Source organism: Gemmatimonadota bacterium (assembly GCA_009838645.1).
Lineage (GTDB): Bacteria > JAAXHH01 > JAAXHH01 > JAAXHH01 > JAAXHH01 > JAAXHH01.
Genome location: VXRC01000014.1, coordinates 1 through 57,671 on the forward strand (window position 1 = coordinate 1; position 57,671 = coordinate 57,671).

A 57,671-nucleotide genomic window follows, 5' to 3' on the forward strand; every position below is an offset into this window, starting at 1 on the left:
CTGACGCCGATAACTGCACCGTCTCACCGAGGGCCATGAGTGTGGCCGACGACGGTTCGATCGCGATACTGCCCGCCGACTGCATCACCGTCACCGGGACGCTGGCAGACGCGCTACCCGAATGAGCGGTGACCGTGATGCTGCCATTGGCGACCGCCGTCACCAGGCCCTGTGCCGACACCATGGCAACCGAAGCGTCGCTACTCGACCACTCGACCACCGCACCAGCCACCGGTTGACCGTTCCCGTCCAGTACGGAGGCCGAAAGCTGCACCATCTCGCCGATGGCCATGAGTGTGGCCGACGACGGCTCGATCACGATACTGCCCGCAGACTGCATCACCGTCACCGGGACGCTCGTGGACGCACTACCTGAACGCGCCGTGATTGTCGCACTGCCGTTGGCGACAGCCGTCACCAACCCCTGCCCGCTTACGGTCGCCACGGCTTCGTTACTACTCGACCACTCGATGGTCGCGCCGCTCATGACCGCGTTGTTCTGATCGAAGACCTGGGCGGTCAGTTGGAGGGTCTGACCGATGGCATTCAATGAGACAGAGGAAGGCGTTACTTCAATGCGCGTAGGCACCGGAGTCGGTGGTGGGGGCGGCGGTGGAGCAGGCGGTTCAGGCGCCGTCGGGCTGTCCTTGCCGCAGGCGGCCAGCAACGGAAGGCCGATGGCAAGGAAGATGGTCAACGCCAGGCGCCGGCGACTGCCACACCAGGCGCGAGCGACCTCCACACCAGGCGAAGAGGATTGTTTCGATAGACTGGACGGGCTGGAAGAAACCGCCGATTTACGTTCGCTACTGGTATGGATGATCATATCGTACCGCTAACCTTTAGTTGAGAACTTCGACAACGATCGACTGTCGGCGTCCGCTGGTCGGCGTCCGCTGGTCGGCGTCCGCTGGTCGGCGTCCGCTAGTCGGCGTCCGCTGGTCGGCGTCCGCTAGTCGGCGTCCGCTGGTTTGGATGATGTAATCGTCTCACATTTCTGTGGGAGGTATGGTCTGAATCCGAACAAGGTAAAATAAGGTGATTCATGTTGTGAATCATCAAAAAAAACGTACTATATGTGATGTTAACATGATTTTATGGACGAAATATATGATATTTTGTGATTATCTGATTTACCGGAGATTCGTAGTCAAGTGGATTGGCATTACGAGTCGCGCGCGATTCAGTTGAATAACCTGCGCATTGTCTACAGCCTGCGCGCGGTGTTTACAACCAGGAAGGAAGTGGAACAGGTAAATCATGCAGAATTTCAACCAGTTGGAGGAAGGAACGAGGACCCATAGGATCACCTGGCACACATGCTCGACCCCGAGAATCCAATTGCCTGTACGCCTGGACTCGGATAGATTCGCTACAGGGCGTCAGGCTGGAATGGCAGACGCATGCCGCCCGTTAAAAGATCACCGCAAGCGAAACGCCTCTGCGATGTGGTGATCGAATGCAGAGGCTAAGCCGGCATCCAGGCCAGGTACCGGAGCGGACGCCAGGCCGGGGGCTGGATCGGATGCCGGGCTAAGGGCCGGAACGGACGCCGGGCCGGGTGCGGGCACGGATGCCGGACGTGGAGGGTTCATGCGATGAGATCGCAAATCTCCCGGCTTTTACCAACAGCAAACTTGGCGTTCTGCGCTGGTCTGCTGGTAATCACCGAGGCCCTCGCGGGTGGCGGACCGGGAGGTGCGGTGTACGCCGGGGAAAGCGTGGCGATCGACACGGATGGCGCGGCCCGTTCCATGGACGCCGTGAAGCCGGACGTGCCTGAAGCCCACCCCTTCTACATCAGCGTCTGCCAGGTCGATCACAACCCCGACACCGGCGCGCTGGAGATGTCTTTTCGCATCTTCATGGACGACCTGGAACTGGCCCTCGAAACGATGGGCACGGAACGACTGCACCTGGGCACGGAGCGCGAAGCCGAGAAGGCGGACCTTTACATAAGCCGTTATCTCGTTCGCCACGTTGTCGTCGAGATAAACGGCCGTCGCGTCAACGCCGCCTTTCTCGGAAAGGAAGTTGAATTGGACGCGATGTGGTGTTACGTGGAGGTCGGGGATATCCCCGTGTTTGAAACGATGACAATGACGAATACGCTGCTCCTCGAGACATACGAAGACCAGGTCAATCTCGTGCACGTCAATGCCAACGGCCAGAAGAAGAGCCTGGTGTTCAACCAACAACAGGTCACGCAGACCCTGGAATTCTGAACCGGATTCCGGGTACCCTGCAATGAACATCATCCCGGACTATGCCGCAGCATACACGAAACGCAGCCCGCATCGTCGACCTGGAAGCGTTCCCCGGCTTGAAGGGAAGCGTAGACCTGGGCACCATCGTCGCCACTTCCGGCGGGTACGATCCGCTCCATCCCGGCCATGTCTCCTGTCTGCTGGAATCGTCCGGCTATGGCGATACCATGGTCGTGATCGTCAATGGCGACGCATTCCTGCGCCGCAAGAAGGGCAAGCCCTTCATGGATCTCAGGGCCCGTTGCCAGGTCGTCTCCGGTATCCGCGGCGTGGACTACGTGATTCCGTTTGAAATCGAAGGCGACGATACGGTCTGCGAGGCCCTGAGGGTGATCCGGCCCCGCGTATTCACCAAGGGCGGAGACCGGACCGACATGTCCAATATCCCCGAGTGGAGCGTATGCAAGGAACTCGGCATCGAAGTGATTTCGGGGGTGGGGATGGACAAGGCCTGGAGCAGTTCCGACTACCTGGAATCGTGGGGACGATTCTGGGCCGGCCAGGGGAACCGCGGGTAGGGCCCAGAAAGGTAATTGCTGCTTGTCCCGTGTCCGCTGCCGTCTTATAATCCCGGTACACGATAACCACCCGTTTCTCCCGGGAAACCCGGAGGAGAGCATGCCAAGCAGATACCGCGCCGCCGTGATCGGCCTCGGCCGCATGGGCAGCACCTTCGACGACGAGATCGACCAGGGCGGATCCATCTTCCTGCCCTACTGTCACGCGCCTTCCTACCAGGCCGCGCCTGACGTAGACCTGGTCGCCGGGGCGGACCCTCACGACGGGCAGCGTTCGATATTCGGCGGGCGCTGGGGCATCGAAGACGGTCACCTGTACGCCGACTACCGCGATATGCTCGAGAAAGAGCGTATCGATCTGCTCAGCGTCTGCACCACGGCCCGGATCCGTTCACAGATCGTTCAGGACGCCGCCCGCGCCGGCGTGAAGGCCATTTGGGCCGAAAAACCCATCGCCCTGACCCTGGCCGAGGCGGATGACATGGTGGCAGCCTGCGAGAAACACGGCGTCGCCCTGGCCATCAACTGCGCGCGGCGCTGGCATCCGTTCTTTTCCCATGCGAAGACCATGATCGAAGAAGACGAACTCGGCGAGATCGTCCAGGTGACGGGTTACGGCCAGTGCGGACTTTCCCATAACGGCAGCCACCTCATCGATATCGTCCGGTACATGGCGGGCGGAACGGTCGAATGGGTGTACGGCGAGATGGAATCCGACGAGGCCGCGGCGGGCGACAAGGATCTCATGGGCAACGGGTACCTGGCCTTCGACAACGGGGTCCGGGCCTATGTCCGCGGCATGCCCTGCGGGATCGCGAACTGGGAGATCGACGTCCTGGGCACGAAGGGCCGCTTCCGCTCCATCGCGAACGGCCAGGACGCCGAACTGGTGAAGCTGCATCCCGGCGGTCCGCGCGGCAGAGGCGTGCCCGCCCGATTGCCCTTTCCCTGGCCCGTTCGTTACCCGTCCATGGGGCTGACCATCGTCGCGGACCTCATCTCGGCCGTCGAAAACGGTCATCCCCCGAAGTGTTCCGGGGTGGACGGACGGGAGGCCCTGGAAGTGGCCATCGCCCTCCGGGAATCTCATCGAAGGGGAGGACAGAAGGTCCATCTGCCCGTGCAGGACCGGGATTCGGGCATCCTGTCCTCCGAAATACACCAGGACGACGTACCGGCGCGCGTCCGGCGCCTTCGGGGATAGTGCTCCGCGGGATCTGCACGCAGGGAGGACGAATGAAGCTGGGGTTCGTGACCTATCAGATCGGCAAGGACTGGGACGTGCCGGCCATCATCGACATGTGCGGAAGGACGGGTTTCACGGGCGTGGAACTCCGCACGACCCATGCCCACGGCGTGGAAGCCTCGCTGAGTGCGGATGAGCGATCAGAGGTACGACGGCTTTTCGAGGACGGCGGCGTGGACCTGGTGGGCCTCGGTACGGCCTTCGAGTATCACTCGGCCGATCCGGACGAGGTGCGGGCGAACGTGGACGGGACCGTCGAGTACGCGAGACTGGCGGCCGACCTGGGTTGTCCGGGCGTCAAGGTGCGCCCCAACGGTCTACAGACCGAAGCGGGCATCCCGGAAGAAGCGACCCTCGAGCAGATTGGGAAAGCCGTCGGTGAGTGCGCGGAAGCGGCCGCCGGCCTCGGCGTGCAGATCCGGGTAGAAGTGCATGGGAAGGACACCCAGGAGCCGCGGCGCATGCGCGCCATCATGGACCACGCGGACCATCCCAATGCGTATATCTGCTGGAACTCGAATTTCGGCGAAGTGCAGGACGGATCCATCGAGGCCAACTACCGGCTGCTCGCCCACAAGATCGGCCTGGTGCACATCACCGAAATCTACCGCGCCGAGTACCCCTGGCGAGAGCTTTTCCGATTGCTTCAAGCGGACGGTTACGGAGGGTACACGCTCGCGGAAATCGCCCACAGCCCCGAACCCGAGCGGCTGATGGGCTACTACAAGGCCCTCTGGGAAGCGTATCGGGCCTGACGGCGGCCGCGAGCGGTCCGGGAACGCCCGATTCAACCGCCGGGAACACCGGAGGCGGCCTTCCGCTCCCGGTTTGAACCAAGGCATTCCGAAAGGACCATCCAAGTCTATGACAACGGCCCAGAAGATATCGCAGGAGGCGATCTACCGCGAAAGGACGCCGGGATCCTGTGAAGCGTTCAAGCGCGCGGGTGAAGTCATGCCCGGCGTCGCCAAGGGCGCCTACTACTACGCGCCATACCCGGTCACCATCGCGCGGGCCGAAGGCTGCCACCTGTACGACGTGGACGGCAACCGGTACGTGGATTTCGCCAACCACCACACGACGCAGATCCTGGGGCACAACCATCCCGCGATCGTCCGCGCGGTGTCGCAACAGCTCGAACAAGGCATCGCCGTGGCCGCCCCCATGGGGATCGAAACGGCGCTGGCGGACGAGTTGTGTCGTAGAGTGGACTCCCTGGAGATGGTCCGTTTCTGCAACTCCGGGACGGAGGCGACGCTCCACGCGATCCGGCTGGCGCGGGAATACACGGGCCGTCACCTCATCGCCAAGTTCGAAGGGGGCTATCACGGCAGCCACGACGCCGTCGAAATCAGCACTTCACCCGATCCGGCGAAGGCGGGTCCCGCGGACCGGCCTGTGCCCGTGGCCAGCGCGGGAGGCATGCCGCCCAACGCCACCGACAACGTCGTCATCCTGCCCTTCGACGACGAAGCGGCCGTCGAGGCGATTGTCGCGGAAAAAAGCGACGAACTGGCGGCCGTGATCCTCGACCCGAAGACGGGCGTCATTCCCCAGCGGCTGGACTTCGTGAAGGCAGTACGCGAGATCACCGAACGGCACGGCGTGCTCCTGATCCTGGACGAGATCGTGGGATTCCGCGCGTCACCGGGCGGGGTCCAGGCCCAGTGCGGCATCCTGCCCGACCTGAGCACGTACGGGAAGATCGTGGGCGGGGGGTTTCCCGCAGGCGCTTTCGGCGGCCGCGGGGAACTGATGTCCCTGCTGGATCCCACCCAGGGCAAGGCCCGGGTTTTCCAGAGCGGATCCTTCAGCGCACACCCCGTCACCATGGCCGCGGGCCTGGCCATGGTGGAAGTGCTGACGCCCGACGTGTATGCAAGGCTCGACCGTCTCACCGATCGTCTCGTGCATGGACTCGAGGACGCCTTCGCCCGCACGAGTACCGTGGCGACGGTGGCCGCGTCCGGCTCCACTTTCAGCATCTATTTCACAGGAGGGCCGGTCCGAACCTACCGCGCCGTGGCGGCGGCCGACAAAGGTACCGTACCCGCGGTGTTTCTCGGCTTGCTGAACCGCGGTTACTACCTGTCGAACGGCCTCGCCATGAACTGCCTTTCCGCGGCCATGGACGAATCGCATATCGACGGACTCGTCGAGGCGGTGGCCGGAACGCTGGTAGAAATCTGACGAACTGATTGGACTGAACTGGATTCGCCACGGCGGATCGCCCGCGCAACGAACGGTCTGAACGCACCGAATTCACCGACCAACCATTCATCACAGGAACCGAACCATGCCCCATGCTTTCAAGTTTGCTGCCGCCCTGCTCGGCGCCGTCTCCGCCTTCTTCCTGGTCCCCTTGCTGATCGCGGCGCAGGGCGGTTCCGGGGAATCGGCCGCACGGGCCCTTCCGCCGGACGCCTCCCCGCGGGATCAACAGGTCTTCAGATACATGAGCCCGGAGCCCCGCACGCTCGATTCCGCGATCAACGACTACGACACGGAAGACACCATCATCCCCTTCGAGCCTCTGCTCCGCCGCGATCCGAACTGGAATCCGGAACCCGCGGCCGCCGACAGCTACACGTCTTCCCCGGACGGCAAGACCTGGACCTTCCACCTGCGCCAGGGCGCGCGGTGGAGCGACGGCCGGCCCGTCACGGCCCACGACTTCGTCTACTCCTTCCGGCGCATGCTGGACCCGGAGGAAGCCAACCCCTACGGGTTCTTCTACCACGACTTCAAGAACGCCAGGCCCATCAACCGCGGCGAGATCAAGGACCTGACCCAGCTGGGCGTCCGCGCCGTCGACGATCTCACGCTGGTCATCGAGACGGAGAAGTCGGCGCCGTACCTACCCTACATCGTATCCTATGGGAACGCGCTGCCGGTACCGCCATGGCAGGTCGAAAAGTACGAGCGGAAATGGACCCGTCTCGAGAACATCGTTTCGAACTCGGGGTTCAAACTGTCGGAATGGGTCACGGGAAGCCACATGACCCTGGTTCCGGACCCCATGTACAACGGTCCCCACAAGCCCTACCTGGAGAAGGTCATCCATCCCTTCCGCAACGCGGCGGTGGCCACGGTCCTCGCCTACGAGAACGACGAGGTGGACCGCGAACTCGTCGACGTGACCGACATGCCCCGCATCCTGGCCGATCCCGAACTCGCGCCGGACCTGGTCAGGATTTCCGCACGGGCCTCATGGTATCTCTTCTACCGCACCCGGCAGCCGCCCTTCGACGACGTGCGGGTCCGGGAAGCCTTCACGCGGGCGATCGACCGGGAGGTCATCACGGGTATCCTGCTGGGCGGCACAGCCGTCCCCGCCTACTCCATGATCCCGCCCGAATTCGCGGAGTACAACGGACCGGCCATGAAACCCCACCAGTCCTACGATCCGGCAAGGGCCCGGGAGCTCATAAGGGAGGCCGGCTATCCCCGCGGGCGGGGGTTCCCCCGCCAGGAGATGTGGCTGCGGGCGCCCAATCCCACCATCAAGCGGATCAGCGAGGCCATCATGGCCATGCTGAAGGAGAACATCGGAGTCGACGTGACGATCCGGAGCGCCGACCGGACCATGTACATGAACAACATGTATAACTGGCGCATGAACCTGGGGCTGATCGTGTTCTACGCCGATTACCTTGACCCGCGCAACATGCTCGACATGATCTGGCACTCCCAGCCCCAGGGGTACGGCCGATCGGACTGGTCGAACGCCGAGTTCGACCGCCTGGTGGAGCAGGCGGCCGCGGAACTGGACAGGGACCGGCGGCGGTCGCTTTACGCGGAGGCGGAGGAGATCATGGTGTCGGACTACGCCGGGTCCTTCCTGTTTCATCCGGTGTACCTGGAACTCAGGAAGCCCTGGGTCAAGGGGATCGCGGAAAATCCCGACGGCACGGTGGGGGCCATGGACTACACGCGGGTCTACATCTCCCGCTGAAAGACGGCCCGGGGGAACGCGCAGACGGCGACAAGGCGTCGACAGAGCGGCGATAAAGCGGTACAGATCCGTAATAATGAACGCCAAAAAATGCCTCCGCGCGAATCCCTTTCACGCGGAGGCCTTGTTTTCTTGGTCCGGTTCGTTTACTCCGGCCAGATCCGCCGGATCGACCGGATCGACCGGATCGGCCGGATCGGCCGGATCAATCCGTACGTCGCTTACCGGATCGCGTCCTTCATCTGGGCGACGATGTTCCGGAGTGACGCGGCGTTCCTGGCCCGGGGCGCCAGTCTCAGATAGTTCTCGTAGGACCTGATCGCGTTCGGATAATCCTCGCGGGTCTGATACAGGATGCCCAGGTTGTAATGCCAGTTCGCCTTCTTGCCGTTGATGCCGATTGCAGCCCTGTAGGATCTGATCGCTCGGCTGCTGTTCTTGAGCTTCTGGTAAGCGCTGCCCAACGCGCCGTGCGCGTCCGCGTACTTGGCATCGATCTCCGTCGCCTTCTGGAACGACTTGATCGCGTTGGAGGTCTGGCCCGCCTTCTGCTGGGAAAGGCCGAGGTTGTAATGCGCTTCCTTGTAATCCGCCTTCAGTTCGACGGCTTTCTGGAACGCGCCGATGGCGTTTGTAAACTGTCCTGCCTTGAAGTAGGCGATGCCGAGATTGTAATGACGGGGGGGATCGTCCGGCATGGCGTCCACTTTCGTCTTCGCATCCGCGATCGTCTGGGCCTGAATGGCAGGCGCCGCGACCAAGGCGACCAGGATCGTGAACACGGCAAGACAGTTCAACTTCTTGATGCGTGTCATCCTCATTCCTCCGTTGGATAACTGAGCGTAACAGGACACTGAGTATTTATGGACAAATCGTGGTTTTCGGCGTATATTGTATCCAAGATAGATAAGATATGCCATTTGGCTTAAATATGCAAGTTATAATCTCGACTTTCATGCGTACCAACCGGAATCCAAGACTGAATCGAAGCATCAAGGAGGCCATCGATGACCAGGTACACCGTCGATGATTTTCTGGGAGACGCCCGGCGGATCGTGCGGGAAAACGGGATCAGGCACGGACTGGAATCGATCAGGAAGAACACCGAAAGGCTGCTGGACCAGTCCGACCTGCTGGAAACCTATGTGAACATGGACGAGTACGAAGGCCACACGGTGATCGGCCATGATCCCGAGACGGATATACACGTCATCGTCCACGGAGGTCGAAAGGGCGGCACTTCCCCGCCCCACGATCACGGTCCCTGCAGCGTGATCTACGGCAACTACACTGGGCATACCCTGATGCGGCGATGGAATCGGCTGGACGATGGGGGATCGGAAGGACCTGCCCGTCTGGAGGTGGTCCGGGAGTACACCGTGGGCGCCGGGCAGGCGACCGCCTTCGCCGAGGGGGACATCCACTCCATCGACTATCCCGACGGCGCCTTTTTCGTCCGCGTAACCGTGGGGGACGTGGAAAAGCAGAAGACACGCCGCTTCGATCTCGAACGGGGCATCGTGGAGATCGACGATCGCGCGGCGCGCACCGGATAGGCGCCGCGACCCGTGGTGCGCGTCCAATCCATGGCGCCAGCTCGTTCTAGTCCACCGGATCAGTCGTTTGTCGACCCATGGCCACCCTCGAACAAAAAACCGGACAAGCCCCGGTAAAACCCACCGATATCGTTCCGCCCGACCGGCTGAACGAACTGTTGCGTCGACGCAACCTTCCGGGTTTCGTATTCCTGGCCGGGCATCTGGCGGCCACCTTGCTCACAGGTTACCTGGTGTCGCTCTCCCTGGGCACATGGTGGCTGGCACCGGCCTTGCTGGTCCATGGCGCCGTCGTGGTGCACTGGTTCGCGCCTTTCCATGAATGCTCCCACGGTACGGCCTTCAGAACCACGGCGATGAACCGGATCGTCGGCTGGATCACCGGCACCGGACTGTTTCTCATCCCCGCGTACTTTCGCTACGAGCACCTGGCTCATCACTCCCACACGCAGATCACGGGGGACGATCCCGAGATGATCCCCATGGCGGAAAGCCTGGGCGGCTATCTCTGGTACGCGACGGGCATTCCCTATTTCTACAGCAACCTGACCGCCCTGGCGCGGATGCTCTTCGGGCGGTTCAACGCGGTCGAGCGCAAGTTTCTGCCGGGACGAGCACGTGGAAACGTGGTGTTGGAGGCCTGGAGCATGGTCCTGGCCTACGGCGCGCTGGCAGCCGTATCGATCTGGTTCGACACGATGGCCGTGGTCCTGTTCTGGCTGGCGCCCCGTTTCCTGGGCGAGCCCGTCATGCGTCTCATCCGCATGTCCGAGCACACGGGCTGCCCCCGCGTCCGCCATATCCTGCTCAACACCCGGACCGTGCTGACCATCCCCCTGGTCCGGTGGCTGAACTGGAACAACGCGTACCACGCCGAACACCACGCTATCCCGACTGTACCCTTCCACGCCCTGGGCGACCTGCACAGAGTCATGGGCCCCCACTTCGAAGAAGTACGGCCGGGATACGTGAATACGCAGATGCACCTGATGGCAAACGGAATGAAGAACAGCGCCGCGAAGAGCGGCTGACCGGCAAGCACGACGGAGATCCGGTACGAAGGGCGGCGGACCGACGTGTAGAGCGGCTGACCGGTGGCTAGCCGTCGACCGGTTCCGGGGAATCCTCTTTGGGCGGCAGAGGGCCAGCCGACAACAGGTCCGGAGGGCTCACTTGGGCGGCACGACGCACAGGAACCCGAGCGGTTCCTCGCCGACACTCTCGAACTGGTGCTGTTCGTTGGGGGCGATGTACACCACGTCGCCCGGTCCCACGTCGTGCACGTCCCACCCGATAAGCACTTTCGCCCGTCCCCGGAGGATGTATATGCCGTGGTCGTGGGGATGTCGGTCGAAGGAAGATTGCCCGCCCGGTTCGATTTCGAAGTATCGGACGGAGAAATTGTTCGCCCCGTCGTCGGGACCGATGACTACACGCACCGATCCGCCCACCGCCCCGCCCTTGCTGTAGGGCTGCTTCTCCACGCCGGACCAGTCGTTCGCTCCTTGCTGTCCCTGGTGCTTATGGACGACACCCATTTCAAGCCTCTCCCCAAAACGGCCTATTCACGATTAAGTGAATGCGCTACATGAAGTTCCGTACGCCGCTGCCGTGCAGCTCCGATATGCGTTCGGCATCCTGGCGTTCGAAGCCGATGGCCACGAGTTCGCGTACCCGTTTGCGGTGCATTTCCTCGTAGAGACCCATGACCGCGTCCCGCCCCCGTGCCAGTTGCTCCGGGTGCGAGCCGCCGCCGGCCAGTGTCATCATGGCTTTCAGTACGAAGGGGCTGGACCCGGAAGCCTGTTGGAGGAACAGTGTCCGTTCCTCGGCAGCCCGCATCAGATCGTCCTTTATCGACGGGTCCTGCTCTATGTGGTAGGCGAAATGGGATATGCCGTACCCGACGTGCCGGCCCTCGTCCTGGCGCGCCAGCTTGAAGGTCCGGGCGGTCACCGGGTCGGGCGCGACCTGCTCCAGGAACATGAGGAGTTCCATGAAGGTCCCCTCGCCCAGGACGTGCATGAGAAAGGAACCGTTCGAGTAGTCGTCCTGCGCGAGCAGGCTGCGCAGGGACCATTCGGTCGCGGCCGAGACGTACTGCAGGCCGCCGCCGTTGGCGAGGGCGCGCTTGGTGAATACCTCCGCGTGACGGGCCTCGTCCATGACCTGCGTGGCCAGGAAGAGGACCACTTCGGAAAACTGGGGATCGATGCGGTTCATGAACTTGGCGGGCAGGTACATGGCCAGGTATTCGTTCTGGATCAGGAAGGTCATGACCTGGCACACCGCCTGCTCCAGGTCGTCCGGCAGCACGGGCAGGTCATCCCACGGGATGTCCGACGTGGCGTCCCACTGCCCCGCCTTGCCCTGCTCGTACAGATCCGCGATGTTATCGGCCCATACCAGCTTCTTTTCCCGGATGGCGAATCCGAAATCGGGCGTCCCGGGATCGACGACCGAACCCCGCTGCGCCAGGCCGTGCCCGTCGAATGCCACTTCCGGCACTTCGCCCGCCCTGCCGACCTGGCAGTCCCGCATGAGGATGCCTCGGCCGTCCGCGGGTTTCACGCGGATGCCCCGGTCGGGTTCGCCCCAATCGGATGTATCGGGCAGAGGTATGGCGAAGTCGTCAGAATTGAGCTCGTCAGACTTGAGCTCGTCAGACCTGGATTCTTCGGACATGGGGTCTTCGGACTTGTTGTTCTCGGACATGTTCAGACCTGTTCCAGAGCGAGAATTGACTTAACTTAGCAGCGATCGCCGGGTATATGTATGATACTGGGTTTGCCGGTCGATGACAAGATGAAGGTGGGAAGGACGATTCATGAATCTGTCGAGGCTTCGGGTGTTTCGCCTCTGGCGCGTAATGGCACGGCGTTTCAGGCAACGCCTGCACGCCAATATCGAACGTATGCGGACAACCGACCAGGTCTTCATGATCAGCGCCGCGGTACTTATTGGCGTGCTGGGGGCGGGAGGAGCCATCGCATTCCGCGAGCTGATCATGTTCATCGAGTCCGTGGCCTGGGGCGGCGGATTGTACGATCGTGTTTCACTCACTACGCTGGCGGTGCTCACAGTACCCACGGCTGGGGGGCTGATCGTCGGCGTCCTGATCTACTTCAGCACCCGGGAAGCTCGCGGACTCCCCGATGTCATGGAGGCCGTGGCTCTTCGCGGTGGGCGCATAAGGCCCCGGGTCGCCGTGGAGACCTCGCTCGCCACCGCCATCAGCATAGGCACCGGGTTGTCGGTGGGCCGCGAGGGGCCCATCGCCCAGATCGACGCCGCCATCGGCTCCACCTTCGGCCGGCTGACGCACGTCAACGTCCATCGCATGCGGACCTTCGTGGGCTGCGGCGCGGCCGCGGGCATAGCGGCGACCTTCAACACGCCGATCGCCGGCGCGCTGTTCTCCCTCGAAGTCATCCTGGGCAATTTCTCCTTCAGCCGGTTCAGTCCCATCGTGATCTCCTCGGTGGTGGCTACCGCCATTTCCCGTCATTTTCTGGGTAACCAGCCGGCCATCATCGTGCCCCCGCACGGTGTGAACCACCCGCTCGAGTTCGTTCTGTATGCCGTACTGGGCATTCTGGCCGCCATCGTGGGCACCCTCTTCGTCCGTGCGCTTTACGGCGTAGAAGACCTCTACGGAAAGGTGCCGCTTCCGGATTACCTGAAGCCCATGACCGGAGGTCTGCTCGTCGGCGCCCTGGCCCTGCTCTATCCCCAGATCCTCGGCGTGGGATACGAGACCATGGACCGGGCATTGTTCTCCGAACTGGAATGGCAGTTCCTGCTCATCCTGGTCTTCATCAAAATCGCCGCCACGTCCTTCTCCCTGGGATCGGGCGGCTCGGGCGGCGTGATCGCCCCTTCCCTGTTCGTCGGCTGCATGCTGGGCGGCGCTTTCGGCGCGCTGGTCAACCATCTGCTTCCCGGTACGAGCGCCACCGACGGCGCGTACGCCCTGGTGGCCATGGGCGCGCTGGTGTCTTCGACCATCCGGACCCCCATGACGTCGATTCTGATGATCTTCGAAATGACCGGTAATTACGAGTTGATCCTGCCGCTGGCGATCTCCGTCATCGTCAGTACGGCGCTGTCCGCTTACCTGCTCAAGCCTTCGGTTTACACCTTGCGCCTCCTCAGAAGAAACGTGGACCTGGAAAAGGGCCAGGAGACGAACATCCTCAGATCGCTGAACGTAGGGCAGGCCCGGGTGACTTCATTCGAGACGATACCTCCCCAGGCGCCGCTCGACGACCTGATGTCCCGCCTGGCCGAGAGTACGGACACGGAGTTTTACATCACCGACGATGAGGAGCGTTACCAGGGAACGGTCACCTTCGACCGCATCCGCAGTCTCGTCGCGTACGGCGAGGATCTCGAAGGCGTCATCGTAGCCCACGACATCGCCCAGTTCGACCTGCCGACGGTCAACGACGGCGACACGCTGGACCGGGTCATGCTGCTGTTCGGCCGGCACCAGGTAAACGCCTTCCCTGTAGTCAAGCCGGACTCGGGCCGCCTTGTCGGCGTTATCAGCCGCGAGCACGTCATGGACGCCTACAACCGGGAGACGGCCAGACGGGACCTGGCCGGTGAATTCGCGAGCATGGTCGACACGTTGAGCGGTGGACAGGTCGTGCAACTTGGGGACGACTACGCCATGGTGGAAATCCATGCGCCCCGGCGGTTCATAGGAAGCAGCATCCGGCGCCTTCAGATCCGCAGCCGGCACGGGGTACAGATCCTGCTCATCAGGAAACGGGAGCACCGGGACAGCCAGGCGAACCACGTCGGACCGGCGCATCGGGCCTGCCAGGCGAACCGGAGCGGCAAGGCGAACCCGGCAGACCACGCGGACCAGGCCGGCCGGGCGCACTTCGTTCCGACGCCGGACTATGTGATCCAGGAGGAAGACGTCCTGCTCGTCGCCGGAGAGCGCGATCGCATAGACCGTATCGTCCACCTGTAATGTTTAGTAGCCAAATGTTTAGTTGACATCGTACTGTTACATCCTATAATACGAATCGCGCAGTCGCGCTGAATCGTTAACATCAAGAGGTTCCTTTTCTGCCACATCACATCACGGGAGCGTGAAAATGGGTACCTTTATGTTACGCAGATTTCCCGCCTGGCTGGCGGTCCTGATGCTCACGGCCTTCCCGGCCGCCGCGCAGGAGAACGGAAACTCGGCCGTTTCCGGTCTGGTCGAAATCTCGGGGTTCGTAGACGCCAGCTACACCTATTCCAATCTCGATGATTCGAATACCTTCGGCCTCGATCAGGTGGAGATCGATCTGTCGAGGAACCTGGGCGATATCGGCTCGTTGCGCGCGGACCTGGAATGGGTGAGCGACGGCGAAGGCGGGTTCACCCTCGACGCGGAGCAGGGGTATGTGACTCTGGATCTCGGCATGGGCCGCGGGGAGGGGAACTACCCGACACTGACCTTCGGTAAATTCAACGCGCCCATCGGGTTCGAGCTTCTGGACGCCCCGGACATGTACCAGTACTCCCACGCACTGGTCTTCGATAATGGATTGCCCACCAATCTGACCGGCGCCATGCTGTCCATGGATCTGGGCGGCGGCATCGACGTGGTGGTCCACCTGTCCAACGGATGGGACCAGAATGTCGACGCGAATACCAACAAGATGATCGGCGGCAGACTCGGCTACAGCCACGATGAAATAGGCGGGATCGGCTTCTCGGCGATGCGCGGCGACGAAGAGGGGCTGGTCGGCAATCTGACCGTCTACGACGTCGACCTGACCCTGACGCCGGCGCCCGGACTCATCATCGGCGGGGAGTACAACAACGGCAGGACGGAGCTGGATGAAGTTAACGTAGAAAACAGCTGGAACGGCTACATGGTGATGGCACACTACAGTCTTACCGACGTCATGGGGTTGACGGGCCGGTACGACTACTTCAGCCGGGAAATTTCGCAGGTTGCGGCACGCCGCAGCGGAACGCAGGATCATCCGCGCAGCCTGGACGTGACCCAGCAGGCCCTTACCATCGCCCCGACGTTCGCGCTGACTGACGGCCTCGGGTTCCTCATGGAACTCCGCCGGGATTTCTCCGACGAAGCGATCTTCTACAATTCGGAATCAGGTAAATCGGAGGAATCGATGGTCAATTTCGCCTTCGAGATGACCTATTCGTTCTGAGTCGAACCTGATCCGTAAGTTTTACCATCACACCATGGGAGCGCGTATATGGGTACCTTCTTGTTACGAGGAATCCCCGCCTTGCAGGCGGTCCTGATACTCGCCGCCTTCCCGGCCGCCGCGCAGGAGAATGAAGATTCGGCCGTTTCCGGCCTGGTCGAAATCTCGGGATTCGTAGACGCCAGCTACACCTACAACAATCTCGATGATTCGAATACCTTCGGCCTCGACCAGGTGGAGATCGATTTGTCGAGAAACCTGGGCGATATCGGCTCGTTGCGCGCGGATCTGGAGTGGGTGAGTGACGGCGAGGGCGGGTTCACCCTCGACGCGGAGCAGGGGTACGTCACCCTCGATCTAGGGTTGGGCCGCGGGGAGGGGAACTACCCGATCCTGACCTTCGGGAAGTTCAACGCGCCCATAGGGTTCGAACTTCTGGACGCCCCGGACATGTACCAGTACTCCCACTCGCTGGTCTTCAACAATGGATTGCCCACCAATCTGACTGGTGCCATGCTGGCCATGGACCTTGGCGACGGCATTGATGTGGTGGTACATCTTACGAACGGTTGGGACCAGAACGTCGACACGAATTCCAACAAGATGTTCGGCGGCAGATTCGGTTACCGCCACGAGGATGTGGTCGGGATCGGCTTCTCGGCGATGCACGGCGACGAAGAGGTAACGGTCTTGAATTCGTCCGTCGAGAATCCGGTCAGCAATCTGACCGTCTACGACATCGACCTTACCCTGACGCCGGCGCCCGGACTCATCATCGGCGGGGAGTACAACTACGGCAAAAGAGAACTGGATTTCTGGGACTCAGAAACCAAGTGGAACGGCTACATGGTCATGGCGCACTATAGTCTTACCGACGTCATGGGATTGACGGGCAGGTACGACTACTTCAACACCAGCACCAGAACCGTCACCTCCTCCGCTCCCGGTTTGGATCATACATTCGAATCGGATGACACCCTGCAGGCCCTCACCATCGCCCCGACCTTCGCGCTGACCGACGGCCTGGGGTTCCTCATGGAACTCCGCCGGGATTTCTCGGACGATGCGATATACGGGGATCCGGATGAAGGCGAGCAGGAAAAGTCGGTGGTCAACTTCGCCTTCGAGATGACCTATTCGTTCTGATCCAGGCGACTCCCCGGAACGGCCGATCCACCTGGGCCGCCCGGACCGCCTTGGCCGCCCGGCCTGAACGAGACGACCCCCGGTCCAGGTCAGTACAGATCGGCTTCGCCGGCGCTCGCCCGCAGGATTTCAGGCTCGTCACCCGTCAGATCAACCACCGTGGACGGCTCCGGAACAATGACGCCGCCGTCCACGATGACGTCCACGACCTTGCCGTACCGGGCCGCGATAGAATCGGCGTCGTTCATATCGCTTCCGTTAGCTGAGGCCTCGATACCGGAAGGCGCGATGCTGGTACTCAGCACGGGCCGGCCGAGCGCCTGCACGATTTCGAGGCATATCCGGTTGTCCGGCACCCGGATTCCCACCGTACGCCGCTTGCCGATCATGAACTTCGGCACGTCTCTCGAAGCTTCCAGAATGAAGGTGTAGGGGCCGGGGAGCAGCCGATTCATCATGCGATAGGCCGCGTTGGAGATGTTCTTCGCGTACCGGGCGAGATCCTTCAGATCCGAACATACGAAACTGAGCGGCTTCCCGGCGGGGGCCTGCTTGATCTGGTAGATCCGGTTGATGGCCTTGCGGTTGAAGATATCGCAGCCCAGTCCATAGACCGTGTCGGTCGGATACACGATCACGCCACCCCGGTGCAGCGCTTCGACGACCCGGTCGACGTGCCGCTTCTGGGGATGTTCAGGATGGAGTTGAAGGATAGCGGCCATGGCGGGTCAGGAAACGCGGGTCAGGAAACGCGGGTCAGCACCTTCCTGCAGACTTCGATGGTTCGGTCGATCTGATCGCCGCTTACGTCCAGGTGCGTAACAGCACGGATGACGCCGGGTTTCATGGCGAGCATCCGGACGCCTTCTTCGGCCAGGCGATCGACGGCCTCGAAGGGATCCAGGCCGTTTCGCAGGCTGAAGAAGATCATGTTGCTGTGGATCTCGTCCAGGTCGATCTCGACGTTGTCCAGGTCGGCGAGCGCCTCCCCCAGCCGGGTGGCATGGCCGTGGTCCTCGGGCAGCCGGGAGATGTTGTGCTCCATGGCGTAGAGACCGGCCGCCGCCAGGACGCCCGCCTGGCGCATCCCGCCGCCGAGCATCTTCCGGTAGTAGCGCGCCGCGTCAATCGTGGTCTGGTCGCCCGCCAGCACGCTGCCGACCGGCGCGCCCAGGCCCTTGGACAGGCACACGGATACCGTATCGACGTGCTGCGTATAGGTCTGTGCGGTCAGGCCCGTCGCCGCGCAGGCGTTGAACAGCCGGGCGCCGTCCATGTGGACGCGCAGGTTGTTTGACCGTCCGCAATCGCTGACCCGGGACAGCGCCTCCACGGGCCATGGGTATCCGCCTGACTTGTTGTGGGTGTTCTCCACCGCGACCAGCGCCGTCCTGCCGTAATGCACGTTGTCGCCCCGCTGGATCACTTCCTCCATCTGCGCGGGCGTGAATACACCCCGTTCTCCCGTCAACAGGCGGACCTGCACGCCCGAGAGCGCACCGAGGGCGCCGGCTTCCGCGTTGAAAATGTGGCAGTACTTTTCCGCGATGACGTCGTTGCCGTGATGGGTCTGCGACCGGACAGCGAGCTGGTTGCCCTGCGTGCCGCTCGTGACGAAGAGACCGGCTTCCTTGCCGAGCAGGGCGGCCATGGCTTCTTCCAGCCGGTTGACCGATGGGTCTTCGCCGAAACAGTCGTCGCCGACCTCGGCGTTCGCCATGGCTCGGCGCATAGCCGGCGTCGGCCGGGTCATGGTGTCGCTGCGCAGTTCGACGATCTGCATGGACGCTCCTCAGTGGCCGTACTTGGTCAGGGTCACGCTGGTGCCGTGCTCCGTGATATCGAACTCGACCTCATCCATGAGGGCCTTGATCATCAGGATGCCCCGGCCATTCTCCTTGAGCAGGTTGTCCGGGTTTCGCGGGTCCGGCAGGCCGTCGGGATCGAAACCACCGCCGCAGTCGCATATGTGTATACGGAACAACGCCGAACTGCATTTGCAGGAGATGACGACCTGCTTGGACTCGTCGCACTGGTTTCCATGCAGTATCGCGTTCTTGACCGCTTCGTTCACGGCGATCATGATGTCGCCGCGCGTTCCCTGGTCGAAGCCGGTCCGCGTGGTCAACTCCTCAATACGGCGGTCCACCTCCGCGGTCAGATCGGGATTGCTTGGTATCGTCAGTTCCAGCGTCACGCCGCTTTCAGCCCCGTCCTGCCGAGTCTCGCCCATGCAAGAAGCTCCATGAATCCGCCGCACGTACGGCCGTCGTGCGGCCGGATCCTGCCGGAACCATGCGGTCGATCTGCATGATCCAGAATACATGGTATCTACCTTTCAGACTCAGTAAAGGTATGGGGCGGGAAGGGCCGTGTCAAGTTCGGGGCGGCGAGGATGGGATACGGCGCGAATGCGACATCCATTCAAGACGGTTCAACCTTCCCGCTCGGCGTCACGCACCATTTTGAGGTAGCCGTCGCGTATTCTGCGCTTGAAGAGCTTTCGCGCCTGCCGGGGTGCGCGCAGTTCGCACGGCTCCCACCAGGCCAGTTCGTTGAGGTGGTCGGCGGGGACGGGAAAGGCTTCCTGGCGCACCTTCTTCGATCCCAATCTGTCCGTCCAGGCGGCCGAGGTCACAGACACCAGCCCATCGTTGTCTCCTTCGCGCCCTGCGATGTATTTCCAGGGCAGCTTCAGCGGGGTGAATATCCGCGCAAAGCTTTGATGGGCGGCGTAGGTGGTATAGCGGACGGGGTTTCGTGCCTCGGCGTTCAGCGCACGCTCGTTGAAAGTGGCGGCAGCCTTGGTACTGAGATCGCGGAATCCCTCGAGATTGAGGCCGAAGACGCCGGTGAAGCCGATCAGCCAGTCCACTTTGGCAAGTCCGAAGTCGGCGAATGTAGTTCCGAGGTGCGGCGTGCCGATGGTAGTCAGTGTCGCGACGCGGTCGGCCATGTCGAAATCGACGATCATGTGACGGGCGTCGAGACCGCCCATGCTGTGGGCGATAATGTGAACCCGGTCGGATCCGGTGCTTTCGAGGATGACTTCGACGCGGTGCTTCAGGGCCAAGGCACGCTTATTCACTTGGCCGGCGAAGGGCACACGGGGGGCGAAGACAGTGTAGCCGTGTTTTTCGAGATGGCCGGCGATCCCGCTGAAGTAGTCGTACTTGTCGGGCTGGCGCAGGAGTCGTCGCAGTCCTGCCTGAAGGAGCGGCCGGTAAAGCGTATCAAAAGGCACAATGCCGTGGGCGAGGATGATCGGCAAACTCAGAACGCACACTCCTCGACGGTCAAAACCGGCCTTGGTTTTCTTACCATAAGACACGTGTCGTATTAAGTACAGCGTGCAATAGTGACCGTTTAATAGCGCGGTATTCGGAATAGTGAAAATATACATTAAATAAACATTTCTTTCCAAACAATAGGATTTTGAGTTCATAATAGACTCTAGTGTGATGTTTACCGTTTACCAGGTAGTTTTACATGCAAATCAGATCGATTCAGGTCACTACTGCGCCACTAGGCAAAGATCGGACCAATTCGTCTTACTCGGCATTCCGGAATTCAGGACTGCATGCAGCGCTTCGCCGAACGTCTCGACAGGGTAGGGGATCACATGGAAGGATAGAATCGGCAAACGAACGCGCGGTATCTCGCCTGAAGCGTATGGAATACCGTCGTGCAGGCATGCACACTATGCCGGTACGAGATCTCTCCCTTCGAAATCGATCGCCTGCTTGTCTGAGAGCCACGGACAGGCAAGGTATCGAGTCAGGTGTCCGGATTTTAGCACTTGAGATAAATGGCGGGAAGAGACCTAAGACGACCTGTTGAATCTGCGTTCGATCTCCTCGAGCGGCATTCGGACCACGGTGGGTCGCCCGCGGGGCGTCACATAGGGCATTTCCGTGGCGAACAGATCGTTGACGAGCCCGTTCATCTCCTGCTGGGACAACGGGTCGCCCTTCCGGATTCCGGCATGGCCGGAGAAAGTCATCGCGATACGTTCTTCGTTCTTGAGGTTCTTTTCCGGCATCTCCTGCAGGTTTTCAATCATCCGGTGAAACAATGTGTCTACATCCTGGCTGTGTGCCATACAGGGGACGGCGTCGACGACCACGGTCTGCTCGCCGAACAGTTTCACATTGAATCCCAGCCGGGCGAAGTGATCGAATTGTTCCCGGACTAGCGCGATCTGCGGCACCATGAGATCGAGGGTAACCGGAAACAGCAACTGCCGGGAGGGGGCGGATTCGTGGCCCATCGTCTTCAGCGCCCGTTCGAACAGCACGCGTTCGTGGGCGGCGTGCTGGTCGATGAGCATGAAACCGCCTTTAACCTGGGCGAGAATGTAGGCGTTGTGCAATTGCCAGAGCGATACCATTTCCGCATCGCCGTGCTCCCTGACTGTTCCCGGTACCCCTTCGTCACGCGCCCCGCGCTCCGAGTCCGCCGGGGTGTAGGTCCACTCGCCCGTAGGATCGCCGTCGTTACCGCGCACGGGTCCGAACAGGTCGATCTGGGTCCTGCGCGCCACGGCCGGTTCGTCGACAGGCACCCGGACGTCGACGGGCGCTCGCACCTCGCCGGGCGCTGCGGCCGGCGACAATCCGGAGATATCCGGCGTATCCGTATCGAAAACGGGCACCACGTCCGAGTTCTGCAGCGCCAGCCGAATGGCCCGCAGGAGCCGCTCATATACCTTTGACTCGTCGGAGAACCGGATCTCACGCTTCGCGGGGTGTACGTTGACGTCCACCTGGTCGAGATCGATGTTCAGGAAGACGACGGATACGGGAAAACGTTCCCTGGGTAGAATCGAACCATAGCCTTCGAACACGGCGCGGTTCAGGGCGCGGCTGGATACCGGCCTGAGGTTGATGTACAAATGCTGGTGGGTACGGGAAACCCTGGCGGCGTCCGGCCGGCTGATGAACCCGTGTATCTTGACGAGGTCGTCGTCGAAGGTGACCGGGATCATCTGGTTCATGAGCGTGTTGCCCATGACGGCCTGCGCACGGGTGTAGGTGTTGGACACGGCGGGCAGGGAAAGGGTATCCCGGCCGTCGACCGTCAGCGTGAAGGCGGTCCCGGGATAGGCCATGGCGATGGAGGAAACCACGGAAACGACATGGCGCGTCTCCGTACCCGTGGTCCGAAGGAACTTCCTGCGGGCGGGCACGTTGTAGAACAACTGCGATACGGCGACCGTCGTACCGGCTGCCCGTCCGGCGTCCGTAACCTTCGGCGCCGAACCCCCGTCGATGCGGACTCGGGTCCCGGCCGCTTCTCCCTGCGTGTTCGTCGTCAGGTCCACCCGAGCCACGGAGGCGATGCTGGCCAGCGCTTCGCCCCGAAAACCGAATGTACCGATGCGGTAGAGGTCGTCTTCGCCGGCGATCTTGCTGGTCGCGTGCCGCTCGAAGGCCAGCACCGCGTCCTCACGGGCCATGCCTCCGCCGTCGTCCATGACGCGTATGAGCTGCTTTCCGCCCGACTTTATCTCCACGGAAATGCGCTCGCCACCGGCGTCGATCGCGTTCTCGACCAGTTCCTTCACGACCGAGGCGGGGCGTTCGATTACCTCGCCTGCGGCGATCATGTTCGCCAGCTTCTCGGGCAACACCTTGATCTGATCAGCCATGCGTCACCGGCGTTACCAACGTTTATTCCCCGTACGTGATCCGGTAGATCACGCCGGCGTAATCATCAGAAACGAGTAGAGAACCGTCCGGCATGACCTCCACGTCGGCCGGGCGGCCGGAGTATTCCTCGTCCACGAGCCAGCCCGCGGCGAAATCCTCGTAACTCACGGCCTCGTTGCCGTCCAGACGCACCAGGGTGACCCGGTATCCGATCCGCTCGTCCCGGTTCCAGGACCCGTGTTCCGCGATCAATACCTGGTGGCGGTACTCGGGCGGGAACATGTCGCCGGTGTAGAATCGCATGCCCACCGCGGCCACATGTGGACCGAGGTCCTGCACGGGGGGCACCAGGGAGTCCAGCGGGCGCCCGCCGCCGAATTCGGGATCCGGTATGTCCGTGCCGTGGTGATACGGGAAGCCGAAATGCTGTCCGGCTTCGGTCACGCGGTTCAGCTCATCGGGCGGGATGTCGTTGCCCATGAGGTCCCGCCCGTTGTCGGAGAACCACAGTTCGCCCGTGTCCGGATGCCAGTCGAAGCCCACGGTATTGCGCACGCCGCTCACGTAGACTTCCAGGTCCGTTCCGTCCGGGTTCATGCGCATGATGGTCGCGTAACGCGGATCGGCGCGTTCGCAGACGTTGCACGGAGCCCCCACGGGAACGTAGAGCTTGCCGTCGGGTCCGAACCGGATGAATTTCCAGCCGTGATGACGGTCGGTCGGGAAGCCCCGGCTGACCACAACCGGTTCGGGGGGATCGTAGAGCCTGTTTTCGATGTCGTCGTACCGGAGCACCACGTTGATATCGGCTACGTAGAGCGCTCCATCCCGAAAAGCGATGCCGCTCGGCATCTTGAGCCCGCTGTCGAGGGTCAGCACCTCGTCGGCGACGAAATCCCCGTCCATGTCCCTTACGGCGTACACGTTTCCGGCGCGCCGGGAGCCCACGAAGAGGGTACCGCCTGGTCCCATCGCCATGGCCCGCGCGTTGCGGACGCCGCTGGCGTAAACGGAGATCCGGAAGCCATCCGGCAACCGGATGCGGGAGAGGACGGGATCGGATTCAGGGGATTCGCCACCGGGCGCGGGGGTGTTTCCGCACGCGGCGACCACCAGGAAGCCCAACAGGAACAGACGTGGTGCCCAAAGTCGGATTGCGGTCATTGGAACGGGTCGGCGGTGATCGTTGCGGGCGTTGATTTCGGCCGGAGACGCGCGGAGCGCGCCAGGGTCCTGAAGTACGTAACGGTTCCTCACATGGTAATGATCGGGGGGATGCGAATCAAGGACAAACTGATGCTTGCTTTCGATGAAATCGACCGTTAATGTTTACCACGAGTTTGTCTGAAGGGAACCTGTAGAAGGCCGGCCATGTCGCGTATCGAACGCCTCCACAGCCAGGGTATTCAATCGTATCCCGCCCGTACCGGCAGGACGCATACGGTGCGGCAGGCGCGGGAGCCCGGAGCCGCCGGAAACGCGACCGTTATTGCCGGGCGGCTGATCCGGCTGGATCCACGGGTTGGGAGCGGCGCGCTCGAGGATTGGACGGGCACGGTCGACCTCGTCCTGGACGATCCAGCCCTGTCCGGCATGCTATCCCGGATCCGCGCCGGCGACCTCGTGGAATGCGCGGGTACATGTGGGGACGACGCGTACACCGTTACCGGCCTCAGGCTCCTGGCCCCGTGCCTTCGCGGCGCGCCCGAAAAGGAAGCGGCCGGCGGTGCGCCTGAATCGGAAGCGGCCAGCAGCGCGCCTGACAGGGAAGTAGCCGGCGCCGTGCGCCTCCGGGCGGATATCCTGGCCGGGACCCGTGCCTACTTCGAATCCCGCGGGTTCATCGCCGTGGACACGCCCACATTCATGGCCGTTCCGGACCTGACGCCGGCCCTGAGTTCGTTTCGAACGGAATACGTGGACGGCGAAGGCGGAACGCGGCCCCTGTACCTGCAGACCTCGCCCGAACACTACATGAAACGCCTGCTGGCGGCGGGCTGCGAACGGATATACCAGATCTGCCGGTTCTACCGCAACGGGGAACGGTTCGACACGCACCATCCCGAGTTTACCGGCCTGGAGTGGTACGAGGCCTACGCCGATTACGAGACGGTCATGGCTACCACCGAGGACTACGTGACCTCGCTGGCCGGGACGCTCAACCACGGAGGCGAACTGACCTACCAGGGTACCGCGATCGACCTACGGACTCCCTGGCCGAGGTACAGGATGCGGGACTGCTTCCTGGACCGGTCGGGGATCGACCTGGATGTCTGCGATGACCTGGAGGCGTTCTCGTCCGCGGCCAGGGCCAGGGACTACGAGGTTCGGGAAGACGATGACTGGGACGACCTGTTCCACCGCGTTTTCCTGACGGCCGTGGAACCCGCGCTGCCCGCGGACCGGCCGGTCTTCCTGACGGAGTATCCCGCCCGGCTGCCGTCGCTGGCGCGCCGGGTTCCGGGCAAACCCCGGTACGTGGAACGCTTCGAACTGTACATGGGCGGGCTGGAACTGGCCAATGCCTTCACGGAGCTGAACGATCCGGTGGAGCAGCGCGCCAGGTTCGAAGCCGACCTGGAAGTAAAGCGATCGAAGGAAGGTCCGGACCGTTACGACGGCGGGGTGGACGAAGCGCTGCTGGCGGCGCTCGAATACGGGATGCCTCCGTCGGGCGGCATCGCCTTCGGCCTGGACCGGCTGGCGATGTTGTTCGCCGACGCCGACACGATCGATCCCGTAATCATGTTCAGGGATTTCTGATCGATACGAGGAATCTGAAACTCGCCGGCCGTTCTTTATGAGACACGCCGGCCGTACTTAAGGAGGAAGGCATGCGGGCACTGATGTACCTGGGAACGCGTCAGATGGAAATGCGGGAGGTCGAGGAACCCGGCGTCACGCCAGGCCACGCCGTGCTGAAGGTCGGCGCGGCGAGCATATGCGGTTCGGACCTGCACGGCTTTCTGGGCAAGAGCGCAAAACGGGTCCCGCCGCTGATCATGGGACACGAATTCACCGGCGAGGTGGTGGACCTGGGCCGCGGCGCGGAAGGACTGTCCATCGGCGACCGGGTCACGATCAATCCGATCCTTTCCTGCGGCCGGTGCGACGAGTGCCTTCGCGGACGCACCAGTATCTGCCCTCATCGAACGGTCATCGGCATCGAGCATCCCGGGGCCTTCGCCAACTACGTTTCCGTGCCCGCGGCGTCCTGCTTCAGACTGCCGGACCACGTGGGCGACCTCGAGGGAAGCATGGTCGAATCCCTCTCGAACGCGCTGCATATCTTCGACCGCAGCCTGCACGGGTTCATCCGGAGCGTGGCCGTCATCGGCGCGGGCACCCAGGGGCTTCTCGCCCTGCAGGTAGCCCGGCACATCGGGGCGACCCGCATCGCGGTGACGGACAGGGTGCCCTCGCGCCTGGTGCTGGCCACCTCGATGGGCGCGACCCACGCCATCGACGTCCGGGCCGACGACCCCGTGGAAGCCGTTTTCGACATGACGGACGGTCAGGGGGTGGACCTGGCGGTCGAAGCGGTGGGCCATACGGCGACACAGGAACAGGCCGTGCGGATGCTCCGGCAGGGCGGCGAAGCCGTGCTGCTGGGCCTCGGCGCCGAAGCGCCCATGGCCATTGACGGCGTGGCCATGGTCAACAGGGAACTGGTCGTTCGCGGTTCCTATGCCTACACGAGCGTGGACTTCGCCTATTCCCTCGAACTCATCTCCACGGGCAGGATCGACGTCGCCTCCATGGTCGTCGAACGGGACCTGGAGCAGGGGCCGGGCATATTCGCGAAACTGGTAGACGACCCCGGCGACCTGATCAAGGTGGCGCTGGTGCCGGGTTCCTGAGGCGGTCTCCTGGCGGCCGCGCGGCTGGAAGAAGGATCAGCGGCCAGGGCCGTGCCGCCGCAGGGCTTCTCTGAAATTCTCCTGGGAGACCCAGCGCGTATTATAGGCGCTTCGGTACGCTCTTAGACCGGATTCGTCCGGGTAACGAAGTTCCGGACCGTAAGGGTAGCCGGCCATCCCGTGAAAGGGCAGCGGTTCGATCGTGGCGGCCGTCGCCGTGTTCAGGTCGCCCTCCTTCAGCCAGCCGTCGGTGTGCAGGACGAAGTTCCTCGTCCAGCCGGGCGGCGGTTCGGGCAGGTCCGCCGCTTCGAAGGTCACCTTGATTTCCTCCCCCGAACTGTAAATGGCGTATCGGTTGTCGGATGCCCGCAGCAGGGGCGTCACGTCGCCGTAACGCGTCCGGAATCCCGCGAAGGGCAACCACTGGGGTTCGCCGCTCAGCACCTGGTAATCCCGGATAAACGGGCCATAGGTCGCCGTCCGGTACTCCCGGGAGTAGCCGCGGTAGTGCAGATCCGCCGTATCGGGCGACAGCCGGGTAATGCGCGTTTCGGTCCGTACGGGTTCGTCGACGGTGAAAAAAGCCTCGCTCCAGTACAACTCCAGGTTCGTGGTGAGCCTTACCCGGTAGTCTTCGGCAGGGAAACGGTCCGTCAGGTCGATGAAAACGGTCTTGTGTTCCCCCGATGGAAAGCCGGTGTACGGTATCACGGTCCGCCACTGTCCCCTGCCGTCCGGCACTTCCAGGTACGGCGGGACCACGGCGACGTTGCCGCGCTGGGACAGGGCCAGGTTGGAACTGGGCTCGACCGGCATGATCCAGCCGCACAGGTACAGGTGGATCCGCTCCGCGCCCTTCAGGTCGCCCAAGTCCAGTGTAATGGAATGCATTTCTGGTACGCCCTGGAATTCGCCGAGCCTGTAGTCCCCGACGTACAGGCTGTCCCGGGCGGCGAGGGCGGACAGGATGTCGTTACCGCGGTGGTCGCGGGCCGCCACGGGCAGGCGCGGTTCGGTCACCGTATGGATGGCGAGATCGGGGTAGGGCGGCGGGAGGTACTTCTCATCCACGAAGATGTCCGTCTCCGCCGGGTGGTCGACGACCAGCAATTCCATTTTGTCCATGTACACGGCGTCCCACAGTTCCTCCACGACACGGACCTCGAACTTCCCGTCCCGCATCCGCAGCTGGTCGCCCCGGATCTTCACGTAGTCGTTCGCCGCGTCCGGCCAGGCCGGCGCGCCGGTTTCCGTCAGGGCGCCGATGGCGCTCCGGGTCATCAGGTGGGTGACGAAGACGAACCGGTCGCCGTTCCAGGTGTATAGCGACGGGCAGGATCCCTTGAGCCGCTGCGGTTCGACGATAAGCGTGCGGGATTCCGGATCGATCCGGTTCTGGGGGACGCCGTTGCTCCAGATTACCCGGATCACGTCGGCCGTTTCCCGGCTGCCGAGGCCGACGTGGGTGACGGCCGCGTCGACCATCAGCGACTGGTAATGCGCCCCGGCGTTTACCTCTATGGTGGACCCTATGCCGTAGAAATTGTTCTTGCCGCTTCCTTCCAGAGCCGCGGCGAGCTGCACCTTGAGCCAGCCGTTCGCGTTGCCGCCGTCGTTTCGCAGCACCAGGGGACGGCCATCGTACAGCACGGCGAGATCCAGGTCGCCGTCATCGTCCAGGTCGCCGACCTCCACGTCTTCGATGGCCGACGGCAGGCCGGGGAGCAGGTCGGCCCATTCCTCAAATGTACCGTTGCCCAGGTTCCTGACCAGCCTGAGTCCCGACATGCCCGGCACCGATGTTCCGGCGAGCGCGAGATCGATGAATCCGTCATTGTCGAAATCGAAGGGCCGGACGGCGGCGGCATCGAGACCGTTACACGCGTCGCTGAACGCCGGGGGCGTGTCCTCCCCGTCGAAACGGCGCCCATTGTCGTTCCACAACAGCCGGCAGCCCTCGGCGGCGGTCCCCGCCATAAAAAGGTCCAGCGCGCCGTCGTTATTGAAATCGGCCGCGGCGACCGTCTTCGTGCCTCCCCACCGAATTCCGCCGAAACGTTCCGTCCAGTCCACCCACCTTCCCTGCCGCAGGTTCCGGTACAACCGGTGCGCGCCGTCGTCGAACAGCACGACGACGTCCACGGCGCCGTCCAGGTCGAAGTCGCCCCAGGCCAGCGACTGGGCGGGCCGCACTCCGGAATCACTATCACCGGAAACACCATCAGCAGTAACACCAGCAGCGAGAACGCCGTCAGCGGTCCTGCCGGAAACGCCGGACGCCGATTCGAGAAAGCCCGTCGCGGAGGTGGCCTCGTCGAAAACCCCTCCCTCCGTATGTCGGTAGAACCGAAGCACGCCCATATTGGACGCCAGCACGTCCAGGTCCCCGTCGTGGTCGAAATCTGCCCGGGAAACGGAGGCGAATAGCACCGGGCTTTCTCCCGGGTCCAGAGTCTGCGCCAGGCCGAATGTCCCATCCCCTTCGTTGCGGTACACCTGGGGGTATGATGTACCGGCTGCCAGAATGTCCATATCGCCGTCATTGTCGAAGTCACCTGGCGCAAGTCGAATGGCCGCGTCTCCCCGGACCGAGTCGTCCCTTCCCGACCATGGACTCAAAACGGCTTCCCAACCGTCCAAGGGGTTGCGCAGGACGGTCAGCCCTTGCCGGCCCGCCAGCGCCAGGTCCAGCCGCCCGTCCCCGTCCGCATCCGCCAGCGCCAGGTCCGTCCATCGCTCCTCGCCAGGCAGGATACTGTCCATCCACTCGTTGCCCGCATCCACGAACTGCATATCCACGAGTGAATCCGCGGCCGCTGCCGCCAGGTCGGGCGGCGCCGTCCGAAAATCGTAGAGCGGGGGCGACTGCTGCGAAGGATCCCCCAGGCGGTCCCGCGATGCCCGGTAGGCCGGGTCCACCACCAGCAGGTTGCCCAGGATACCCGCGCTGGATTCGGCTTCCGGTCCATCCCCGCGATCCAATGCGTCCAGCGTCCGGTCCAGCCAGGTCTGAATGTCTTCGGGAACGGGCGCGAGCAACCCGGACATCCGCCGGTATCCGGCCGATGCTTCCCGCGACCGGCCCAGCCGGATCAGGATTGCGTTCAACTCGACGAGCACGGCCAGGTTATCCGGTTCGTATTCGAGCATGGCCTGCAGTTCGGCCAGGGCGTCCTCCTCCTGGAGATCCGGACCTCGCAACCTTCTCATCTCGGTAAGATACTTGTACCGGAGCACCACATCGGACGCGTTGTGTCCAACGGCGTGGGCCAACAGGTCCAGGGCGCCTTCGCGGTCTCCCCGCGCCGCCACGATATCGGATTTGATGGAAAGGACCTCACCGTCCTGCGGGGCCAGATCCACGGCCCGGTCGACGGATGCGGCGGCCTGTTCGTAGTCTCGTAGTTTCAGCAGCGCCATGGCCCGGTTCGCGTGACCGAGCGGCTCGCGCGGAACCAGCCGGATCACCGACTCGAAGGAATCTGCCGCGCCTTCCAGGTCGTTCCGATACAGGTAGGCCAGCCCCGTGTGCTTCGCGGAAAGGGCTTCCTCCCACACGTCGCGGGAAGGGACGGACTCACCACAGCCCGCGAGCAGGCACGCGGCCATCGTTATCCACGCGGCCACAAATATACCAGTAATGGCGTTTACCATCCGCATTGAGCGTCACCTCTGATTTGGAAGGACTAGAACCGGTTGATGGCTATCAATTCACTGCTGCCGTCCCGCGTCACGCTTTTCAGGGCGATGGCCACCCGGTTTTCTTCGTCGAGAGCGTCCCAGTACGTCCCCATGACCTCTTCCGCCACGCCTTCCAGAGGCATGAGCAGGGGATCGCCCGAAAACCCCGGCAGCGGATCTCCGTCGCCCATGTAGGTCGTCAGGCACAGTCCCCGTCCGGGCGGAGGCGGGTCCGGCCGGTAAGTCAGCCGGTCGGTATGGGCGGGATCGAGCGGATTCGCCCGGAGTACGCTCAGGGAAACGGCGGGCGGCCCGTTCAGGTCCAGCATGCCGCTGATGCGGGGCGTGTAGTTCGGCGCGTCGGGTTCCCGTTCCCGGGTGGCCAGGGCGGCCTCGAAGGTCCCGCCGCCGCGCAGGGCGTCGTATATCGTCCGCGACTGGTCGCCGTTGGCGACGATGTAGGTCCCCGGCAGTTCGATCATGGCCGGATAGATGATCAGTTCCGGCGCGACCAGCCTCTCGGGATCGACCGGTTCTGTGTGTAGCACCGGCCCTTCGATCGCGAACCGCCGGTTCCGGCTGCTTTCGCTGCGGCCCATGATCCAGTAGAGCAGGAACCAGGCGTCGTCGACGGCCGACCGGCCGATGACCAGCCCCCGCCCCGGATAGCTGTTCGAGGAGATATGCCGCGCGAAGTTCCGTGCCGGGATTCCGGAGTCGTTCATGGAGCGCACCTGAACGGGTCCCTTCATTCGAACAGGCTCAACTGATTGGGGTCTTTTTCAAGGGTTCTTTCCCGGGGCGCCCGTTCCTCGGCGACGTCGCGGTCCAGGAGGAGCAGCGCGTCCGTCACGTCGCCGGCCACTTCCGCCGCCGAACCTTCGTGGACGGGTTTCAGCAGCAGGACTTCCTCCGGTTCGATATCGGGGTCGGACAACAGCGCCGCGCTGTGCGTGCTGATCAACACCTGCCGGCCGGTGTTCCGCTGCATGCGCAGGATCAGGGCAGCGAGCCGATTGACGATGCCCGGGTGCAGGCAGAGCTCGGGTTCCTCCAGAAACAGCATGGAATCCCCTTCGAGCAGCGCCCACAACATGCCGATGAGCCGTAATGTCCCGTCGGAGAACTGGTCCTCCCGCTGGATACCCGCCCTGGGCCGCCAGTGGGCGTACAGCGCCTGGAGATGGGGACGTCCGGTCTCCGGGTCCCGAATGAACTCGAGTTGCTCGAGCCGCGGCACGGCCGCCTTGAGCACCGCTTCGATCCGGGAAAGGCGGGCTCTTCGGGTCCGGTCGTGTTCCCGGGCGATGCGGTCCAGGAAGTCCTGCCCGTAGGGGTCGCCCTCGAGCGTCCGGCCGCCGATCAGGTCCGCGTTGCGGAGCAGCGATGGAACCAGGTGATAGTAGGTGATGACCTGAAAGTACCGGGCGATCTCACGGAACGCCCGGTTGGCGGTGATCTGTTCCAGGTAGGTCTGGGTAAGCCGTACGATGTCTTCCCGGTCCTCCTCGTTCGGCCGGTCGAGTATGACGGTCTTGTCTCTGCTCACCCGTTCATAGGTGATCAGCGTGTGCCGGTTCCCCCTGGCCTGCTGCCTGAGTCCGAGTTCATAGCGCCAGGTTTCCCGCCCGTTCACCGGGTCGCAGAACCGCACCTCGATGGCGATATCCGGATCCCTGCGCGCGGCGAGATTCCGGATCTTGGTCATGCCGCCCCGGTCCGCGACGGCCTTCTGGAGTCCCCCGCCCTCTTCCTTGGCGATGTCCCGGAGAAACCGGAACACGTCCATCAGGTTGGACTTCCCGGACGCGTTGGGGCCGACGACGAACTGCCGCTTTTGCAGATCGACGTTGATCCGCGGGAAGTTCCGCCAGTTTCTGACTTTCAGATGGCGCACATACATGGGCCGCTCCGGCGATCCACGGTGTACTAGTCAAAAAAGCCCTGGTCTTCTTCCTTCAGGTAGGGCAGCGCCTTGTCCGGAACCAGGTCGACCCCCAGGCCGGGGCTGTCCCACACGTCGATGAAGCCGTCTTTCACGATCGTTTCCGGCAAACCCTCCACGATGTCGTACCACCAGGACGGGTTGCCGATGGGGTATTCGAAGGCAATGTAGTTGGGCGGCATGGCGGCCGAGGCATGCACCAGGGCGGCCAGGCCGATCAAGCCGTCTATGACGCCGTGGGGCGCCATGAGCACGCCATGAAGGTCGGCGTATTCCGCGATCCATTTCAGTTCCGCGATCCCGCCCACGTCGGCCGGGTCGGGGCCCACTACGTCCACGGCCCTTTTCTCGATGAGATCGACGAAGTTCTCCCGGAGATAGATCTGTTCCCCCGTGTGAATCGGCGTGGAAGTCCTCGAATTCACCTCCCGATAGAGATCGGCCAGGACGAAGGGCGTATAGTCGCCGGTGATCATGTCTTCCAGCCACATGATATGCAGGTGTTCCACGGCTTTCGCCAGGCGCAGGGCATCCGGCACAAGCATTCCGGGACCGCAGTCGAGGGCCAGGCCGACTTCATCTCCGAGGACCGCCTTCATGGCCTCTATGCAGGCCACCAGGTGCTTCAGGCCCTTCTCGGTGAGCGGGCCCCGATTGCCGTGAAAGCCGTGCTTCTGCAGGTCGCCGTAGAAGAAATCGGGGACCTGCGACGGCATCTGGCTGTGGAAGCTGATGCCCTGCTTGATGATGGTGAACCCCTCGGGCGCCGCCTTCATCCGAGCCATGTCCTCCGCGTAGTCCTCCACGGTGGCGCCCTTCATGGGAAACCGTACGGCGCCGTTGTACACCCGCACCCGGTCCCGCATCTTGCCGCCTAACAGCTTGTACACCGGCAGTCCGGCCGCCTTGCCCGCGATATCCCACAGGGCCATCTCGATGGCGCTTACCGCGCTGCCCCAGGGCTTGAAACTGCCCAGCCGCCGTATGCTCGAGACGACGCGGTTCACGTCCGTGGGGTCCTGGCCGATAATGTGGTCACGGTAGAACAGGACGTGGGGTTTCATGTAAGGCTTCGAGTTCTCGATCTGTCCCAGCCCATGAATCCCTTCGTCCGTCGTGATCCGTACCACGGGGTTCTGGCCGATTACGGCACATTTCAGGTCGGTGATCTTCATGCGGAACTCCCTGTAGTCTGTTGCAACCGGCTCTCCCATCCCGCCGGCCGTCCAGCCGCCTCCCAGGCCGTCATTTCGTCCAGCAGGCGTTCGACGATGTTTTTCGGTCCCTGGAATCCGCCCTGGCGTTTCATTTCGCAAACACCGTCAGACAGCAGGTGCCGGTGCTCCTCGATGGGACCCGCACCGGGCGTCCAGGACGCGTAGGACGTGCAGTACCTTTGAAACATGGTGCGCCGCGGCGGGTCGCGCAAGGGCCAGGGCAGCGCGCCGTGGCAAAGCGCTTCGGTAAAGACGACGGCATCCCCCGCGTTGACGGGCACGTTGACGACCGTCGGCGGGCCGGAGCGTATGCCGATGGGTGCAGGCCGTTCGAAATAGGTCTTGTGGCTGCCGGGAATGCACACGAATCCGGCTCCTTCGGGCACGTCCACCAGGGAAATGGCCGCGTTGATGAAGGTGGCGAACACTTCGCCGTCCGCGGCCTGGTAGTCGTTGGCCGGGTTCCTCCATGCCCCGGAGGCGCCGTTGTGCAGCGTGATCTCGTCGCTGTCCGACCGGTTCACCGTGAGGGCCGACAGCAGGTGCTGGGGCCGTTCCCTCGTCAGGGCGAGCACGAGGCGCATGACCGGCAGGTTCAGTATGAGCCGGTCGAAGACCGGGTCGGCGTACTCGGCGTGGAGAATGGCCCGCGCAGCCGTCGGATTTACCCTGGGATCCTCATAGGAACAGAGCGGCGGCGGCAGTTCCTCCTCTGCCATCCCGTACCATTCGTCGCACCGCGCGATCATTCGATCCAGGTCCCCCGGCGTGACGACCTGGCGCAGGACGAGATAACCGTGCAGATCGAAAAGCCACTTCTCTCTATCCGAAAGCATGTAACCCGCCCGTCAGTTCACATAAGCGTTGTGGAACGCGATCCACCTGGGAAGGACTTCCTCGATCACCTCCCGGGGCGGCAGGAACGCGATCCTCAAATGACTGGTGCCCGGTCGCTGCCCGAATCCCTCGCCGTTGACGGTGACCAGCCCGGTCCGCTCCAGGAGTGCCATGCAGTAATCGAAGTCGTTCGTTCCTTCCGGCAGCCAGTCCAGCCTGGGGAAGAGGTACATCGCTCCGGTTCGTCCAAAACAGGAAACGCCTTCCATCTGATCGAATCCCGACCTGATCATGACCGCCTTGTCGTGGAGGTCTTCCAGGATCGTCCTGCGTTCATTCGTAAAGCGGTGGTAGGGTTCGGCGTTCTCGGGCGGCGGATTGACCAGCAGATACATCATCAGCTGGCCGACCGTGTTCGAGCAGATATTCACCGACGCCTGCTTGAGCACGAGATCGGTAAACGACAGTTCGGTGGTCCGAACGCGAGGAGCGTTCCTGATCTCGAGATAGCCGCCCCGGTGGCCGCACTCGCCGTAGTAGCCCTTCGAGGTGCTGTGCACGCTGAACAGCGGCACACCGTTTCGTCCCAGCACCCGTGCGAAGGATACGAACCCCCCGTCCCCACCGTAGACGTTCTCCTGGTAGACCTCGTCGGCGATGATAGCCAGGCCGTTGTCGCCGGCAAAGTCAACCACCTCCCTCACGGTCTCTTCGGTCAGTACCGCGCCGGTCGGGTTTCCCGGGTTGATGACCACGATGGCCTTGACGTCCACGCCACGCCCGCGTGCGTCTTCAAGGGAAGATTCCAGCAGGCTCCGGTCCAGAGCCCAACCCGATTCCTCATCGAGGAAATAGTCGACCTGCACGCCGCCGCAACGCTTGATGGCCGCGGAGTACAGCGGATACTGGGGAATAGGGATCATGATGCCGTCCGACGTGTCGTCTATCAGCAGGTCGATGACGTACCGCACGCCTTCGCTGGCGCCGTTGGTGATGAATACCTGCTCCGGGTCGGAACGGGGAACGGCGCCGCGGTCCGCATCGTCAGCGCCATCCCTGCGGTCTATGAAATCCGCGACGGCTTCCCGGATGAACCTCGGGCCGCTGCTGTCCGAGTAGGCGCCCATGCCGGTCTCCATCTGCGACAGGTAGCGTTCACTGAGATCAAGCACGTAATCGGAGTGGAACTCGTCCTGTTCCAGTCCGCCCGGTCCGCCCAGCCTGCCCAACCCGTCCAGGGCGCCTCCGTTAAACAGTGCTTTGAGTCTGCGTTCGCGCTCGATGCGAACGGGATGTTCGACCAGGCTCAGCACTTCCCGGTAAAAGGAGATAGGTTGCTGTCCAAGTGCCTGGGGATTGCCGAGATTGCACGGAATGATGCGTCTTCCCTGTCGCTTCAGTTCAGCCGCCCGCTGGGGAATCGGTCCGCGCACGGCGTACTCCATATCGAGTATCCTGCGGTTGACCGTCATGTCCCAGGGCGCTTTGACGTGCATGGTTCCGGGTTCCGATGGGTTGCATTTTAAGAATCACTTAGATTATAGAATCCCGCCACGTTTTTGTCGATGTATAATTGACCGGTCCCGCTATCGCTTTCGCCGAATATTTGCTTGACCACCCTTGGGGCACGGGGTAACTTCGCCCTATACAGACAACCTATGCAGACCGTGAAAGGTACGAACTTTCCATCTTCGCCTGCAGGCAGACTGCCGCCATACCAGACCGCCCGTCGTATCGCACCGGCCATGCGGGCCGGACTTCAGGTGAATGACCGGCGAGGGGCGCGTGCTGGCTAAACGCGGAATGAGCGCAGGAGATACCCGGGAGGAATCATGATTCGAAGGTCCTTCATACCCATGGCCACGGCCGCCCTGACCGCGGCAGGAATAGCGTTCCTGGCGGTCGCGTGTGCGGACATGGAAGTGGCCGAGCAGACCGCTGACGCCGACACCGTGATGTCGCCGATGTTCGAGGTGGATCCCCTGTGGCCCAAGCCGCTGCCCAACCACTGGATCCTGGGTTCCGCCATTGGCGTAACGGTCGACGCCAACGACAACATCTGGATCATACACCGCGGAAACGGCAACCCGAGCACGGAACTGGGCGCCGCGCAGGACCCGCCCGTGGCCGAATGCTGCATTCCCGCCCCGCCCGTACTCCAGTTCAGTCCCGAAGGCGACCTGTTGAACCATTGGGGCGGACCGGGAGAAGGATACGACTGGCCGGGTTCGAATCACGGGATCACCGTCGACCCGATGGGTAATCTCTGGATCGGCGGCAACGGAGGCGACGACGCCCACATCCTGGTTTTCGCCCAGGACGGCACCTTCCTGAAGCAGTTCGGCGAACCGGGCGCACGAAGGGCCGATTCCTTCGACGAAGCGGATCCGGAGTGGTCCGGCAACAGCATGGACCCGGGGAATTTCGGGCGGGTGGCCAAGATCTCCTTCGACGCCTCCGCGAACGAGGCCTACGTGGCCGACGGCTACCTGAACAAGCGCGTCGCGGTGCTCGACATCGAGACCGGGGCCCTGAAGCGGTACTGGGGCGCCTACGGCAACGAGCCGGATGACGCCAATATAGGTAGATACGACCCCGAAGCGCCGCCGGCGCAGCAGTTCCGCAATCCCGTCCACGCGGCCGATCCCTCGAACGACGGTCACGTGTACGTCTGCGACCGGCCCAACAACCGTATCCAGGTGTTCCGGACGGACGGTACCTTCGTGATGGAAAAAGTCCTCTCCGGCAACACGCTGGGCGCCGGGTCGACCTGGGACGTCGCCTTTTCAAAGGATGCGGACCAGAAATACCTGTACGTGGCGGACGGCCAGAACATGAAGGTGTACGTGCTGCTAAGGGAGACCATGGAAGTGCTGACCACTTTCGGAGACGGCGGCCGCCAGCCGGGCCAGTTCTTCGGCACCCACAGCATCGCGACCGATTCGAAGGGCAATATCTACACCACGGAGACCTACGAAGGCAAGCGCGTACAGAAGTTCACCTACATGGGTGAGGGCCCGGTCGAGCAGCAGGACCAGGGCGTGATATGGCCCTCTGCTTCCCGGTAGGCACGACGGATCGGGTCTCTCCTCTCACGGGACGACGGGCGGCGACCGGCCGGGTTGCCGTCCGCGTCCTGCTGTCGCTCGCCATAGCCGGACTCACGGCAGCCGTGCCGTCGACCGGCGCATTCGGCCACGACATCCCCACCGACATAACGGTTCGCGCATTCATCAAGCCTGAAGACCAGCGTCTCAGGATGCTCGTGCGGGTTCCCCTCGAGGCCATGCTCGACGTCACCTTTCCCCTGACCGGCCCCGGCTACCTCGACCTGTCCCGCGCCGACGAGTTCCTGAGGGACGCCGCCATGCTGTGGCTCGGACAGGAGGTGTCGATCTACGAAAACGGCACGCGCCTGGCCGTGCCCGAACTGGTGGCCGTCAGGGCCTCCCTTCCTTCCGATCCATCCTTTCACGCCTACGATACCGCGCTGGCTTCCACCCGGGGGCCGCCGCTCCCGGTCGGCACACAGATCTTCTGGCAACAGGTCATGCTGGACGTGCTCTTCGAGTATCGGATCACATCGGATCGTTCGGAATTTTCCATCCTTCCCGGACTCGAAAGACTGGGCATGCGGGTCTCGACCGTGCTGCGCTTCCTGCCTGTTTCAGGGGGCGAGCGTCTTTACCAGTATACCGGGAATCCGGGCCGTGTCGTACTCGATCCCCGCTGGCACCAGGCCGCGTTTCGTTTCGTGCAGCTCGGTTTCACCCACATCCTCGACGGCATGGACCATCTTCTGTTCCTGTTGTGCCTGATCATCCCCTTTCAGCGCCTTCGCGTACTCGTAGTCCTCGTTACCGCCTTTACCGTCGCGCACTCGGTCACACTGGTCGCCGCCACCCTGGGCCTGACGCCCGCCGCTCTCTGGTTCGTACCCCTCGTGGAAACGGTGATCGCCGCCTCCATCGTATACATGGCCCTGGAGAACATCGTGTCGCCCGGCCTGCGCCGGCGCTGGATGGCCGTATTCGGGTTCGGACTCGTCCACGGGTTCGGTTTCGCCTACGCGCTGCGGGACATGCTGCCTTTCGGCGGAGATCACCTGGTGGTCTCGCTTCTGGCGTTCAACGTGGGGGTCGAGATCGGTCAGCTGCTCGTGATCCTGGTCTGTGTCCCGGTACTTAGGATGCTCTTCAGGTACCTTCCGGGTGAGCAGACCGGGCAAAGTGAGCAGACCGGGGGGACCGGGCAAAGTGAGCAGACCGGGGGGACCGGGTGGTCCGGGCAACCCAGGCGGATCGGCGCGGTCATCCTCTCGGTCCTCGCGGGCCATACGGCCTGGCACTGGCTGGTGGAACGGGGTGCCGTCCTGTGGGAATTCGATGTCCTGGCTACGACGCCGGACGGCGCACTCTACGGGGTGTTGGGACTCCTGGTACTGATGTTGATTATCGCCGCCTTAGCGGGATGGGCATTCCTACGTTCTGACCGCACGGGCTGGTTGGACCGGACGGTCAGGACGGACCGGACGGACCAGAAGGATCAGGCGAACCGGGTACTTGAATGAAGGTCTCGGACAGCGCGAACACGCAGGAGCTGCGCTCACCACCGAGACTGGGGTTCCATATATCGACCGGATAGGGTTCACCCGGTATCAGGTGACCGTTGAACATGATCCGGGCGGACCGGGCAAAGAACAGGCAGGAGAAGACGTCCCATCCTTCCCGGAGTCCCGGACCGGGCGCGTCGAGCAGTTCGGGAGGGTGCAGGCCGTCCCAGCGGGCGATGACCAGGTCATCCGCCGTTTCGATCGTCCACGTGGGCGCGTCGAGCACGTTGCCGCTCCGCGTGAAAGCGGCCGGCACCACCTCCAGTTCCATGTCGTACATGCCGCCCCGGCCGCTCATCCAGGTTCGAATGAACGCGGCCAGGTCCGGATTGTCTGTACAGATCCTGCGGTACGAGGATCCATGTTCGATCAGCACATAGGCCACGGTCCCTTCGCCGGCCGAACTGTAGTGCGTATGCCAGAGGCTGACCATGGCGCTGTTCTCCCCGGTGTTCGGGGGGCGTATGTAGTTGATCCAGTGCTGCCCCGTCCAATACAGCCTGCCCGGGTTGACGATCGGCCTGTCCATCCGGTCCCTCCTATGCGCATGTCCACGGACCGCGTAACCGGTCCGCGATCCGAATCCATGTAAACTGATCCGGGCGGGACCGGCCGTCAAGGAAGGACTGGGAAACGGGCCGGCGAGGCCCTCGCGCGCGGCCCTTCCTCGCGGCCCTTCCGCATAAATCGCTTGCCCGGTTTCGGCCCGTCCTGTACATTTTCCGCATCAGGTCTTACTATCGGAAGGCCGTACAACACGGTCTGTTCGGGCAAGCGGTCATTCTTGCGCTCACTCCGGGAGTTTAGCGGCATGATCGGTGATATCGGTATGCAGGAACTGATGGTGATCTTCCTGATCGTCCTGCTCCTGTTCGGCGCGGACCGGATTCCGGCCCTGGCGAGGGGACTGGGCAAGGGCGTGCGTGAGTTCAAGCGGGTCGTGAACAATGCGAATACTGAAATCCAGCGCGCCATCGACATCGACGAGAAGGAACCGCCCCCGCGAAAGCCACCGCCGACAAAGGAATTGGACCGGTCATAGGATAACGGAACAGCAGACTTCGTGAATGGGCGTGCCGGCCGGTGGACGGTGCGCCCGTTTTGCATGATCCGGAGTCCGCAGCGCTTTCCACGACTACAGGACATGTCCACTGCCGCCCTTCGCAAAGACGCAAGGTGCATATTCGACGCGGCCCTGCAAGCCGTAGATCCAGCGGCGGCCATCCGGCGCCATGTCGTACGTGAAGGAAACCGGCTGAAAATCGGTGGCCACGACTGCGACCTGGACCGGTTTGAAAACGTCTACGTCGTCGGTGCCGGCAAAGCGGGTTCGGTGATGGCCGGCGCTATGGAATCGCTGCTCGGCGACCGGCTCACCGGGGGCATGGTCAACGTCAAGTACGGCCATTCTACGCCGCTGCGGCGCATTAAGGTGGTCGAAGCGGGCCATCCCGTTCCCGACGCGGCGGGCGTGGACGGAACGGAGCAAATCGTCGAACTCCTGGCGCCTCTCGGCGAAGACGACCTGGTATTCTGCCTGCTTTCGGGTGGAGGATCCGCACTCCTGCCGTTGCCTGCGGAAGGGGTGACGCTGGAGGAGAAAAGGGCGGTCACGGAACAACTGCTGCAGTGCGGCGCGACGATCAACGAGACCAATACGATTCGCAAGCATATCTCGCGGGTAAAAGGTGGACAATTGGCCAGGCTGGCGTCGCCCGCGCGGCTGGTGAGCCTGGTTCTATCGGACGTCATCGGGGACCCGCTCGACATCATCGCGTCGGGGCCCTCGGTGCCGGATGAAAGCACCTTTGCCGATTGCCTGGCGATTCTCGAAAAGTACGGTCTGCGCGGTAAACTGCCTGCTGCGGTGATTCGCCACCTGGATGCGGGGTCGAATGGAACCGTACCGGAAACACCGGATCCCGGTGATCCGGTCTTCGGTCGTACGCAGACGGTCATGGTCGCCAACAACCGGCAGGCACTCGATTCCGCCCGGATCGAGGCGGAAAGGAGAGGCTACAACCCGCTCGTGCTGTCCAGCTCGATCGACGGCGAGACGCGCGAGGTCGCCCGTGTCTACGCCGCCATGGCCCGGGAGATCGCAGGGTACGGCGATCCGGTTCGGCGCCCCGCGTGCGTGATTTCCGGCGGCGAGACCACGGTCACGCTGACGGGCGGCGGCAAGGGCGGACGGAACCAGGAATTCGTACTGGCCACCGTTTCGGGCATCGTGGGACTGGAACGAACCGTCGTGTTCAGCGCAGGAACGGACGGAACGGACGGTCCGACCGACGCCGCGGGCGCTGTGGCGGACGGACATACGCTTACCCGGGCCGCCGAAATGGGGCTGGACGCCGACGCCTGCATGGACCGAAGCGACGCCTATCACTTTTTCGAACCGCTGGGCGACCTCGTCATGACGGGCCCTACCCATACCAATGTCATGGACCTGCGTCTGTTGCTCGTCGATTGAGGACGCAAAAGCTGGAATCCACCATGATGACCGAAACACAGAGGTACCTGTTCGACCTGACCGGATTTCTGCACCTGGAAGGCGCCCTCGGAGAAGCAGCGCTCGCAGAAGCGCTTGACGCCGCGGAGCGGTATATCCGCACGCCCTCCGAAGACCTCCCGCCGGATTTCGGAAGCAGGGACGGCCGCATTTACGACAACGGATTCGCCTTCGACAAGGCACTGGAGCGGCTGGTATTCCAGCCGAGCTACTGGCCAATCGTAAAGGAGTTCACGTCCGGCAAACCCCGTTTCGTACGGGGGTCCATGCTCGTGAACCAGCCAGGGGGAGTCGTCGATCCGGGATCGCTCCACTGCGCGCGCGAGGCCTACGGTTGGCAGAGCACGCGCTACGAATGCCGGGACGGCCGCATTTACTGCGATGATTTCGTCGTATTCATCTATCTCACCGACGTATATCCCGGCGACGGCGGACTCGTGGTCGTGCCCGGGTCCCACAAGTGCAATTTCGACCGGCCCGATTCGGTCTTCGACGGGGGCGACCTGGAAGACGACGCGCCACCCGGCACGACAAACGTTACGCCCAGGGCGGGCGACGCGGTGGTCATCTCCGAGTTGCTCACGCACGGCACCCTCCGGTGGAAGCCGACCGACCGGAAGCGTATCGTGCTCGTGCTGCGGTACGCGCCCCAGTACAGCGGCGGCGGTCCGTGGACGACGGACACGCTGAAGGCCCGGCTTTCGCCCGAGACCAACGAATTGATGGCCCTGGCCTCCTTCACGGAAATCAAGGACGTCACCCAGAGGGAAGTGGTCACGTTAACCGTATGATTCGTTCGCTTCTCCGGCAGCGGGCCTGACCCGGCACCACCCGGAACGAACCGCGGGCCTGACCCGGCACCGCCCGGAACGTCGCAAAGGCAAGGTACATGGACACAGCCTGGCAGGAACAGATCGGGAAAGAGATCGACTGCGCGTTCCGATTCGACGAAACGGCCAGGGTCCTGTACAGCACGGACGCCAGCATCTACGAAATCCAGCCGCTGGGCGTCGCGTATCCGGCGCACGCGGACCAGGTCTCCCAACTCCTCCGGTTCGCCTACGAAAGAGGCATCCCCGTCACGCCCCGCGGCGGGGGCACCAGCCTGGGCGGCCAGGCGGTGGGCCGCAGCATACAGGTCGACTTCTCCCGGCACATGAACCGGGTCCTCGAGGTCAACGTCGAGGAGCATTGGGCCAGAATCCAGCCCGGCGTGGTGCTCGACGAACTCAACGCCCACCTGAAACCGTTGGGACTGCTCTTCGCCCCGGACGTCTCGCCGAGCAACCGGGCGAACGTCGGCGGCATGATCGGCAACAACTCCTGTGGTTCCCATTCCATCATTTACGGCAAGACGATCGACCACGTCCTGGAACTCGACGTGGTCCTGAGCGACGGCACGCGGACGGTCTTCAAGCCGGTCGGCGACCGCGAATACGGCGAGAAGGCCGCACTCGGCGGCCTGGAGGGCCGGATCTACCGCGAAATCCGCCGCATTGCCCACGAGAACCGGGACGAGATCGAGGCCCAGTACCCCCGGATCATGCGGCGCGTGGGCGGATACAATCTGGACGAATTCACTGGAGAAGGTCCCTTCGACCCCTGCAAGATGATCGTCGGATCCGAGGGCACCCTGGCCGCCGTGACCGAGGCACGCGTCAACCTGGTGCCGTTACCTGTGCATAAAGCCCTCAGCATCTGCCATTTCTCGGACCTTATCGAATCAATGGAAGCGACGGTCGAGATCCTGAAGACCGATCCCTCGGCCGTGGAACTCACCGACAAGACCATACTGGACCTGGCCAAGGACTCCCCCGCGGCCGCCCATCAGCGGGACTTCATCGAAGGCGACCCGGAAGCCATCCTCATGGTCGAGTATTACGGGAAAACGGCCGAAGAGGTCACGGACCGCCTGGACGCCCTCGAATCCCTGCTCCGGGAGAAGCGCCTGGGCTACGCCTGCGTCCGGGCCACGACCCCCGCCGCCCAGTCGAACGCCTGGGCCATACGCAAGGCGGGACTCGGGCTGCTGATGGGCATGAAGGGGGATACCAAGCCGGCGACTTTCGTGGAGGACACGGCGGTCTCGCCGGAGAAGCTTCCGGACTACATCCGCGACTTCCGCGATATCGTCCACAAGCACGGCACGGTGGCCTCCTACTACGCCCATGCCAGCGTGGGCACGATCCACATCCGGCCGCTCATCAATCTCAAGGAATCCGAGGGCATCGCGCGCATGCGGGCCATCGCCGAAGAAATCCGCGACCTGGTCCTGGCCTACGGCGGCGCGGTCAGTTCCGAGCACGGCGACGGACTCGTGCGGAGCGAATGGAACGAGCAGGTTTTCGGGCCGCGGCTGTACGAGGCCTTCAAGGCGGTCAAGGCCGTGTTCGACCCGAACGGCATCATGAATCCGGGCAAGATCATCGCGAACCAGAAGATGACGGACAACCTGCGATTCGGCCCGGCTTACCAGGCGGAAGAGATCAACACTTATTTCGATTTCTCGGGCGACGGCGGGTTCTCGCGGTCCATCGAGCTCTGCAACGGGGTCGGCGCCTGCCGCAAGAAGCTGGTGGGGACCATGTGCCCGTCCTATATCGCCACGCTCGACGAGGAGCACAGCACCCGGGGCCGCGCGAACGTGCTCCGGGCCGCCCTGTCGGGCAGGCTGGACGGGGAAGGGTTCACGAGCCGGCGGGTCTACGAAGCCCTCGACCTCTGCCTGGAGTGCAAGGGCTGCAAGGGCGAGTGTCCTTCCAACGTCGACATGGCCAAGATGAAGTACGAATTCCTCGCCCACTACTATGAGAAGCACGGGCTGCCCCTGCGCAACCGCCTGTTCGGCCGCATCGAAGCACTCAACCGGCTCGGTTCCGCCTTCGCACCGCTGAGCAACCGGATCGTGAACCATCCCTGGCATAAGCGGATCCTGGAACGGACGATCGGCGTGGACAGGAGGCGGTCCCTGCCGGAGTTTGCCGAAGTTACCTTCGAACAGTGGTTCTATCAGCGCGGCCCCGGACGCGCCGATGACCGTGATCGGCCTACGGTCGTCTTCTTCCCGGACACCTTCGTCAACTACAGCGAGCCCCACATCGGCGTGGCCGCCGTGGAGGTACTCGAAGGCGCCGGATACCGCGTGGTGCTGGCCGAACCCCGCGCCTGCTGCGGCAGGCCCCTGATCTCGAAGGGCATGCTGCGCCAGGCCCGGGCAGCCGCCGAATACAATATCGCCCAGCTTGTCCGGTTTGTGGACCGCGGATGGACCATCGTGGGCTGTGAACCCAGCTGCGTCATGACGTTCCGGGACGACTACCGCGACCTCGTGGACGACCCGAGGGCCGACCGGCTCGCAGAGGGCATGCTCATGATCGACGAGTTCCTGGCCCGGGAACACGGGGCCGGCCGCCTTTCGCTTCCGGTCCGGCCCACCGGCCGGTCGATCAGCCTGCACGGACACTGCCAGCAGAAGGCCATCGCCGGCACGGGTTCCACCGTGGCCGCCCTGGAACTGGTGCCCGGGTACGAGGTCACGACGTTGAATACCGGTTGCTGCGGCATGGCCGGCAGCTTCGGCTACGAACGGGAGCACTACGACCTGTCGATGAAAATCGGCGAAGACCGGCTCTTCCCCGCTATCCGTGCCGCCGATGAAGGGACAGAATTCGCCGCGACGGGGACCTCCTGCCGGCACCAGATCGTCGACGGCACGGGCAGGACCGCCCTCCATCCCATCGTATTGATCAGAAATGCGCTCGGCGACCGACGGAGCATCCAGCGTTGAACCGCGCCCCCTGTTTCTCCACTTTTTCCATCGTCGCCCTGGACCCCGATACGGGGGATCTCGGCGTGGCGACCCAGTCGAAGTATCTCGCCGTGGGATCCGTGGTCCCCTGGGCGCGGTTCAACGCCGGCGCCATCGCCACGCAGGCCTGGGCCAACGCGTCCTTCGGCCCCAGGGGGCTCGACCTGCTCGAACAGGACGTCGGCGCCATCGACACCCTCGAACGCCTGATCGAATCCGATGCCGGCCGGCAGTCCCGCCAGGTCGGCGTGGTGGATCTCGACGGCACGGCGGCGGCCTTCACGGGGGAGGAATGCCAGGAGTGGGCGGGGCACGTGACCGGTGGGGGCTACGTCTGCCTGGGAAATATCCTCGCGGGTGAAGAGGTGGTCGCCGTCATGGCGGAAACTTTCGAGGCACCCGGCGAGGAGGATTTCGCGGCGAATCTGCTCGCCGCGCTCACGGCCGGCCAGGATGCCGGCGGCGACCGGCGGGGCATGCAGTCGGCCGCCCTGCTCGTGGCGCGGGAAGGCGGGGGCTGCGGCGGTACATCCGACTTCCTCGTGGACCTGCGGGTCGATGACCATGCCGATCCCATCGAGGAACTGAAGCGCCTGTACCTGCTCCATGGAAGGCTCAATCCATGAAGTCCGACATGCAGCGCGCCAAGCTCGTGCTGCTGACCGTGGTTCACTTCCTGGTGGACCTCTTCTCCTCCCTGCTGACACCGATTCTGCCCGCGCTCGTTACGCGGCTGCAACTCTCCCTTACGCAGGCCGGACTGCTCGCCGGCCTGCCGGCCATGACCTCCTCCCTGGTCCAACCTCTGATGGGTATCCTGGGGGACCGGATGGAGAAACGCTATTTCATCATCCTCGGCCCGGTGTTCTGCGCCGTCTTCATGTCTGCCGTGGGACTGGCGCCCTCCTTTCTCGTGCTGCTACTGTTTATCATTCTGGGAGGGTTCGGCACCGCCAGTTTCCACCCGCAGAGCGTGTCCATGGCCGGCGACGTCAGCGGTTCGAGACGCGGTTACGGCGTGTCGCTTTTCATCGTCGGCGGAACCGCCGGTCTGGCGGCAAGCCCCTTTGTCGTGCCCCGCATCGTGGAGCGCTTCGGTCTCGAAAGCCTGGTCTGGCTCGCGGTTCCCACGGTAATCGCCGTATTGGCCATGGCCCGGGTCATCCCCATCCGCAATGAAGACCGCAGGATAACCCGCCTGGCCGATGTGGGCGCTTCATTCCGGCCGAATCTGTGGCCCATGGTCAATCTCACGGTAGTGGGCATCATCCGGACGATCTCCGGGGTTGGTTTCGCCACTTTTTTCGTATTGCTGCTCAAGGATCGGGGCCTTACCCTGCAGCAGGGGGGCGACCTGCTCTTCGTCTTTCAGGGCGGCGCGGTGATCGGCGGGTTCGTCGGCGGCTGGCTTTCCGACCGGTTGGGACGGAGCCGCGTGATCTGGTCCACGATCCTGTTTTCCACCCCCTTCCTGTTCGCATCGCTCTACGACACCGGGCCGATGCTTCCGGTCTGGCTGTTCCTGGGAGGATTCATGAACATGGCGTCCAATTCCGTTTCCGTCGCCATGGCCCAGGAACTCGTACCGGACAGCGCGGGAACGGCTTCCAGTTTTCCCATGGGATTCAGCTGGGGCGCGGCGGGTGGCGCGCTGATCGTCTTCGGCGGTATCGCGGACCGCATCGGCGTAGTGGCAACGCTTGAAGTACTGGCACTGATCCCGCTGGCCGCCGTGGCGCTGGCCCTGTTGCTGCCACCGGACCGCGAGTTCCGAAGGGCCGCTACCCGCGTGCGCAAGGCGGCCGCGGACTTTGAGAGAGTGACCTGATCCCGTCAAGTTGTGGAAGCAGGGGTCGTTGCATCGAAATCGTATCCGGGGATGGCCGGCAGCACCCCGTGGTTTCAAGGAGGGCCTTCATGTCTGACCGTGTCGTGCGCCTGACCGAATTATCTGCGCTGGACGAGGCCATCGCCTCATCGACCGAACGTCCCGTCTTCGTTTACAAGCACAGTACAGTCTGCCCGGTGAGCGCCCGGGCCGCCGATCATTACCACGATTTCGCGGACGATTTCGCGGACATGGACACGAACGGAGACGGGGACGGGGACACCGACGAGAACGCGTCCACGCCGCTGTTCACCCAGGTCATGGTCATCGAGAACCGGAATCTCTCCAATGAGATCGAATCCCGCCTGGGTATCAGGCACGAGTCGCCGCAGCTGCTGCTGGTCCGGGACGGGAAAGTGACCTGGCACGCTTCCCATTTTTCCATCACAGGCAAGGACATAAAGAACGCGCTGGAGGACTGAGCCATGTCGAGACGGGCCGTCATAGTCGGCGCGGGGGTGATCGGCCTCAGCACGGCCTACCATCTGGCCCGCAAGTCGTACGGAAGCGTCACGGTCGTCGAGAAGGGACGCGTGGGAGACGGCGCCAGCAGCCGGGCCGCCGGGATCATTACCGGGCTGCTTTGGTCGGAAACCGGCGTCCTGGCCCGCAAGATCAGCCTGACCCGGTTCAGGGAACTGTCCGGGGAACTGGATGGCTACCGGTACCAGGATGTGGGTTGCCTGAACGTGTTCGACGCGGCGAGCTGGCCGGAACGGGAACGGCTGCTGCCCCTGTACGACCGCCTGGGCGTGGAATACACGATCATGAACCAAACCGAGATGGCCGCGGCCTGGCCGGACCTGGCGCTGACCGGTGAGCCGGTCGGGCTTTTCGATCCCCTGGGCGGCTACAGCGAACCGGATCACTACCTCCCGGCCCTGGCGGATGGTTGCCGCGCCCTGGGCGTGGAGATCAGGGAAGGGTGCATGGTCTCCGACTTCATCGTGGATGGGGGACGCATGGCGGGCGTCGTCGCCGATGGAAGGCGCATCGAGGCCGATGCCGTGGTGAGTACGGTTCACGTCTGGACCCTGAAGGTTCTGGAAACCATCGGACTGCAGCTGCCCCTGAAGTCCTTCGTGCACCAGCGTTACGTCACGGTGCCGCTGCCCGCCCCGGTCCGGATCCCGGCGGTCAACGCCAATCCCTACGGGGGATATCTCCGGCCGCATTACGGACAGCGCTTGCTTGCGGGCATCGAGAACCCCGAGGCGCCGGAGTTTCGCGTACCCGGCCGCGATTTCCTGATGTCGACGATTGCCCCGCCGCCCGGGCTTGACGAGGCCGCGCGGGAAAACCTGCTCCCGCTCGTTCCCGTGGCCGGCCGTGCGGGCCGAGTGGGCTCGACCGGACGGACGGGAAGGGGCGATTATACCGGCTGGGAAATCGAGAAGGCGGGCCTGCTGTCCTTCTCCGCGGATGGCGAACCGGTGCTCGGACCCGTTGAGCGCTTCCCGGGGCTGTACGTAGGCGTCGCCTTTCATTCCGGTGGCTTCGCCTACAACCCGGCGGCCGGCGTATTGCTGGCGGGATGCGTCGCGGACGGACGGCCCGAAATCGATATTGGGGATTTTTCGCCGAACCGGTTCGATCCACAAGAGACGGAAGCGTACAACCGGACCCGGATCACCCACGGTGAATACAGCCTGCCGGGGCAATCACGTAGGCATTGACAGCAAGGCGCGTGACCATGGACGCGAAATCGGATTTTCGCTTGAACGCCAGGCAGATCGACGCGTTCCGCCGCGCCCTGCTCGACTGGTACGGCGAGCACCAGCGGGACTTGCCGTGGCGGCGGACCTGTGACCCCTACGCGGTCTGGGTATCTGAAATCATGCTCCAGCAGACGCGGGTAGATCAGGTACGGCCCTACTACGACCGGTTCATGGATCGTTTCCCCACGGTAGAGCACCTCGGCAAGGCCTCGCTCGAGGACGTCCTGAAGGCATGGGAAGGCATGGGGTACTACGCCAGGGCGAGGAACCTGCATCGGGCCGCCCGCCGGGTCGTCGACGAACACGGCGGGCAGATACCCGACGATCCCGCACGGATCTCGGACCTGCCGGGCATCGGGCCCTACACGGCTGCCGCCATATCGAGCATCGCCTTCGGAAGGGATTGTCCGGTCGTCGATGGCAATGTCGTTCGCGTATTGAGCCGCCTGTTCCACCTGACCGATACCCCGGCTTCCTCAGCGGCAAGAAAGAGAATAGACGGCCTCGCCGGGCGACTCCTCGCCAGGGGCCGGGCGGGCAACTTCAACCAGGCCATGATGGAACTGGGGGCCAAGATTTGCACGCCGCGCAAACCCCGTTGCGGTGAATGTCCCGTGAACCCGTTTTGCGAAGCCCGAAAAACGTTGCCGGACCCTGCGGTGCTGCCGCGTAAAAAGCCGCGCCCGCAACGACCTCACCATCGTGTCGTGGCCGGCATCGTGCGCCGGAACGACGAGGTGCTGATCGTCCGGCGGCCGACGGACGGCCTGCTGGGTGGACTATGGGAGTTCCCGGGCGGAATCGTCGGTAAAGGGGTCGATGGGGAAACATTTCTGGCAGAAGAAATGAAAAACACGCTGGGGATCGGCATTCGTGTCGATCGCTCCGTTGCCACCCTGCGACATGCCTTTACCCATTTCGAGATGACGCTGCAGGGCTACAACTGTTCGCATCTTCAAGGGGTAGTCCGCCATCGCGACGGAAACGAATGCCGATGGGTACGGTTCGAAGACCTCGGCCGTTTCGCCTTCCCCAGGGCCTATCGGCGCCTGATCGAAGCCGCGGCAAAGGTCCGAGAAGTCCGGGAGCCTGCCGGTTCCACATAAAGCATAGCGCGCGCCGGACAGGTCCTACCCCATCCGGCGCGGCCTACTACCTGGCGCCACCGCCTTTTCAGCGCCGCTTCACCGAGGATTCGGGACGGGCGGCCGGTTTCCCGGCGACTCCGTTGTTTTCGACCGATTCGTCCTGGTCCGGAGGTGCGAATATCGCACGGACTTTCTCTTCGATCTCTACGGCGAGGTCCCGCTGTTCCCTGAGCAGTTGCCGCACGTTCTCGCGGCCCTGCCCGAGCCTTTCGTCACTATAGGAAAACCAGGTCCCGCTCTTTTCTATGATGCCGTTATTGACCCCGAGTTCGATCAGGTCGCTCTCTTTGGAGATCCCTTCCCCGTAGATGATATCGAACTGCGCCTCGCGGAAGGGCGCCGCCAGCTTGTTCTTCTTTACGGTACCCCGTACCTGGATGCCCGCCGAGGCGTCGTCCCCCTTGATGTTCCCGATCCTGCGCACCTCGATCCGGACCGAGGAATAGAACTTCAGGGCCAGCCCTCCGGTCGTCGTTTCCGGATTGCCGTACATCACCCCGATTTTCTGGCGGATCTGGTTGATGAAGATCAGGCAGGTCCTGGACCGGTTGATCACCGAGGTCAGCTTTCGCAGCGCCTGCGACATCAGGCGGGCCTGCAGGCCGACATGGGAATCACCCATTTCTCCTTCAATTTCCGCCCTCGGAACGAGCGCGGCGACCGAGTCGATGACGATCACGTCCACACCGCCGCTGCGGACCAGGATCTCGGCCACGTCGAGGGCCTGCTCGCCCGTATCCGGCTGATGGATGAGCAGTTTGTCCATGTCCACGCCGAGGGCCCGCGCGTAGCGGATGTCCAGCGCGTGTTCCGCGTCGATGAAGGCGGCCATTCCGCCCAGTTTCTGCGCCTCGGCCACGATATGCTTGGCCAGCGTGGTCTTACCGGAGGACTCGTTTCCGTAGATCTCCACCACGCGCCCACGGGGCACGCCGCCGATGCCCAACGCCAGATCGAGGGTCAGGGATCCCGTGGGTATGGACTCGACGGACAGTTGGGGGTTCTCGTCTCCCATCCTGATGATGGAACCCTTGCCGAACTGCCGCTCTATTTGCGATATGGCGCCGCTCAGCGCCTTCTCCCTTCCCGGATCGTTATCGTTCATGTCCGCGATCTCCCCTTCGTTGATGCATGTGGACGTTTTTTTGGCATACCTGTCCAATATGCCAAACATTTGTGTAGTGTCAAGCGAATTTCGTTTGACTAAATGAAATGGTCGTAAACCGGGTGAGGAATCTTGAGAAAAAGTATTCCCGAACGACCTGGAAGTAAAGTAATTTCGCGCCGATCCGGCCTGTCGTCGCGCGCATGGAAAAAAAGGGAGAGAAAGGGCTTCGAAAGCCGTATATTGTAACTATATACCCCTTTCGCCGCCGCCGGACCAGACGAGTGGAGCGGAGCGTGGAATGAGTGCCTTCAGGACGATAATCTGCCTCGGAGCGGCCGCCTTCTGCCTCCATTGGGCATCATCGGGCTGCGCGGGCGCGGGTGCGCCGAGAACCATTCCCGACGACGCCGACAGCGCGAGCGTGAAAGCATCCGGTCTCGCATTAATGAACGAAGGCGACTACGAAGGCGCCATCGCCTACTACCGCCGGGCGCTGGCCCTGGACCTGACGGATTCCGAGGCCTTCGGAAACCTGAGCGTGGCCTACTACTACCTGGGCAGATACGACGAGGCGTTGCGGGAAGCGCTGCAGGCCGTCGTTCTATCGCCCGACGAAATCAACTGGCGGCTCAACCTCGGCGCGATTTATACCCGCAAAGGGAATCACGAAGGCGCGGCGAGAGCCTATGGCGCGGCCGTCGATATCGCCCGCGGCCTGCCGGAGGCAAACCGCTATCAACTCCGGAACGCCCTGATGGGCCTGGGCCGGTCCAGCGAACTGTCCGGTTCGTACGGCCAGGCCCTGGACGCGTACGAGGAAGCGCTGGTCTTCGCACCCGATGACGTGGCCATGCTGACCGGAGTCGGCAACATATACTACCGCCAGGGACGGCTGGACGAGGCCGAGGCGTGGTATCACCGGACGTTGGCACAGGATTCCACGCACGCCGTGGCCAGGTACAATATGGCGCTGGTCTACTCCAGGACGGGGAGATACGACGAGGCGTTCCGGCTTCTGGCGGACAACCCCGTGTTGGACAGGCGGCTCGAGAGCGCACTGGAAGGCAGTACCGTAAGCGCCGTGGACCGTTCGAAGACCCAGAGCATCGCGGCCTACCGCGCCAGGTTCGGGAAGATGGGCGGCCCCCCGTCTCCCGGCAGCCGGCAGGGACGCCGGCCGCCGCCCTATGTCCATGTGAGGGGGTTGACCTATTACGAACAAGGCGCGTACGTGGAGGCGAAGCAGGCCTTCGAGCAGGCCCTGGCCGAGGACCCCGGGCTTGCGGAGGCGCATCTGTACATCGGAAACATCTTTGCACTGCAGGACCGCCACGCCGAGGCGGTCGAAGCCTATGAAACGGCGATCGCCGTCGACGCGCAGTTCTTCGAAGCCTACAACAACCTGGGCACCATGTATGCCAACATGGACCGGACCGAAGATGCCATGGACGCCTACGGGAAGGCGCTCGCGTTGAACGACCGTTTCTACGACGCCCGTACCAACCTCGGACTGCTGTACGCGGAGGCGGGCAGACTGGACGAAGCGGTCGAGGAATTCAGGAAGGTCATCCGTGCCGAAGTAGGCATCGCCGAGGTCCACAACAACCTCGGCATCGTTTATCTCAGGCAGGGGAAGGATGAAGAGGCCAGCGAACAGTTCAACAGGGCTATCGCGCTTCGAGAGGATTTTCCGGAAGCCTACAACAACCTCGCGCTCTCCTACAGCCGGGACGCCGTCGTGGACGACGTGATCGAAACCTGGCGCGGACTCGCGGCCCGATGGGCGGGCCATGATCCCTCGGCCCGCGTGGGCTTCGACTGGATGCCGCTCCGGCGGGTGGCCGCCCGGTCCTCCGGCGTGGGCGGTGAAGCGCGGTCGGCGTACAGGGACGGAGTCGAAGCCGCCTACGGTTACGATCTCGAGGCCGCGCTCTCACACTTCCGGGCATCCCTTGCGGCGCGGCCGGAATGGAACGCCGCTCGGATGGCCGTGGCTGCCGTGTTGCTAGCCCAGGGGAAGTGGGAGGAGGCGGCGACAACGGTCGAGAAAGCGATTGACCCGGAAACTGCGGATCCACTGCCCAACGCCATCCTGGCCATCGCGAGGGTTTCCGGCGGCGACTTCGAGTCGGCGCTCGAAGCATGGGAGGGCGCGGTACGCCTGGCCGGCGAACCGGACGGTACCGCTCCGTTGGACGCGCTGACGGCGATGCGTACGAAGACCGAAGCCGCGGGACGGGTGTTGCGCGCCCTGGACCAGGCCGTGGCGCTGCGACCGCGGTTTACGACCGCGCATTTCAATGTTGGCCTTGTCAATGATATGCTTCGTCGATACCATCAGGCCATTCGGAGCTACCGGGAAGTCGTCCGCCTCGCCCCGGAACTGGGCGCCGGACATTTCCGCCTGGGTATCTCTTACTTCCGGATCGGCGATTACGAGCAGGCCCGGGATGCGCTGCGTGAGTATATTCGTCTCTCCGCGGACCCCATGCTGCTCCCCCAGGTGGAGACCTTTCTGAACAGATCGGGATAGCCGGCGCCGTTGGATCCCAGGAAGATCATTCTACATGCATATGACGAAAAAAACGCTCGAACAGGTCGTCGGTGAAAGGCCGTTTCCCGAATATGCCGACTGGTGGCCGGTAGGCAGCGCGTTCACCGCGTTCATGTCCGACGCTATCGTCAGCGTATGGAAGGCGCTGGACCCCGACAGCGACGCGCTGAACGAGGTCCGGGAAAGCGCCAAAGGGTACATCCGGACGGTCTACGGCCGGCCGGCCAGGCGGGGGTTGGTGGAAGCCTTCGTTCACCCGGACGGTGAAACGGCGCTGCAGTCGGGCGAATTCGACGCCCTTTCCTATGCGTTCTACAGGTCGGCCTTCCGGCACATCGAAAGACATCCGGATCGTTTCGAGGACGGACTGGAACGGGAACGCCGGCTGTTTACCATCCGGGTGGGCAAGTTGTTTTTCGACCACCTGAATCGTCACCTCGCGCTGGACCTGCCCGAAGGCCTGAACACGCCGGGCCAGCTCGAACAATTGTCCGCCGCCATCGATCGCGTCGGCCGTTTCCTGCACGACCAGGGATATCTCCGCAGTCACTTCGCCTTCCGATTCGATGTGGACGTCGAGCAAGAAGATACGCGAATCATCCAGCATGCCGATGAAGTTGTCTCCCGTCTGCAGAAGGGTCGACTGGCCTACGCGCTGTACGAGATGGGCTATCCCGTCATACTGCCCTCCGCGGTCTACCTCTACCACACGATTGGGGAAGCGCAGCATCATTCCTCCCGAACCATCGAGAACCTGTTCGGCGAAGTAGGATACGACGCCAGGGAGACGGACGACTTCGATCCCATCGGATATCCATCGGAAATGGTGGTGGAACTCTGGGAGATCCGCAGCCTGTGAAGCGCGCCCGGGCGGACCGACCCGGGCGGACCCGCGCCCAAGGGAGGACCCGCGCCCAAGGGAGGACCAGGACCATGAAACCCGCAAATCCCGCCACCCTGGTGGATGTCGGCCGATACCCGCTGGAGGACCTCGACAGTCCCGACGGCCAGGCATTTCTTTCATCCTGCCAATCCGAGCTCGAGGAGCAATCCATTTGCGTACTCGAAGGGTTTTTGGATTCGCATACGGTGGCCGGCATGGTGCGGGAGACCAGCGCTTTGATCCCGCTTGGCTACTACTACGACCGGCCGCGCACCAGCTACGAGGGAAACGACTGCGTCGACCGGACCTGGCCCGCCGGCCATCCCCGGACCGTCGAGCATGTCAACCGCTACCGGCAGGTCCTCAACTACCAGATCCCCAACGACAGTCTCGTGCGCAGCGTATTCCACTGGCCGGCCCTGACCGAATTCGTGCGAAGGGTGCTCGGGTTCGATACCCTTTACACGAGCGCCTGTCCCCATCTCGCCCTGACTTTGCAGATCGCGCACGAGGGCGACAGCAACGGGTGGCACTTCGATTCCAATAACGGCAATATCACGCTGTTGATTCAGGCGCCCGATGCCGGTGGGGCATTCGAATACGTACCGGGCCTCAGAGCGGACTACGACGAACACTACGACGATGTGCGTGCCGTCTTCAAAGCGCCTGGAAAACACGTTCAACGCACGGACATCCGGCCGGGAACGCTGGTGCTGTTCAACGGCAAATACGCCCTGCACCGGGTGTCTCCGGTCGGTCCGACGAAACGGCCCCGGATCATCGCGATCTTCAGCTACGACAAGCGCCCTGACCAGTTGTTCTCCCGCGACTACATCGAGATGGTACGCAGCTTCAGGCAGGACGCGCCCACGGGTTGACCCGCGTCCATCAGGCGTAAACGCTCGTAATACCGCGCAGGCCCGGAGTGCCTGGCCATGGACTTCATAGCACCCTACGTAGTCGCCTTCTCCGACCTGGCATGGTCCTACGTATTCTACCTGGTCATCGGCGGCGGAGCCCTCCTGCTGCTTTATAGCCGCTTCATGCCGTTCCGGTATGTGAAGCACGCCATCGACCTGGTACGCGGCAGATACGATGATCCCGACGACCCCGGCGACGTCTCCCACTTCAAGGCACTGGTCAGCGCCCTCTCCGCTACGATCGGCATGGGGAACATATCCGGCGTGGCCATCGCCATCACCGCGGGAGGCCCGGGCGCGATCTTCTGGATGTGGGTCAGCGCGTTCGTCGGCATGGCGACCAAGTTCTTCACCTGCTCGCTGGCCGTCATGTACCGGGGACGGGACACCGAGAGGCGCATTCAGGGCGGGCCGATGTACGTGATTTCAGAAGGACTGGGGGGCGCCTGGAAACCCCTGGCCGTCTTCTTTGCGGTGGCCGGGGTCATCGGCTGCTTTCCCTTCCTTCAGCCCAATCAGTTGATCCAGATCGTCAGGGACGTCGTATTCGCGCCTTACATGTCTTTCGAAGGCGGCCACTTCAGTTTCGACCTGATCGCCGGTATCATCCTTTCCGTTCTCGTGGCATCCGTGGTATTCGGCGGAATTACCCGCATTGCTGAAGTCGCCTCCCGCGCCGTGCCGTCCATGGTGGTCCTGTACATGGTTTCGACCCTGTGGATTATCCTGTACAACCTGGGCGATGTGCCCCGGTATCTTTCCCTTATCCTGACGGACGCCTTCACCGGATCGGCGGTGGCGGGCGGCGTGGTCGGCACGACCATCATCACCGGAGTCCGCCGCGCGGCCCTTTCGAACGAGGCCGGCATCGGTACGGAAGCGTTGGCCCATGGCGCCGCAAAGACCGGCGAGCCGGTCCGTGAGGGCCTGGTCGCCATGATGGGACCGGTCATCGATACGATGATCGTCTGCACCTGTACCGCGCTCGTGATCCTCATGACCGGCGTTTGGCAGACCACTACGGATTCCGGGGTGACGCTTACCGCGGGCGCCTTCGAAGCCGCCATGCCCGGTTACGGGGCGTTCGTCCTTACCGTATGTGTCTTCTTCTTCGCCGTTACAACGCTGTTGACCTACTCCTACTACGGCGCCAAGTGCCTGAGCTTTCTGATCGGCGCCAGGTATGCGAAACTGTATAACGTGGCCTACGTGGTTCTCGTCGTGGTCGCCTCCGTCGCCTCGATCGACGTGGTGATCAGTTTCGCAGACAGCCTGTTCGCCCTCCTGGCGATTCCGACCATGACTTCCACCCTGCGACTCGCGCCCCGGGTAATGAACGCGTTCCGGAGGTACAGCGACTCCGCATCGCCTGGTGGAACACAGACCGGCCGGCCGTCTCCGGCATAACCATTTGATTCCGAAATAACGGCAGATCCGGCAACTTCCTCGCGATGTTACATTTGTTTGAAAAATCAAACATTTTGTATTTACAACTTCAAAAATAAACGACATATTGTAGTTACCACCCATCCCAAGCCAAATAACCATCTACACGAGGAGGAGGAGTTTTATCGATTCCACCATCCAAGCGTAAGGAGATTCGCCATGATACACCGAAAGTACCTTTCCTGGTTGACCATTGGGCTGTTCGCCCTGGTCTCGACCGATGCCATGGCCCAGCAGGACCAGGAATTGGAAGGCGTCGACTTCGTCGCTGAAGAGGTGACCGTGACCGGATCCCGCATCAGGGGCGAAGCCGCAGAATCAACCGCACCAGTAGTCATCCTCGCCAAGACAGAAATTCAGGAAAAAGGGCTCGCCTCCATAGGCGACGTACTCCAGACCCTCACTGTCCAATCCAACGCCATCAACACCCAGGCCAATAACGGCGGCGACGGATCCACTCGGATCAGCCTCCGCGGACTGGGCTCCACCCGCACCCTCGTGCTGGTCAACGGCCGCCGTTTCGTGCCGGGTGGAACCGGGGCGAATTCGTCCGTCGATCTGAACTCCATACCGGCCTCCGTCATTGATCGGATCGAGGTGCTCAAGGACGGCGCTTCGGCCGTGTACGGTTCCGATGCCATCGGAGGGGTCGTGAACATCATCACGCGATCCGACCTGGAAGGCGTGGAGTTCGAGTACTACCAGGGGGTCTCGGGCGCTGGCGACGGTGACGTCATCGATGCAAGCGTAACCGCCGGACTGCGGAGCGGAAGGGGCAGCATCCTGTTTTCCGCGGGATACCACAACCGCAAGCCCGTCTGGACCGGCGACCGCGATTTCAGCGAGGCGGACAAGAGCTACGACTGGGGGGCGAACGACGGCACCTTCACCACCAGCGGCAGTTCGGCCACGCCCGAAGGAACCATCATCGACCGTCTGAGGCAGGAGGGCAACGCGGCCTGGCAGGCGATCGTGCAAAGAGCTGGTGAGAACGCAGGGTTTTACTTCAA

Annotated in this window: 47 protein-coding genes (1 of these 47 running past the window's edge); 29 read left to right on the forward strand and 18 right to left on the reverse strand. The window is 63.0% G+C overall.

Annotated elements, in window-relative coordinates; all coding sequences use genetic code 11:
- The coding region (locus tag F4Y38_04200; GenBank protein ID MXY48487.1) for an Ig domain-containing protein at positions 1 to 826 on the reverse strand (826 nt) is incomplete at its 3' end.
- Positions 827 to 1,637: 811 nt separating this feature from the next.
- On the opposite strand from F4Y38_04200, the gene F4Y38_04205 reads away from it, so the two are divergent.
- From F4Y38_04205 to F4Y38_04230, 6 genes are all read left to right on the forward strand, one after another.
- Complete coding sequence (locus F4Y38_04205) at positions 1,638 to 2,225, forward strand: hypothetical protein (protein ID MXY48488.1); 588 nt, start codon at positions 1,638 to 1,640, stop codon at positions 2,223 to 2,225.
- A 41-nt stretch (positions 2,226 to 2,266) separates the two neighbouring features.
- The gene (locus F4Y38_04210) at positions 2,267 to 2,785 is read left to right on the forward strand and encodes an adenylyltransferase/cytidyltransferase family protein (GenBank protein MXY48489.1); all 519 of its coding nucleotides are present in this window, start codon (positions 2,267 to 2,269) and stop codon (positions 2,783 to 2,785) included.
- A 100-nt stretch (positions 2,786 to 2,885) separates the two neighbouring features.
- Positions 2,886 to 3,989, forward strand: a complete 1,104-nt coding sequence (locus F4Y38_04215) for a Gfo/Idh/MocA family oxidoreductase (GenBank protein ID MXY48490.1) — start codon at positions 2,886 to 2,888, stop codon at positions 3,987 to 3,989.
- 32 nt (positions 3,990 to 4,021) lie between these two features.
- The gene (locus F4Y38_04220) at positions 4,022 to 4,786 is read left to right on the forward strand and encodes a sugar phosphate isomerase/epimerase (GenBank protein ID MXY48491.1); all 765 of its coding nucleotides are present in this window, start codon (positions 4,022 to 4,024) and stop codon (positions 4,784 to 4,786) included.
- A gap of 109 nt (positions 4,787 to 4,895) precedes the next feature.
- Positions 4,896 to 6,221, forward strand: a complete 1,326-nt coding sequence (locus tag F4Y38_04225; protein ID MXY48492.1) for an aspartate aminotransferase family protein — start codon at positions 4,896 to 4,898, stop codon at positions 6,219 to 6,221.
- A 106-nt stretch (positions 6,222 to 6,327) separates the two neighbouring features.
- A complete protein-coding gene (locus tag F4Y38_04230) occupies positions 6,328 to 7,986 on the forward strand; it encodes a peptide ABC transporter substrate-binding protein (protein ID MXY48493.1) in 1,659 nt (552 codons plus the stop codon).
- A 221-nt stretch (positions 7,987 to 8,207) separates the two neighbouring features.
- Here the strand turns inward: F4Y38_04230 and F4Y38_04235 are convergent, their stop codons facing one another.
- On the reverse strand, positions 8,208 to 8,906 hold the full coding sequence (locus F4Y38_04235) for a tetratricopeptide repeat protein (protein ID MXY48494.1): 699 nt from the start codon (positions 8,904 to 8,906) through the stop codon (positions 8,208 to 8,210).
- Positions 8,907 to 8,993: 87 nt separating this feature from the next.
- Between F4Y38_04235 and F4Y38_04240 the strand changes: the two genes are divergently transcribed.
- Positions 8,994 to 9,542 (forward strand): hypothetical protein, encoded by a 549-nt coding sequence (locus tag F4Y38_04240; GenBank protein MXY48495.1) that lies wholly within the window; start codon positions 8,994 to 8,996, stop codon positions 9,540 to 9,542.
- A 77-nt stretch (positions 9,543 to 9,619) separates the two neighbouring features.
- Positions 9,620 to 10,573 (forward strand): hypothetical protein, encoded by a 954-nt coding sequence (locus F4Y38_04245; protein MXY48496.1) that lies wholly within the window; start codon positions 9,620 to 9,622, stop codon positions 10,571 to 10,573.
- A 138-nt stretch (positions 10,574 to 10,711) separates the two neighbouring features.
- Here F4Y38_04245 and F4Y38_04250 read toward each other — a convergent pair whose 3' ends face one another.
- Positions 10,712 to 11,080, reverse strand: coding sequence for a cupin domain-containing protein (locus F4Y38_04250; protein MXY48497.1), 369 nt, complete (start codon positions 11,078 to 11,080; stop codon positions 10,712 to 10,714).
- Between the two features lie 46 nt (positions 11,081 to 11,126).
- Entirely contained in the window at positions 11,127 to 12,257 is a 1,131-nt protein-coding gene (locus F4Y38_04255; protein MXY48498.1) for a ferritin-like domain-containing protein, read from the reverse strand.
- Positions 12,258 to 12,369: 112 nt separating this feature from the next.
- On the opposite strand from F4Y38_04255, the gene F4Y38_04260 reads away from it, so the two are divergent.
- The 3 genes from F4Y38_04260 to F4Y38_04270 all read left to right on the forward strand — a co-directional run bounded on the left by F4Y38_04260 (position 12,370) and on the right by F4Y38_04270 (position 16,873).
- Positions 12,370 to 14,526, forward strand: coding sequence for a CBS domain-containing protein (locus F4Y38_04260; GenBank protein MXY48499.1), 2,157 nt, complete (start codon positions 12,370 to 12,372; stop codon positions 14,524 to 14,526).
- Between the two features lie 127 nt (positions 14,527 to 14,653).
- A complete protein-coding gene (locus F4Y38_04265; GenBank protein ID MXY48500.1) occupies positions 14,654 to 15,727 on the forward strand; it encodes an outer membrane beta-barrel protein in 1,074 nt (357 codons plus the stop codon).
- A 48-nt stretch (positions 15,728 to 15,775) separates the two neighbouring features.
- Positions 15,776 to 16,873 carry a porin gene (locus tag F4Y38_04270; GenBank protein MXY48501.1) on the forward strand — a complete coding sequence of 366 codons (1,098 nt, stop codon included), beginning with the start codon at positions 15,776 to 15,778 and terminating at the stop codon, positions 16,871 to 16,873.
- Between the two features lie 89 nt (positions 16,874 to 16,962).
- On the opposite strand, the gene F4Y38_04275 is transcribed toward F4Y38_04270, so the two are convergent.
- The 6 genes from F4Y38_04275 to F4Y38_04300 form a co-directional block, all read right to left on the reverse strand.
- Complete coding sequence (locus tag F4Y38_04275) at positions 16,963 to 17,595, reverse strand: threonylcarbamoyl-AMP synthase (protein MXY48502.1); 633 nt, start codon at positions 17,593 to 17,595, stop codon at positions 16,963 to 16,965.
- A gap of 20 nt (positions 17,596 to 17,615) precedes the next feature.
- On the reverse strand, positions 17,616 to 18,656 hold the full coding sequence (locus tag F4Y38_04280; protein MXY48503.1) for an aminotransferase class I/II-fold pyridoxal phosphate-dependent enzyme: 1,041 nt from the start codon (positions 18,654 to 18,656) through the stop codon (positions 17,616 to 17,618).
- Positions 18,657 to 18,665: 9 nt separating this feature from the next.
- Positions 18,666 to 19,199, reverse strand: coding sequence for an ATP-binding protein (locus F4Y38_04285; GenBank protein MXY48504.1), 534 nt, complete (start codon positions 19,197 to 19,199; stop codon positions 18,666 to 18,668).
- Between the two features lie 108 nt (positions 19,200 to 19,307).
- Complete coding sequence (locus tag F4Y38_04290) at positions 19,308 to 20,318, reverse strand: alpha/beta fold hydrolase (GenBank protein MXY48505.1); 1,011 nt, start codon at positions 20,316 to 20,318, stop codon at positions 19,308 to 19,310.
- A 378-nt stretch (positions 20,319 to 20,696) separates the two neighbouring features.
- Complete coding sequence (gene mutL, locus F4Y38_04295) at positions 20,697 to 22,523, reverse strand: DNA mismatch repair endonuclease MutL (GenBank protein MXY48506.1); 1,827 nt, start codon at positions 22,521 to 22,523, stop codon at positions 20,697 to 20,699.
- A gap of 22 nt (positions 22,524 to 22,545) precedes the next feature.
- On the reverse strand, positions 22,546 to 23,688 hold the full coding sequence (locus tag F4Y38_04300; GenBank protein MXY48507.1) for a sorbosone dehydrogenase family protein: 1,143 nt from the start codon (positions 23,686 to 23,688) through the stop codon (positions 22,546 to 22,548).
- A 207-nt stretch (positions 23,689 to 23,895) separates the two neighbouring features.
- Between F4Y38_04300 and genX the strand changes: the two genes are divergently transcribed.
- A complete protein-coding gene (genX, locus tag F4Y38_04305) occupies positions 23,896 to 25,287 on the forward strand; it encodes an EF-P lysine aminoacylase GenX (protein ID MXY48508.1) in 1,392 nt (463 codons plus the stop codon).
- 71 nt (positions 25,288 to 25,358) lie between these two features.
- Complete coding sequence (locus F4Y38_04310; protein MXY48509.1) at positions 25,359 to 26,384, forward strand: alcohol dehydrogenase catalytic domain-containing protein; 1,026 nt, start codon at positions 25,359 to 25,361, stop codon at positions 26,382 to 26,384.
- Positions 26,385 to 26,420: 36 nt separating this feature from the next.
- Here the strand turns inward: F4Y38_04310 and F4Y38_04315 are convergent, their stop codons facing one another.
- Genes F4Y38_04315 through F4Y38_04340 form a run of 6 tightly spaced genes read right to left on the reverse strand, consistent with a single transcriptional unit; the run spans position 26,421 to position 35,536 of the window.
- Positions 26,421 to 30,044 (reverse strand): tetratricopeptide repeat protein, encoded by a 3,624-nt coding sequence (locus F4Y38_04315; GenBank protein MXY48510.1) that lies wholly within the window; start codon positions 30,042 to 30,044, stop codon positions 26,421 to 26,423.
- Between the two features lie 26 nt (positions 30,045 to 30,070).
- Entirely contained in the window at positions 30,071 to 30,790 is a 720-nt protein-coding gene (locus F4Y38_04320; protein MXY48511.1) for an inosine monophosphate cyclohydrolase, read from the reverse strand.
- A 23-nt stretch (positions 30,791 to 30,813) separates the two neighbouring features.
- A complete protein-coding gene (locus F4Y38_04325) occupies positions 30,814 to 31,968 on the reverse strand; it encodes an AAA family ATPase (protein ID MXY48512.1) in 1,155 nt (384 codons plus the stop codon).
- A 26-nt stretch (positions 31,969 to 31,994) separates the two neighbouring features.
- Positions 31,995 to 33,185, reverse strand: a complete 1,191-nt coding sequence (locus F4Y38_04330; protein MXY48513.1) for a mandelate racemase/muconate lactonizing enzyme family protein — start codon at positions 33,183 to 33,185, stop codon at positions 31,995 to 31,997.
- Positions 33,182 to 34,063 carry a phytanoyl-CoA dioxygenase family protein gene (locus tag F4Y38_04335; protein MXY48514.1) on the reverse strand — a complete coding sequence of 294 codons (882 nt, stop codon included), beginning with the start codon at positions 34,061 to 34,063 and terminating at the stop codon, positions 33,182 to 33,184. Before F4Y38_04335 ends, F4Y38_04330 begins: the two co-directional genes overlap by 4 nt.
- 12 nt (positions 34,064 to 34,075) lie before the next feature.
- A complete protein-coding gene (locus tag F4Y38_04340) occupies positions 34,076 to 35,536 on the reverse strand; it encodes an aminotransferase class I/II-fold pyridoxal phosphate-dependent enzyme (protein MXY48515.1) in 1,461 nt (486 codons plus the stop codon).
- Between the two features lie 384 nt (positions 35,537 to 35,920).
- Between F4Y38_04340 and F4Y38_04345 the strand changes: the two genes are divergently transcribed.
- Together F4Y38_04345 and F4Y38_04350 are read left to right on the forward strand one after the other, a co-directional pair.
- On the forward strand, positions 35,921 to 37,132 hold the full coding sequence (locus F4Y38_04345) for a hypothetical protein (protein MXY48516.1): 1,212 nt from the start codon (positions 35,921 to 35,923) through the stop codon (positions 37,130 to 37,132).
- The gene (locus F4Y38_04350; protein MXY48517.1) at positions 37,111 to 38,634 is read left to right on the forward strand and encodes a HupE/UreJ family protein; all 1,524 of its coding nucleotides are present in this window, start codon (positions 37,111 to 37,113) and stop codon (positions 38,632 to 38,634) included. Before F4Y38_04345 ends, F4Y38_04350 begins: the two co-directional genes overlap by 22 nt.
- Here the strand turns inward: F4Y38_04350 and F4Y38_04355 are convergent.
- Positions 38,582 to 39,205 (reverse strand): hypothetical protein, encoded by a 624-nt coding sequence (locus tag F4Y38_04355; GenBank protein ID MXY48518.1) that lies wholly within the window; start codon positions 39,203 to 39,205, stop codon positions 38,582 to 38,584. The genes F4Y38_04350 and F4Y38_04355 overlap by 53 nt on opposite strands.
- Positions 39,206 to 39,487: 282 nt before the next feature.
- On the opposite strand from F4Y38_04355, the gene F4Y38_04360 reads away from it, so the two are divergent.
- The 9 genes from F4Y38_04360 to mutY all read left to right on the forward strand — a co-directional run bounded on the left by F4Y38_04360 (position 39,488) and on the right by mutY (position 49,708).
- Positions 39,488 to 39,718, forward strand: coding sequence for a twin-arginine translocase TatA/TatE family subunit (locus F4Y38_04360; GenBank protein ID MXY48519.1), 231 nt, complete (start codon positions 39,488 to 39,490; stop codon positions 39,716 to 39,718).
- A 102-nt stretch (positions 39,719 to 39,820) separates the two neighbouring features.
- Positions 39,821 to 41,149 (forward strand): glycerate kinase, encoded by a 1,329-nt coding sequence (locus tag F4Y38_04365; protein MXY48520.1) that lies wholly within the window; start codon positions 39,821 to 39,823, stop codon positions 41,147 to 41,149.
- A 23-nt stretch (positions 41,150 to 41,172) separates the two neighbouring features.
- The gene (locus F4Y38_04370; GenBank protein MXY48521.1) at positions 41,173 to 41,979 is read left to right on the forward strand and encodes a phytanoyl-CoA dioxygenase family protein; all 807 of its coding nucleotides are present in this window, start codon (positions 41,173 to 41,175) and stop codon (positions 41,977 to 41,979) included.
- Positions 41,980 to 42,077: 98 nt separating this feature from the next.
- Positions 42,078 to 44,975, forward strand: a complete 2,898-nt coding sequence (locus tag F4Y38_04375) for an FAD-binding protein (protein ID MXY48522.1) — start codon at positions 42,078 to 42,080, stop codon at positions 44,973 to 44,975.
- Positions 44,972 to 45,622, forward strand: a complete 651-nt coding sequence (locus tag F4Y38_04380) for a DUF1028 domain-containing protein (protein ID MXY48523.1) — start codon at positions 44,972 to 44,974, stop codon at positions 45,620 to 45,622. Before F4Y38_04375 ends, F4Y38_04380 begins: the two co-directional genes overlap by 4 nt.
- Positions 45,619 to 46,824, forward strand: coding sequence for an MFS transporter (locus tag F4Y38_04385; GenBank protein MXY48524.1), 1,206 nt, complete (start codon positions 45,619 to 45,621; stop codon positions 46,822 to 46,824). The genes F4Y38_04380 and F4Y38_04385 overlap by 4 nt, the downstream gene beginning before the upstream one ends.
- An 89-nt stretch (positions 46,825 to 46,913) precedes the next feature.
- The gene (locus F4Y38_04390) at positions 46,914 to 47,306 is read left to right on the forward strand and encodes a thioredoxin family protein (protein MXY48525.1); all 393 of its coding nucleotides are present in this window, start codon (positions 46,914 to 46,916) and stop codon (positions 47,304 to 47,306) included.
- A 3-nt stretch (positions 47,307 to 47,309) separates the two neighbouring features.
- Positions 47,310 to 48,560: an FAD-binding oxidoreductase gene (locus tag F4Y38_04395; GenBank protein MXY48526.1), complete on the forward strand. Its 1,251-nt coding sequence runs from the start codon at positions 47,310 to 47,312 to the stop codon at positions 48,558 to 48,560.
- A gap of 77 nt (positions 48,561 to 48,637) precedes the next feature.
- Positions 48,638 to 49,708, forward strand: a complete 1,071-nt coding sequence (gene mutY, locus F4Y38_04400; GenBank protein ID MXY48527.1) for an A/G-specific adenine glycosylase — start codon at positions 48,638 to 48,640, stop codon at positions 49,706 to 49,708.
- 67 nt (positions 49,709 to 49,775) lie between these two features.
- Here mutY and recA read toward each other — a convergent pair whose 3' ends face one another.
- Positions 49,776 to 50,855 carry a recombinase RecA gene (recA, locus tag F4Y38_04405; protein ID MXY48528.1) on the reverse strand — a complete coding sequence of 360 codons (1,080 nt, stop codon included), beginning with the start codon at positions 50,853 to 50,855 and terminating at the stop codon, positions 49,776 to 49,778.
- 301 nt (positions 50,856 to 51,156) lie between these two features.
- Between recA and F4Y38_04410 the strand changes: the two genes are divergently transcribed.
- The 5 genes from F4Y38_04410 to F4Y38_04430 all read left to right on the forward strand — a co-directional run.
- Positions 51,157 to 53,391 carry a tetratricopeptide repeat protein gene (locus tag F4Y38_04410; protein ID MXY48529.1) on the forward strand — a complete coding sequence of 745 codons (2,235 nt, stop codon included), beginning with the start codon at positions 51,157 to 51,159 and terminating at the stop codon, positions 53,389 to 53,391.
- A 34-nt stretch (positions 53,392 to 53,425) separates the two neighbouring features.
- Positions 53,426 to 54,271: a hypothetical protein gene (locus F4Y38_04415; GenBank protein MXY48530.1), complete on the forward strand. Its 846-nt coding sequence runs from the start codon at positions 53,426 to 53,428 to the stop codon at positions 54,269 to 54,271.
- 74 nt (positions 54,272 to 54,345) lie between these two features.
- Positions 54,346 to 55,173 carry a phytanoyl-CoA dioxygenase family protein gene (locus F4Y38_04420; GenBank protein ID MXY48531.1) on the forward strand — a complete coding sequence of 276 codons (828 nt, stop codon included), beginning with the start codon at positions 54,346 to 54,348 and terminating at the stop codon, positions 55,171 to 55,173.
- Positions 55,174 to 55,230: 57 nt separating this feature from the next.
- On the forward strand, positions 55,231 to 56,622 hold the full coding sequence (locus F4Y38_04425; GenBank protein MXY48532.1) for an alanine:cation symporter family protein: 1,392 nt from the start codon (positions 55,231 to 55,233) through the stop codon (positions 56,620 to 56,622).
- A gap of 198 nt (positions 56,623 to 56,820) precedes the next feature.
- Positions 56,821 to 57,671, forward strand: partial view of a TonB-dependent receptor plug domain-containing protein gene (locus F4Y38_04430; protein ID MXY48533.1) — the 5' end (the start) only. 1,951 nt of this gene lie beyond the right edge of the window; only the first 851 of its 2,802 coding nucleotides appear in the window; its start codon is at positions 56,821 to 56,823; its stop codon lies beyond the right edge, outside the window.

Coding starts and splice junctions, on each gene's coding strand:
- F4Y38_04210 (MXY48489.1), top strand. CDS start 2,267: ATGCCGCAGCATACACGAAACGCAGCCCGCATCGTCGACCTGGAAGCG.
- F4Y38_04215 (MXY48490.1), top strand. CDS start 2,886: ATGCCAAGCAGATACCGCGCCGCCGTGATCGGCCTCGGCCGCATGGGC.
- F4Y38_04220 (MXY48491.1), top strand. CDS start 4,022: ATGAAGCTGGGGTTCGTGACCTATCAGATCGGCAAGGACTGGGACGTG.
- F4Y38_04225 (MXY48492.1), top strand. CDS start 4,896: ATGACAACGGCCCAGAAGATATCGCAGGAGGCGATCTACCGCGAAAGG.
- F4Y38_04230 (MXY48493.1), top strand. CDS start 6,328: ATGCCCCATGCTTTCAAGTTTGCTGCCGCCCTGCTCGGCGCCGTCTCC.
- F4Y38_04235 (MXY48494.1), bottom strand. CDS start 8,906: ATGGCATATCTTATCTATCTTGGATACAATATACGCCGAAAACCACGA.
- F4Y38_04240 (MXY48495.1), top strand. CDS start 8,994: ATGACCAGGTACACCGTCGATGATTTTCTGGGAGACGCCCGGCGGATC.
- F4Y38_04245 (MXY48496.1), top strand. CDS start 9,620: ATGGCCACCCTCGAACAAAAAACCGGACAAGCCCCGGTAAAACCCACC.
- F4Y38_04250 (MXY48497.1), bottom strand. CDS start 11,080: ATGGGTGTCGTCCATAAGCACCAGGGACAGCAAGGAGCGAACGACTGG.
- F4Y38_04255 (MXY48498.1), bottom strand. CDS start 12,257: ATGTCCGAGAACAACAAGTCCGAAGACCCCATGTCCGAAGAATCCAGG.
- F4Y38_04260 (MXY48499.1), top strand. CDS start 12,370: ATGAATCTGTCGAGGCTTCGGGTGTTTCGCCTCTGGCGCGTAATGGCA.
- F4Y38_04265 (MXY48500.1), top strand. CDS start 14,654: ATGGGTACCTTTATGTTACGCAGATTTCCCGCCTGGCTGGCGGTCCTG.
- F4Y38_04270 (MXY48501.1), top strand. CDS start 15,776: ATGGGTACCTTCTTGTTACGAGGAATCCCCGCCTTGCAGGCGGTCCTG.
- F4Y38_04275 (MXY48502.1), bottom strand. CDS start 17,595: ATGGCCGCTATCCTTCAACTCCATCCTGAACATCCCCAGAAGCGGCAC.
- F4Y38_04280 (MXY48503.1), bottom strand. CDS start 18,656: ATGCAGATCGTCGAACTGCGCAGCGACACCATGACCCGGCCGACGCCG.
- F4Y38_04285 (MXY48504.1), bottom strand. CDS start 19,199: ATGTATTCTGGATCATGCAGATCGACCGCATGGTTCCGGCAGGATCCG.
- F4Y38_04290 (MXY48505.1), bottom strand. CDS start 20,318: ATGAACTCAAAATCCTATTGTTTGGAAAGAAATGTTTATTTAATGTAT.
- mutL (MXY48506.1), bottom strand. CDS start 22,523: ATGGCTGATCAGATCAAGGTGTTGCCCGAGAAGCTGGCGAACATGATC.
- F4Y38_04300 (MXY48507.1), bottom strand. CDS start 23,688: ATGACCGCAATCCGACTTTGGGCACCACGTCTGTTCCTGTTGGGCTTC.
- genX (MXY48508.1), top strand. CDS start 23,896: ATGTCGCGTATCGAACGCCTCCACAGCCAGGGTATTCAATCGTATCCC.
- F4Y38_04310 (MXY48509.1), top strand. CDS start 25,359: ATGCGGGCACTGATGTACCTGGGAACGCGTCAGATGGAAATGCGGGAG.
- F4Y38_04315 (MXY48510.1), bottom strand. CDS start 30,044: ATGCGGATGGTAAACGCCATTACTGGTATATTTGTGGCCGCGTGGATA.
- F4Y38_04320 (MXY48511.1), bottom strand. CDS start 30,790: ATGAACGACTCCGGAATCCCGGCACGGAACTTCGCGCGGCATATCTCC.
- F4Y38_04325 (MXY48512.1), bottom strand. CDS start 31,968: ATGTATGTGCGCCATCTGAAAGTCAGAAACTGGCGGAACTTCCCGCGG.
- F4Y38_04330 (MXY48513.1), bottom strand. CDS start 33,185: ATGAAGATCACCGACCTGAAATGTGCCGTAATCGGCCAGAACCCCGTG.
- F4Y38_04335 (MXY48514.1), bottom strand. CDS start 34,063: ATGCTTTCGGATAGAGAGAAGTGGCTTTTCGATCTGCACGGTTATCTC.
- F4Y38_04340 (MXY48515.1), bottom strand. CDS start 35,536: ATGACGGTCAACCGCAGGATACTCGATATGGAGTACGCCGTGCGCGGA.
- F4Y38_04345 (MXY48516.1), top strand. CDS start 35,921: ATGGCCACGGCCGCCCTGACCGCGGCAGGAATAGCGTTCCTGGCGGTC.
- F4Y38_04350 (MXY48517.1), top strand. CDS start 37,111: ATGGCCCTCTGCTTCCCGGTAGGCACGACGGATCGGGTCTCTCCTCTC.
- F4Y38_04355 (MXY48518.1), bottom strand. CDS start 39,205: ATGGACAGGCCGATCGTCAACCCGGGCAGGCTGTATTGGACGGGGCAG.
- F4Y38_04360 (MXY48519.1), top strand. CDS start 39,488: ATGATCGGTGATATCGGTATGCAGGAACTGATGGTGATCTTCCTGATC.
- F4Y38_04365 (MXY48520.1), top strand. CDS start 39,821: ATGTCCACTGCCGCCCTTCGCAAAGACGCAAGGTGCATATTCGACGCG.
- F4Y38_04370 (MXY48521.1), top strand. CDS start 41,173: ATGATGACCGAAACACAGAGGTACCTGTTCGACCTGACCGGATTTCTG.
- F4Y38_04375 (MXY48522.1), top strand. CDS start 42,078: ATGGACACAGCCTGGCAGGAACAGATCGGGAAAGAGATCGACTGCGCG.
- F4Y38_04385 (MXY48524.1), top strand. CDS start 45,619: ATGAAGTCCGACATGCAGCGCGCCAAGCTCGTGCTGCTGACCGTGGTT.
- F4Y38_04390 (MXY48525.1), top strand. CDS start 46,914: ATGTCTGACCGTGTCGTGCGCCTGACCGAATTATCTGCGCTGGACGAG.
- F4Y38_04395 (MXY48526.1), top strand. CDS start 47,310: ATGTCGAGACGGGCCGTCATAGTCGGCGCGGGGGTGATCGGCCTCAGC.
- recA (MXY48528.1), bottom strand. CDS start 50,855: ATGAACGATAACGATCCGGGAAGGGAGAAGGCGCTGAGCGGCGCCATA.
- F4Y38_04410 (MXY48529.1), top strand. CDS start 51,157: ATGAGTGCCTTCAGGACGATAATCTGCCTCGGAGCGGCCGCCTTCTGC.
- F4Y38_04415 (MXY48530.1), top strand. CDS start 53,426: ATGCATATGACGAAAAAAACGCTCGAACAGGTCGTCGGTGAAAGGCCG.
- F4Y38_04420 (MXY48531.1), top strand. CDS start 54,346: ATGAAACCCGCAAATCCCGCCACCCTGGTGGATGTCGGCCGATACCCG.
- F4Y38_04425 (MXY48532.1), top strand. CDS start 55,231: ATGGACTTCATAGCACCCTACGTAGTCGCCTTCTCCGACCTGGCATGG.